This is a genomic window from Paenibacillus nicotianae (genome assembly GCF_042681745.1).
In the GTDB taxonomy this organism is placed as follows: Bacteria; Bacillota; Bacilli; order Paenibacillales; family Paenibacillaceae; genus Saccharibacillus; species Saccharibacillus nicotianae.
The window spans coordinates 1,929,331-1,970,144 of the sequence record NZ_JBHUGF010000010.1 but is presented as its reverse complement, the minus strand read 5'-3'; the positions used below and the strand labels follow the sequence as shown (position 1 = coordinate 1,970,144).

Annotated in this window: 36 protein-coding genes; 29 read left to right on the top strand and 7 right to left on the bottom strand. The window is 38.6% G+C overall.

All coding sequences use genetic code 11. From position 1 onward, the window contains the following. Window positions 1-23 precede the first annotated feature (23 nt). Window positions 24-968, bottom strand: coding sequence for a tyrosine-type recombinase/integrase (locus ACFSGI_RS12680; protein WP_204824491.1), 945 nt, complete (start codon window positions 966-968; stop codon window positions 24-26). Between the two features lie 528 nt (window positions 969-1,496). Between ACFSGI_RS12680 and ACFSGI_RS12675 the strand changes: the two genes are divergently transcribed. The 9 genes from ACFSGI_RS12675 to ACFSGI_RS12635 all read left to right on the top strand — a co-directional run bounded on the left by ACFSGI_RS12675 (window position 1,497) and on the right by ACFSGI_RS12635 (window position 11,075). After that, window positions 1,497-2,321, top strand: a complete 825-nt coding sequence (locus tag ACFSGI_RS12675; RefSeq protein ID WP_204824490.1) for an ABC transporter permease — start codon at window positions 1,497-1,499, stop codon at window positions 2,319-2,321. Between the two features lie 57 nt (window positions 2,322-2,378). Further along, window positions 2,379-3,443 carry an ABC transporter ATP-binding protein gene (locus ACFSGI_RS12670; RefSeq protein ID WP_379283359.1) on the top strand — a complete coding sequence of 355 codons (1,065 nt, stop codon included), beginning with the start codon at window positions 2,379-2,381 and terminating at the stop codon, window positions 3,441-3,443. Window positions 3,444-3,500: 57 nt separating this feature from the next. Next, window positions 3,501-4,655, top strand: a complete 1,155-nt coding sequence (locus ACFSGI_RS12665) for an extracellular solute-binding protein (protein ID WP_204824489.1) — start codon at window positions 3,501-3,503, stop codon at window positions 4,653-4,655. 2 nt (window positions 4,656-4,657) lie between these two features. After that, window positions 4,658-5,491, top strand: a complete 834-nt coding sequence (locus ACFSGI_RS12660) for an ABC transporter permease (RefSeq protein ID WP_204825010.1) — start codon at window positions 4,658-4,660, stop codon at window positions 5,489-5,491. A 5-nt stretch (window positions 5,492-5,496) separates the two neighbouring features. Next, window positions 5,497-6,849: a hypothetical protein gene (locus ACFSGI_RS12655; protein WP_204824488.1), complete on the top strand. Its 1,353-nt coding sequence runs from the start codon at window positions 5,497-5,499 to the stop codon at window positions 6,847-6,849. Between the two features lie 41 nt (window positions 6,850-6,890). After that, entirely contained in the window at window positions 6,891-7,337 is a 447-nt protein-coding gene (locus ACFSGI_RS12650; RefSeq protein ID WP_204824487.1) for a hypothetical protein, read from the top strand. Between the two features lie 4 nt (window positions 7,338-7,341). Next, window positions 7,342-8,427 carry a CehA/McbA family metallohydrolase gene (locus tag ACFSGI_RS12645; protein WP_204824486.1) on the top strand — a complete coding sequence of 362 codons (1,086 nt, stop codon included), beginning with the start codon at window positions 7,342-7,344 and terminating at the stop codon, window positions 8,425-8,427. 61 nt (window positions 8,428-8,488) lie between these two features. Further along, entirely contained in the window at window positions 8,489-9,202 is a 714-nt protein-coding gene (locus ACFSGI_RS12640; RefSeq protein ID WP_204824485.1) for a GntR family transcriptional regulator, read from the top strand. A gap of 157 nt (window positions 9,203-9,359) precedes the next feature. Continuing rightward, window positions 9,360-11,075, top strand: coding sequence for an ABC transporter ATP-binding protein (locus ACFSGI_RS12635; protein WP_204824484.1), 1,716 nt, complete (start codon window positions 9,360-9,362; stop codon window positions 11,073-11,075). A gap of 167 nt (window positions 11,076-11,242) precedes the next feature. On the opposite strand, the gene ACFSGI_RS12630 is transcribed toward ACFSGI_RS12635, so the two are convergent. Then, window positions 11,243-12,916 (bottom strand): helix-turn-helix domain-containing protein, encoded by a 1,674-nt coding sequence (locus ACFSGI_RS12630; protein WP_204824483.1) that lies wholly within the window; start codon window positions 12,914-12,916, stop codon window positions 11,243-11,245. A gap of 113 nt (window positions 12,917-13,029) precedes the next feature. Beyond that, a complete protein-coding gene (locus ACFSGI_RS12625) occupies window positions 13,030-14,001 on the bottom strand; it encodes an ABC transporter substrate-binding protein (protein ID WP_204824482.1) in 972 nt (323 codons plus the stop codon). 212 nt (window positions 14,002-14,213) lie between these two features. On the opposite strand from ACFSGI_RS12625, the gene ACFSGI_RS12620 reads away from it, so the two are divergent. Beyond that, window positions 14,214-14,765: a GNAT family N-acetyltransferase gene (locus ACFSGI_RS12620; protein ID WP_379283352.1), complete on the top strand. Its 552-nt coding sequence runs from the start codon at window positions 14,214-14,216 to the stop codon at window positions 14,763-14,765. A 171-nt stretch (window positions 14,766-14,936) separates the two neighbouring features. On the opposite strand, the gene ACFSGI_RS12615 is transcribed toward ACFSGI_RS12620, so the two are convergent. Continuing rightward, entirely contained in the window at window positions 14,937-15,617 is a 681-nt protein-coding gene (locus ACFSGI_RS12615; protein ID WP_204824480.1) for an S-layer homology domain-containing protein, read from the bottom strand. Window positions 15,618-15,822: 205 nt separating this feature from the next. Here ACFSGI_RS12615 and ACFSGI_RS12610 point away from each other — a divergent pair, with 205 nt between their 5' ends. The 9 genes from ACFSGI_RS12610 to ACFSGI_RS12570 all read left to right on the top strand — a co-directional run bounded on the left by ACFSGI_RS12610 (window position 15,823) and on the right by ACFSGI_RS12570 (window position 26,290). After that, a complete protein-coding gene (locus tag ACFSGI_RS12610) occupies window positions 15,823-16,902 on the top strand; it encodes a lactonase family protein (RefSeq protein WP_204824479.1) in 1,080 nt (359 codons plus the stop codon). Between the two features lie 200 nt (window positions 16,903-17,102). After that, entirely contained in the window at window positions 17,103-17,375 is a 273-nt protein-coding gene (locus ACFSGI_RS12605; protein WP_204824478.1) for a hypothetical protein, read from the top strand. Between the two features lie 138 nt (window positions 17,376-17,513). Further along, window positions 17,514-17,816, top strand: coding sequence for a hypothetical protein (locus ACFSGI_RS12600; RefSeq protein WP_204824477.1), 303 nt, complete (start codon window positions 17,514-17,516; stop codon window positions 17,814-17,816). Window positions 17,817-18,150: 334 nt separating this feature from the next. Continuing rightward, window positions 18,151-19,146 carry a LacI family DNA-binding transcriptional regulator gene (locus ACFSGI_RS12595; RefSeq protein WP_204824476.1) on the top strand — a complete coding sequence of 332 codons (996 nt, stop codon included), beginning with the start codon at window positions 18,151-18,153 and terminating at the stop codon, window positions 19,144-19,146. Between the two features lie 73 nt (window positions 19,147-19,219). Further along, entirely contained in the window at window positions 19,220-20,479 is a 1,260-nt protein-coding gene (locus ACFSGI_RS12590; RefSeq protein WP_204824475.1) for a sugar ABC transporter substrate-binding protein, read from the top strand. A gap of 110 nt (window positions 20,480-20,589) precedes the next feature. After that, on the top strand, window positions 20,590-21,852 hold the full coding sequence (locus tag ACFSGI_RS12585; protein ID WP_204824474.1) for a sugar ABC transporter substrate-binding protein: 1,263 nt from the start codon (window positions 20,590-20,592) through the stop codon (window positions 21,850-21,852). 139 nt (window positions 21,853-21,991) lie between these two features. Further along, complete coding sequence (locus ACFSGI_RS12580) at window positions 21,992-22,897, top strand: carbohydrate ABC transporter permease (RefSeq protein ID WP_204824473.1); 906 nt, start codon at window positions 21,992-21,994, stop codon at window positions 22,895-22,897. Between the two features lie 51 nt (window positions 22,898-22,948). Further along, window positions 22,949-23,773, top strand: coding sequence for a carbohydrate ABC transporter permease (locus ACFSGI_RS12575; RefSeq protein WP_069325867.1), 825 nt, complete (start codon window positions 22,949-22,951; stop codon window positions 23,771-23,773). Window positions 23,774-23,881: 108 nt separating this feature from the next. Then, complete coding sequence (locus ACFSGI_RS12570; RefSeq protein WP_204824472.1) at window positions 23,882-26,290, top strand: glycoside hydrolase family 94 protein; 2,409 nt, start codon at window positions 23,882-23,884, stop codon at window positions 26,288-26,290. 166 nt (window positions 26,291-26,456) lie between these two features. On the opposite strand, the gene ACFSGI_RS12565 is transcribed toward ACFSGI_RS12570, so the two are convergent. Further along, the gene (locus ACFSGI_RS12565; protein ID WP_379283345.1) at window positions 26,457-27,398 is read right to left on the bottom strand and encodes a dockerin; all 942 of its coding nucleotides are present in this window, start codon (window positions 27,396-27,398) and stop codon (window positions 26,457-26,459) included. A 130-nt stretch (window positions 27,399-27,528) separates the two neighbouring features. Here ACFSGI_RS12565 and ACFSGI_RS12560 point away from each other — a divergent pair, with 130 nt between their 5' ends. The 7 genes from ACFSGI_RS12560 (at window position 27,529) to ACFSGI_RS12530 (ending at window position 35,684) form a co-directional block, all read left to right on the top strand. Beyond that, a complete protein-coding gene (locus tag ACFSGI_RS12560; protein ID WP_204824471.1) occupies window positions 27,529-27,978 on the top strand; it encodes a GNAT family N-acetyltransferase in 450 nt (149 codons plus the stop codon). Between the two features lie 495 nt (window positions 27,979-28,473). Beyond that, window positions 28,474-31,371: a 2-oxoglutarate dehydrogenase E1 component gene (locus tag ACFSGI_RS12555; RefSeq protein WP_204824470.1), complete on the top strand. Its 2,898-nt coding sequence runs from the start codon at window positions 28,474-28,476 to the stop codon at window positions 31,369-31,371. Next, window positions 31,368-32,666: a 2-oxoglutarate dehydrogenase complex dihydrolipoyllysine-residue succinyltransferase gene (gene odhB / locus ACFSGI_RS12550; RefSeq protein WP_204824469.1), complete on the top strand. Its 1,299-nt coding sequence runs from the start codon at window positions 31,368-31,370 to the stop codon at window positions 32,664-32,666. The genes ACFSGI_RS12555 and odhB overlap by 4 nt, the downstream gene beginning before the upstream one ends. 145 nt (window positions 32,667-32,811) lie before the next feature. Next, entirely contained in the window at window positions 32,812-33,141 is a 330-nt protein-coding gene (locus tag ACFSGI_RS12545; RefSeq protein WP_204824468.1) for a low molecular weight protein tyrosine phosphatase family protein, read from the top strand. A gap of 284 nt (window positions 33,142-33,425) precedes the next feature. Further along, on the top strand, window positions 33,426-34,844 hold the full coding sequence (locus tag ACFSGI_RS12540) for a sugar porter family MFS transporter (RefSeq protein ID WP_204824467.1): 1,419 nt from the start codon (window positions 33,426-33,428) through the stop codon (window positions 34,842-34,844). A 139-nt stretch (window positions 34,845-34,983) separates the two neighbouring features. After that, complete coding sequence (locus ACFSGI_RS12535) at window positions 34,984-35,283, top strand: ribosomal maturation YjgA family protein (protein WP_379283958.1); 300 nt, start codon at window positions 34,984-34,986, stop codon at window positions 35,281-35,283. After that, window positions 35,283-35,684 (top strand): hypothetical protein, encoded by a 402-nt coding sequence (locus ACFSGI_RS12530; protein ID WP_204824465.1) that lies wholly within the window; start codon window positions 35,283-35,285, stop codon window positions 35,682-35,684. The genes ACFSGI_RS12535 and ACFSGI_RS12530 overlap by 1 nt, the downstream gene beginning before the upstream one ends. 120 nt (window positions 35,685-35,804) lie before the next feature. Here the strand turns inward: ACFSGI_RS12530 and ACFSGI_RS12525 are convergent, their stop codons facing one another. Further along, the gene (locus ACFSGI_RS12525; protein WP_204824464.1) at window positions 35,805-36,290 is read right to left on the bottom strand and encodes a CYTH domain-containing protein; all 486 of its coding nucleotides are present in this window, start codon (window positions 36,288-36,290) and stop codon (window positions 35,805-35,807) included. Between the two features lie 135 nt (window positions 36,291-36,425). On the opposite strand from ACFSGI_RS12525, the gene ACFSGI_RS12520 reads away from it, so the two are divergent. From ACFSGI_RS12520 to ACFSGI_RS12510, 3 genes are all read left to right on the top strand, one after another. Continuing rightward, window positions 36,426-36,884, top strand: coding sequence for a DIP1984 family protein (locus ACFSGI_RS12520; RefSeq protein WP_204824463.1), 459 nt, complete (start codon window positions 36,426-36,428; stop codon window positions 36,882-36,884). A 439-nt stretch (window positions 36,885-37,323) separates the two neighbouring features. After that, complete coding sequence (locus tag ACFSGI_RS12515; RefSeq protein WP_204824462.1) at window positions 37,324-37,878, top strand: nitroreductase family protein; 555 nt, start codon at window positions 37,324-37,326, stop codon at window positions 37,876-37,878. Window positions 37,879-37,893: 15 nt separating this feature from the next. Further along, complete coding sequence (locus ACFSGI_RS12510) at window positions 37,894-38,199, top strand: NIPSNAP family protein (RefSeq protein WP_204824461.1); 306 nt, start codon at window positions 37,894-37,896, stop codon at window positions 38,197-38,199. A 191-nt stretch (window positions 38,200-38,390) separates the two neighbouring features. Here the strand turns inward: ACFSGI_RS12510 and metE are convergent, their stop codons facing one another. Continuing rightward, window positions 38,391-40,691: a 5-methyltetrahydropteroyltriglutamate--homocysteine S-methyltransferase gene (gene metE, locus ACFSGI_RS12505; RefSeq protein ID WP_204824460.1), complete on the bottom strand. Its 2,301-nt coding sequence runs from the start codon at window positions 40,689-40,691 to the stop codon at window positions 38,391-38,393. Window positions 40,692-40,814: the final 123 nt, after the last annotated feature.

The window sequence follows — 40,814 nt, the reverse complement described above, 5'->3', positions numbered from 1 at the left end:
AAAAACCTCCAAATAATTCATAGTTATTTGGAGGTTTCTAATCGATTTCTAGGGTTGAATTTTGTTAATACAGCGCGCTTTCTTTTAACTGATACCTCTGTATAAATCTCCGTTGTACTTACACTCGAATGTCCCAAAATTTCTTGAACTGCTCTTAAATCGGCTCCGTTTTCTAACAATTGAGTAGCAAAAGAGTGTCGCAAATAATGAGGCGTGGCGCTTTGATTGATTTTTGCCATTTCTTTATATTTACAGAAAATATCCTCAATACCATAGATGGACAGTCCATTTCCATACTTATTTAGGAATAAGCAATCGTCTTTTGGATGAAAAGCGTCTCTGACTTTAAGCCAGTCTTGGATCTTATCAATCAGTTCTTTGCTGGATAGATACAGTAAGCGTTCTTTACGTCCTTTGCCAAATATCACAACCACTCGATTGCGTAGATCAAGGTCTTTTAAGCGAATTTGTACTAGCTCTCCAATACGAATCCCTGTTGAAAAGAGCAAGTCGATAATGGCATCATTTCGGATACTTAATCGAGTACTGAATGCAGTTTTGAGACGATTGCGATCATTCTCGGGTGCAGATAATAAACGTTTAATTTCATTGGTCGGTAACGTTTTGGGAATCCGTTTTGCTGTTTTAAATCGTTTACCAAAATGAAGTAAAGGAGATTGATCAATCCAATGTTTTTGAGCTAAAAACAAGAAAAATCCTTTGAAGGATATGTATTTCCGTTTGATGGTAGAATCTTTTAATAGATTCAAGTGACTCAATGTATTGAAATACAAATAGATTTCGGCTTCGGTCACAACTTCTATCTGGTTGTCTACTAACCAATCGTTGAACATATTCAAATCAGATAAATACGCTTTGATCGATTTCGGTGATAAATTTTTTTCGATTAATAAATAATTTACATACTTTGCGATATAATCGTTCAAATCAATTCTAGATACTAACAATGTTCATCCTCCAGTGTTCCACCAAATTCAATTTTTGCTGTAAATGAAATAATCTTTAAAATACAGATTCTCCATTATACCAAAATCAATCATTTTAGAATGGATTGATTTATGAGGTGTTATATTCTTTATTATTTGAAAATGTAAAAGTAAAGTGAATAGGATTATGATTAGACTTTTTGTGTATGCAGATCGACTGCAATCATTCAAAGTCTTTTTAGTATGTCTACATCTTCAAGCTAGATTTACATACATCAGCATCTATTTTCAATTTACCTACTATATAAAATGCAAACGGTTCAAGTTTCTATTAGCGTTGTTTTATTCGTTAAATATTAAATCCCAACCCAAATGAGTTTCAATATTTACTCAAACCTATATTTCGACATATTTTGCGAAAATAAATTGTTTCTATACTCAGAAGTGTCAGTGATGTAGACGTCTAAACAACTTTGGATGACTAACGTTTAAAGTAAAACCATTTTTTAGAGTACATACGTGCAGATCAGTGGAAGAAAGGAATGAATTATGAAGTGGTATGTGCATGCGTTAGGTAAACGCAAAATTGTAGAGTTTTTATTGTTGATCGTCTTTGTGATTTTTTTTCTGGGGCCGTTACTGAATTTATTGATATTGGCAGTATCCGGTAAGTGGCAGTACCCGGCGGCTTTACCACAAAGCTGGTCGTTACAATGGTGGCAATTTGTTTTGAGTCAGGATGATGTGTTGCAATCTATTTCGCTCTCATTTTTGATAGCGACTGTAGTAACCGTATGTTCGATTATTGTATGTGTACCTGCGGCTTATGCATTTGCTCGTATTTCATTTCCGCTCAGTAAATGGTTTTTATTTTCATTTCTGCTTACACATGCGTTTCCGAAAATGGGCTTATATGTTTCGATTGCTGTTTTATTTTACAAATTCGGATTGATGAATACATTTGTAGGAATTGTACTTATTCATATGGTCAATACATTGATGTATATGACATGGATTCCAGCGTCTGCTTTTCGTAGTGTACATCAGGCTCAAGAAGAATCAGCACGCGATGTAGGAGCAGGGCCGATTCGAGTATTTTGGAAAATTACATTTCCGATGGCTTTTCCCGGTATTATGGTCGCTTCGATTTTCACCTTTTTAGCTTCCTTAGACGAAGCACAAGGTACTTTGTTAGTAGGGATTCCTGATTTCAAAACGATGCCGATTATTATGTACTCTATTATTGCAGATTATCCTAATACGACAGGTGCTGTATTTTCTGTGATTTTGACATTACCTACAGTCATTTTGTTAGTAGCTGCTCGTAAATTTGTAAGTGCAGACGTATTGTCTGGTGGATTTCAAGTGAAATAAAGGGAAAATTGATTGCAGATTTTAGTGTAAGCAAGAGCAAAGGGAGCAGGAGGAGTTATGAATACAACGATACAGTCTCAATTGTCGATTCGGAATCTAAGCAAACTATTCAAAACAGGCGATGGTGTAAAAAATATTTCGCTAGAGATTGCCAAAGGCGAAATGGTGACCTTGCTTGGACCTTCTGGTTGCGGGAAAACAACGGTTTTACGATCGATTGGCGGTTTTTTGGAGCCGGATAGTGGAGATATTTTGATTCGTGGCAATAGCATATTACCGTTACCTCCTGAAAAAAGACCAACGGCTATGGTATTTCAAAGTTATAATCTGTGGCCGCATATGACAGTATATGAAAATTTAGCATTTGGTCTGAAAATCCGCAAATATGCGAAGGCAGATATAGAGCGCGAAGTCAGAGCAGCTTTAGAACTGGTACAACTCGGCAGTGCAGCCAGTAAACATCCTACTCAATTATCAGGCGGACAGCAACAACGAGTCGCTTTAGCTAGAGCATTATTGTTAAAGCCAGATGTATTACTGTTAGATGAACCTTTTTCCGCTTTGGATGCCAAGCTACGGATGGAGATGCGCGAAGAGTTACGTGATATTCAGATGGCCACCGATATGACGATGGTTTTTGTAACACATGATCAAGAAGAGGCCCTATCGATCTCAGACCGGATTGTTGTTATGCATGGTGGTCAGATTGAGCAACTGTCTACACCGCAGGACATCTATGATACGCCACAATCGTTGTTTGTTGCTCATTTTATCGGTCGTATCAATGTTTTAAAGGGGGTGAGCGATGGACAGCATATTACAGTAGGTGGATTGCGTCTGCCTAATCCAAAGTTAGAATTGCCTATCGGGCAATGTGTAGTTGCTGTTCGTCCAGAAGACATATATCTGTCTGAACAAGAAGAAGGCTTAACAGGTCATATTCGTCAGGTTATGGTACTAGGTCATTATGCAGAATTATCGGTCAATTATGAAGAAGAAGTACTGAAAGTATTTGTACCTCGTGAACAGGCGGCTACTTTACATCCAGGTCAACCGATATCGCTGATGTTTCATAAAATGAACGTTTTTCCAGAAATCAGTGTATCGAAAGCAGACACATAATCAGAAACTCATACTAAAGTCATCTCAAATGCAGTTATTTTAAAGGAGGATGTTCTTGTGTTAAATAAAGCTAAAATGAGTATTCTATTGCTAGTTGGATTATGTTTGGTAATTGCGTTAGCCGGGTGCGGAGGCAAATCAGCGACAAACGAAGCAAATGCAAGTAGTTCTTCTGCACAGACAACAGAGATTTCTTTGTATACCAGTGGTTCGTTAAATGTAAAAGAATTGTGGGAAACGTTAATTCCTGAATTTGAAAAATCCAATCCAACGATTAAAGTGAAATTGGTCTATCTTCCATCAGGAACAGGAGGACAATCGGCACTGGATCGCCTTTTGGCTGCCAAACAAAGTGGACAGACCAATGTAGATGTAGATTTGTATGAAGGCAGTCTGGATGATATTACAAAAGGCGACAAAAGCGGAATCTGGGCTAAATTAGATACAGCAAGTGTGCCTAATCTCAAAAATATCGATACATCTATCTTAAAACAAGTGAATGATATGGCTGTGCCTTACCGCGCTTCTTCTGTAGTGCTTGCTTATAATAGCCAAAATGTACCTAACCCTCCCAAAACCGCAGACGAACTATACGAATGGATTCGTCAACATCCCGGTAAATTTGCTTATAATGATCCTTCTACAGGTGGAGCAGGTAGTTCATTTGTAACGACAGCGATCTACAATTTTTTACCACCAGAAGATATGAATAGTAGTGATCCTGCAATCGCACAGAAATGGGATCAAGGATTCAATTTGCTAAAACAACTTGGCCCGTCTATGTATCAGCAAGGAGTTTATCCGAAAAAAAATCAAGGCACACTGGATTTACTTGCGAATGGTGAAGTAGATATAGTTCCTGCATGGTCAGATATGGCGCTAGAGCAGATCAACAAACAGCTTTTACCAGACACCACGAAGCTCACTCAGATTAGCCCTGCTTTTACAGGTGGCCCTTCATACTTGATGGTTCCAGAGCTATCTAGCAAAAAAGAAGCTGCTCAAAAGCTACTTGATTATATACTTACACCAGAAGCTCAAACGATTGTCGTAAACAAAATGTACGGTTATCCGGGAATCAAATGGGATTTGATGTCTAAAGAATTACAAGATAAATTTGCAAGCGTGTCTGCATCGTACCGTCAATTTAATGGTGGCGATCTACAGCAAGAGATTTACAAACGCTGGCAGACTGATGTTGCAGGTCAATGATGATGAATTCCACTATGAAAAAAGGGATACTAGGGCTTGCTCTAGTCATCCCTTCCTTTCTTATTTTGTTTTTTGTCGTGATACTGCCTATTTTATATGCCATTCGAGAAAGCTTAATCGATGAAAATGGTGGCGGATTTGGCTTAGCCAACTATATTCGTTTATTTACAGAGCCGACAATGCGACAAAATATTATATATACGTTACAGGTAACGATTGTTTCTACTTTGTTATCGTTAGTGATTAGTTATGCGTTAGCAGTCTATCTACGTTTTGGTCATGGGTGGGTTGTGAAATGGATCAACCGCTTATACTTTATTCCGATGTTTGTACCGGGTGTTATTGCAACTTATGGTCTGATTACGATGTATGGTAATCATGGTTGGTTATCAAGGTTGTTGTTATTGATTGGTATCGATACATTTCCCAAAATAATTTACGATTACAAAGGGTTATTACTCGCCAATCTATGGTTCAATATTCCGTTCTCAACGATGTTATTGAGTTCTGCTCTGGCGGCAGTCCCTAACTCGGTTATCGAAAGTGCGCGTGATGCAGGTGCAAATATCTGGCAGTTATTTTTTCGATTTATTTTGCCACTCTCTTACAAAACGATGTGGGTAGCGATCACATTTATTTTTATGGGTGTAATCGGTAGTTTTACTGCTCCTTTTCTAATTGGTGCTAATGCTCCTCAAGTATTAGGGGTCGCGATGCAACAAGTCTTTTCTAATTATCAGGAGACTCATACTGCAAGTGCTATGGCTGTATTGATGTTTTTACTTTGTTCCGTTATGGGTTATTTCTATATTCGAACAATGGGGAAAGAGGGATAACATAGATGAAGAATTACCAAAACGATACTAACGTTATTGATACAGCAGTATTAGATAAGGTATTAACACGTTCTCAACGTTGTTATTTTCAAATCAATATTCCGGCAAAAGGGTTCGTAGAATTGCATCTGAAGGCGATGAGTAACAGTCACTGGCAACAGAAAAATCATGAATCAGCTATGATTCGTATCTATGTAAATCAACAATACAATCAAGATCTGATTTTATTTTATGGTAAAGACTCATTAATCTATACTCGCTTGCTCGGGCAACTGGAAGCTGGAACATATGAGATTGAGATAGAATTTCGCGACCTGGAATCTCCATCCAAAGTAGAACAGATTCGTCTCGAAAGTTATGAAGTACACTGGATCGATGCGACTTCGTCGTCAGCACTGGTCTATCAACATACACCGATTGTGTATGGGCGCAATCTTACTCATGATTATGAGAGCACATTTACAGATACACCGCTTCTTGTCATGTATTGGATGCAACACAAAGAAAATCGCACAGTCATTGAATATCATATGGTATTTAGTCATGAAGATGAAGGTACACCTTCTGGATTATTAATGAGCAAGTGGGGCAGAACGACAGATATTGAATGGATGTATCGTGTAGAAATCGATCATACAGGTCATCTACTATCTGCTACTTATCAAGGGCCTCATCATGTAATCACTTCATTTCAAGGTAAGACAGACTGTGGAGGCCTACCTGTACTGCAAGCGGCAACAGCGAATGGTAACTTTGTAGACGAAGTGTGGTCGAATTATCGGGTCATCTTACCACCATCTTATGGGTGGTATCCTGAGCAGGAACCGCGTGAACAGATTATGACGGTGTATCCGTTCACCTATCAGATGACCAATTGGGAAATGAATCGTCAGTACATCGTGGATCGTAATAATGATCCGTATTCATGGAAATTGGGAGATCAGCGTCAATACTTATTTATTCAGAGTTCCAAATATGCTTTAGATGTCTATAATGCTCGTATGGATGTACAACAGACTTGTCTTGATTTTCAAGTACGTTTACAAGGTCAAGAAGAATGGTGGTCTTCTAGCTTTAATGATTTACGAGTTGCTGATTTTCGAGCGGCTTATCAGGGGCCAGATTTACATTTTTCGACTACGATTAAGCTACCAGCAGGCACTAAGCTAGATCATATTGCGGAAATTCGAGTACTTCTTTTGCCTGAAGGAGTAGAACGTATCGGTGTCCAGGGCATCTATGCGTTTATGTTAGATGATGAATATCAACCGACTAAAGGTATCCAAGCACAGACAAAAGTGGAATTGACCTCGGTTGCTCCAGTACAGACATTATGGAATTGTATTACGTTGATCTAGAAAAGTGAACATAGCGGATAGGGAAAAGGAGACATGTTTCGATGGAAAAATGGTTGCACGTATCAGGTAGTATTGATCCGTTAGCTACACAGACTCATATTACGTATACTTTTCCTATCGCAAAGGAAGTATCTATGATTCGTATAGAGTTCAGTTATACGCCCAAAACATTAACAGATACCGATCAAGCCCAAACGATTATTGAATCTGCTATGGTTCGATACGGGTATCATTCGCCACAAGATCATGACTGGAAAAAATATGCTCCGCTTCACAATCTGATTACACTTTCTGTAGATGACCCGCACACTCATCGCGGACAAGCACATCGTCAAGACTCACAACAGACTCATTTTTTATCCGCAGATCATGCTTCGCCAGGATTTTGGAAAGGTTCCAATCCTGTAGGAGAATGGAAAGTAATTTTAAGTATTCATTCTATTGTGACGCCAGCATGTCATTATCAACTTGAAGTATGGGGGGAATAACAATATGAAATGGATACCTTCTGAATTACATACGCATACTCTTCATAGTGATGGACAACACACGCTGGATGAACTTGTACAGTCAGCTCTGAATTTAGGAATTGATTGTATTGCACTCACCGATCATAATACACAGTCCGGTCTACAAGATCGTCAACGTATTCAATACGAAACAGGTATTCATATTATTCCTGGTATGGAATGGACAACGTTCTACGGGCATATGATTACGTTAGGAATAGCTACCTATGTGGATTGGCGTAATTTCGGTATATACAATATTGAAAAAGGGATCGATCAGGTGCATACACAAGGTGGTCTTGTAGGGATAGCTCATCCATTTCGCATAGGTAGTCCTATCTGTACAGGCTGTTATTGGGAATATCCGATAACAAACTGGCAAAAGATAGATTATATCGAAGTCTGGTCTACATTAATGCCAGCTATCAAAAAAGATAGCCAACGTGCTTTTGCCTGGTGGACATCTTTACTGAATGAAGGGCATCGTATAACAGCTACCAGTGGGCGGGATTGGCATCGAACAGAAGCTCATGATGCTCCAGCAGCTATTACATATCTAGGTACAGAAGATGAAGAAACATTGTGGTATTCATTAGATATGTTGCAGACGTCAGAGGTATCTTATACAGATCATATCGAGCTAGAACCGAAAGACTATTCTGCTCTGACAGCTCTTCGTCAAGGAGCAGTTACTGTTACGATGGGGCCTTTGCTTACATTTACAGCCCATATTATACATCCGATCCATCCAGATCATTCTAAGCGTTATACGATTGGACAAGAAATCTATTGTCCATCACATGAACAAATACAGTTAGAAATAGCATTAGATACTATTTGCCGGCAACAATATTATGAGTTAGCTGATCAATCGTTACGCTTAGTGGTGAACAGCAATCAAGGAATATTGTTCGAACAACCAATTCCAGTGCAGACCGAAGTGTATGATTGCGAATTAGAACAGACTCAATCTTTAAGCTGGGTAAGGGTTGAGTTGTATGGATATTTTGCTGAAATGTACAGCATGATTGCTTTTACCAATCCTATCTATATTACTCATTCGCTATAACAGACTTATTATATTTAACGCACTTGTATATTTTGGCTATAGAAAGGATGGATCGATTCATATGTCTGCCAAGCAGGAAACGATCAAACTTCGTATCGAGCAATGGATCGCAGAACATCATATTCATGCTGGAGATCAATTACCTTCTGAATCTACACTAGCGACTCAATTTAAAGTCTGTCGTACTACGGTTCGTGGAGCGATTCGTAAGTTAAGAGATGAAGGGAAATTATTTGTCAAACATGGCAGTGGCACATTTTTGACACGTACTTTGCAACATATCCCCAGTTCGCTGGATCGGCTATATAGTATAGGAGATATGATTCGTTCAGCAGGTCTAACCGAAGATCAACGATTAGCGTATATTATTTCAGAAAAGTGTCCTCTTGAAGTAGCGGAACGAATGGACTTATCTATTGATGAACCTATGATCGTTTTGGAACGTTCACGTATGGCAAATGGAGAAATTGTCGCTCATTCGATCAACTATATGCCGGTACAACTGGTCGGCAATACATTTGATGAAAGTGTATTTACAGGGTCTTTATTTCAACATTTAGAACAACAGGTAGGTATCCAGATTGTAGGTGCAGATACAGAACTAACCGTACCACTTCCTACAGACCCTCATCTTCAAATGTTATGTATGTATCCGCAATCTTCTGTTTTGTTGCTCAAGCAGACCCATTATGATGAAATGAATCGCAAAGTATTGTATTCTTACGATTATGTTCGAAATGATATTTTTACATTTTGGATAAGACGGACAAGATAAAAAATTAAATTTAAATGATAATCATTATCAATTATAAAAATTAATGCTATAATAACTATCTAGATGTAGTTGTATACTACAGTGATAGTTATTTTTTTAGGTAGAATACATATTTTTCTAAATTACACATCAATGATGTACAGAAAAGGAGACAGCAATGTTAAAACGTTTTTTTGCTTATTATCGTCCTTACAAAGGATTATTTGTGATCGATTTTGGATGTGCGATTATTGCAGCTATTCTTGAACTAGCTTTCCCGTTAGCAGTGAATCGGGTCATCGACGATTTGCTTCCAGGTGGGGAATGGCGCGTGATTTTGTGGGCATGTGTAGGCTTGCTAGGGATATTTGTAGTTAGCTCATTTCTGAATTATGTAGTGACTTATTGGGGTCACAAATTAGGAATTAATATTGAGACCGATATGCGCAAAAAGTTATTTGATCATGTGCAGCGGTTACCGTTTCGCTTTTTTGATAATGCCAAAACAGGGCATCTGGTATCACGTATGACCAATGATCTGATGGATATTGGAGAGATTGCTCATCATGGCCCGGAAGATTTATTTATCGCTGTGATGACACTTGTTGGTGCATTTGCTTTGATGGCTAGTATCAATATGGATCTGGCAATTTTAACTTTTGTAGTTGTTCCGCTAATGATTTATTTATCACTCTTTTTTGGACGCAAAATGTCCGTCGCTTTCCGGCGTATGTTTGGAGATATCGCTGATTTCAATGCGCGTGTCGAAAATAACGTTACCGGAATGCGTGTAGTACAAGCTTTTGCAAATGAAGATCATGAAATCAGTCAATTTGCGATCAATAATGGACGTTTTCGCCGTACAAAGCTAGTTGCATATCGCATCATGGCTTGGAACTCGTCGATTAGCTATATTTTGATGAAATTTGTGTCTATTTTTGTACTGGTTTGTGGCACATGGTTTGTTATTGAAAAAGGAATGAGTTATGGCGATTTTATCGCTTTTGTACTTCTATCTAATGTATTTTTAGCGCCGATCAAACAATTGAACTCGGTGATCGAAACGTATCCTAAAGGAATAGCAGGATTCCGCCGTTTTGAAGAATTACTCAATACTGATACCGAGATTCATGATCTACCTGATGCTCAAGCAGTCAGTGGGCTGAAAGGCAATATCACATACAATAATGTATCATTTGGATATGAGGGTAAAGATTATATTTTGAAAGGGATCAATCTTCATATTCGTGAAGGAGAAACAGTCGCTCTTGTAGGCCCATCGGGTGCAGGTAAAACAACCATTTGTAGCTTGTTACCACGATTTTATGATATTGCTGAAGGTGAAGTGACGATTGATGGTATCGATATTCGGCAGATGACACTATCTTCGTTACGTTCGCAGATTGGTGTTGTACAACAAGAAGTATTTTTATTCGATGGTACGATTCGTGAAAATATTGCTTACGGCAAATTGGGAGCAACCGAAGAAGAAATATGGACAGCCGCGCGTCAAGCACAGCTTGAAGAAGTGATTACTTCATATGAAGAAGGTATGGAGACGATTATAGGAGAACGTGGCGTGAAGTTATCCGGTGGTCAGAAGCAACGATTATCGATTGCTCGTATGTTCCTCAAAAATCCACCAATTTTGATACTGGATGAAGCCACATCTGCGCTGGATACCGAGACAGAAGCAGCGATTCAGCAATCGCTAAACGAATTGTCACAAGGAAGAACAACACTAATTATTGCGCATCGTCTAGCAACAATCAAAAATGCAGATCGTATTATTGTTGTCACCAAAGAAGGTATCGCTGAACAAGGCGCTCATGATGAATTGATTCAAGCGGGTGGAGCATATAGTCGTCTACATGCAGCTCAATTCGGTACGTAAAAGGCAGTAAAGTAAAAACAACAGAATCATTTTGGAAATCAAAAAGCTAGCATCCCGATCAAGAACATCTATTGTTCTTACAAAGGATACTAGCTTTTTGATTTTATTCATATCGTGTGTTAATACAATACATTTGAACAGGTATAACTACTATTAAAAGATCAGCACTAAAAAGTGACTTTCAAAATATCCGGTAAAACAGATAACAAATGCTCTCTCGTAATAGGATCATCAAAGTTCCATTTTGATTCTGTGATATGAAGATGAAAAGGAGAGTGTATCTGTAGTCTTTTCCATACTGGTCTATGAGTTAACTGATGTAGATATTCAAGAGAAGTGGCATCATGATCGACTAACAAAAAAATACGATCACTCGCATATCGTTCTAATTCATCCCAGGCAATCTCCAAATAGGGAATCTGTTGCTGAATCATCTGTGATATAGCTGGCGGAGGACAGAAAGCAAATGGCTGATAAATAGTCAGTGCAAATCCATGACCGCCCATCACAAATAAATCACCATCAATCTGTATAATTACCAGAGCTGTTTCTCCTTGTTTGATCGAAATACAATCTTTCCACACTTGTACGGATTGTTGCTGATGAAGAGACAACCATTGATCTGCTTGACGACCTTGTCCAATCCAGTTAGCGATAGCTCGCAAACGAATATGGGCAGGATCATGACGGTAAATAACAAATGTAGGTGCGATTCGAGCTAAAGCTACACTAACTTCATCTGTTGTATATTCATGAATAATCAGATCAGGCTGTAATCTGGCGATCTGCTCGGGTTCTCCATATGTACCAATATCGTTCATATCTAGCAACTGCTGTTGATAAATCACTTGATCACGAATCACAGTAAGCGATGCACCTATTGGTCGAACGCCTAGCGATAATACATCGCCAAGTGTATTACCTGTAGCTACAACACGCGGTGCTAACGTATGACGATGAGATGAAAGTGATGGCGGGGTACGATGATATCGATACGTATATTGTTTGGGCGGTATACCTGTAGATTGACTGAATCGTCTGCTAAAATAATATTCGTCTTTGAAGCCGACGTAATGAGCAATTTCTTTAATCGAATGATTAGACAATCGTAATAAGTCTTTTGCACGATTGATGCGAATATCGTTGATATAATCAAGCGGTTTCTTGCCTGTTAATTGTTGAAAAAGCTTGCTATATTTCCAGCGTCCCAAACCGGATAATTGTAATAAATCTTCGACAGTGATCGGTTTCTGATAATACTGATGAATATAATCTACAGTATGTTGTATTGCTTCCAAAGCAGGTGCAAAAAGATCAGAAGACTGTCTAGTCTGGCTTTCAAGACAAGCTAAAATCAACTGCTGTAATAACAGATTGGCGCGGAAGTGATTCATCTCTATCTCGGGATGTATTTCATCTATAGAAGACGCTTCATGACTGTCAAAAAAACGAGACATACACTGTATATATTCAAGTATAGAAGACAAAGGAGTGGGACGAAGCCACATATGATAAGGCAATGACTTGATAGGTTCTATACAAGGTTGTTGTTCCCCTCGCGCAAACATATAAAAAGAAACTTGATAGTAAATAGGTTCTGTTGTAGTGTTTTTACACTCAATCGTGCTGTCTGGCGGGAGAAACATACAACTACCATAGACAGTTGTAAAAGACTGCTGATTGATCTGGATCGTATCTCCATCTCGCAAGCAAAGGATTAAAGAATGAGTCAAACGATCATTACATAACGAAGTAGAATGAGCCAAAGAGCCAATCTGAACATGTATACATTCAAAAGTATAGGAGTGAAGAGGGAGTTGGGCTATTCGTGATAATAACAATATAATCCCTCCTTTATTTAATTGAGAATTATTATCAATAACATGTACATATTGTATACCAAACGCAAAAAGACTTTCAACCTTAATAGGGAAAGTCTTTTTATACAATCGATTTACTTATTCATGATTTTCGGTAGTTCATCTAGCATACGTTCTCTTGTGATCGGATCATCAAAGTTCCATGTTGAACTTAACATATAGACATGATTGTCTTTAACCGCAGGAATCGCTTGCCAGATCGCACTTTGAAGCATTTTTTGTGTATTGGAATTGCTAGCAGTATTGCCATCATTCAGAATAAATAGCCATTGTCCTGCGTAATCGGATAAAGCTTCTTCTGAAATCTGAGCAAAATCTTCTTTGTCTGCGATCATTTTCTCTACGCCTGTACTTGGCTTGAATTGCAAAATATTGTATAGTGTTGTAGCAAATCCTTTGTCACCCATAACGTACATATCTTTACCGAGTTGTAGAAATACTGTTGCTGTATCACCAGAGTGAGATTGGAGTTGGCTAACCACTTTTTTCGCTTTTGCCTCATACGTGGTAATCCATTGTTCAGCCACATCACGTTTTCCTAAAATATCGCCTAATGTACGTAGACGATCATAAGTCTGTTTACGTTCAAGCAGTACGGTAGGAGCAATTTTCGTTAACGATTCATAAATATTATCGTACAATCCGCCTCCATCGACCAAAATCAGATCAGGATTAAGGTCTGCAATTTTTTCTATATCAGCCGGTTCACCAACGTCTACAATACCTTCTAATAGATCAGAATAAACGACCTGATCTGCTATAACTTGTAAGGTTGAGCCGATAGGTTTGACATCAAGCGCAAGCAAATCACCAAGATCGCCACCTATATAAATAATCCGTTCAGGGTGAGTAGGTACTTCAACTTTGTTATTTTTAAAATCTATAAAAGATTTGGTTGTCGCTGTACTTGTTGCTGTTGTATTACTGGAAGAAGTAGAAGGTTCAGCAGTTGTTGTAGAAGCTGTAGAATTGCCACATGCGGCTAATAATATGCTTATACATACAATAAAACTCCAGACATTTATCTTTTTAATAATTATGTTCATCATAATCCCCCTATAAAATGCAATCTAAAATCGTTTTAATAATGAGAATCATTATCGTTAAAAACATCATAGCGTATCAATCACAAAGATAAAATGGACAAAAATAAGTATATTTTTGTACAAAATGCAGGATAATAATGTATAAACGATAGGTATAGAACAAAAATAATAATTGTTTTATGATACATAGAACAAAGGAGGATGAATATTTTATGCAATCAAAAGTTGATTTAAAGCCACTTACAATGACTTATGCTGATCTACTATTACAGTTACGTCATCACAATCGAGAGTATTTGCAAAAATATGAACCGATTCGCCCGGAGTCGTATTGGACACTTGAAGCTCAGCAAGAAATGATCATGAATGGAGAACGGAATTTTGAAGCAGGTCTGGGTTATGTATTTGGGATATTTGAATCTATTAGCCAACAATTAGTAGGAAGAATCGAAATCAGCGGAGTAGCACGCGGGCCTTTTCAAAATGGAAATCTGGGATACTTTATAGATAAAGATCATCATGGCAAAGGTTATGCTTCGGCTGCTGTGCAACAATGTCTACAGTTTGCTTTTACTGAAGGACAGCTTCATCGGTTACAAGCAGGGGTGATGCCATGGAATACGCCATCATTACGAGTGTTAGAAAAGTCTGGATTTCGCCATGAAGGTCTAGCTAAACGTTACTTACATATCAACGGCAATTGGGAAGATCATGCTCTATATGCCATCACTGTAGAAGATTGGCAACGTCGTACAGATTATTGATCACGCAAATCATAATATGTCCAAAATGATCTAAATAGGCAATCAAAAAAACTCCTTTACTATAGTGCTCATATAAGCTCTACAGTAAAGGAGTTTGCTGTATAAAAATGTATAAAAAAGGATTCATTTATTTGTATAACAGTTGTTGTTTTCTGATCTTATTTTATTCTGTTATTCGATTGTGCCTACACTACCCAGCTTACCTGTCAATTCTATCGCATTGTATAACATGACTGCGGCTTCTGCGCGGGTAATCGGTTCATCCGGGTAAAATTTACCTTTTTGATCGAGTGTAGCGATCTCATTATGAATAACCTGTTCTACCATTTGTTGATCTATAGCAGATAATGAGGTGCTATCGGCAATCGGTTGGTTGGCTTTGGCGGATGTTATATTGTTACCACCGGATTCATTGATATCAGGATCGACTTGTTCTACAGCTTGCCAGAGTAAAGTAGCAAATTGACCGCGTGTCATAGCAGTTGTCACATCTACATCTGCCGGTATGTCCAATCCATTATGATGGGCAATAATCATATCGCTACTATACCATGCGTCATTACTGATACGTGTATAGTAATCACTTGCTTCTGGCTTTTTGATAAAGCGCATATTATCAATATTGAGATCAAGCCCTTTTACAAGTGAACTTACACCTTGCGCAACATTTAACGTATGTTCTGGAGCATAAGTTGTTTCAGTGATACCTGTCAAAATATGATATTCATCCAAATATTCTATCTTCTTTTTGTCCAAAGTGTTATCTAGATCATCGAAAGCGGCAAAAGCTTGGTTACCTGAAGCCAGTAATAAAAAACTCGCAAGCCCTAACATACATCTGCGAACCATCATTGAACTCACCCCACTTGGATAGATTAGAATCGTTAGACTTTACAAAAGTTGGATTATATTTAGTGTAACTTACAGTTCTTTATAAATCTATATCAGTATTTGGATAATGAACTTTGATTTTTTGGTCAGAAGGCGTTACCTTATATAGAGGAACTTTTTGTTCATAGTTAAGAAATAACATATAAATAGAGTGGAGGAATCACATATGACTAACACGAATCAACGCTTGCTTGTATTTGCAGGCTCTTACGCAGAATCAACAGATAATGGTGTATATGTATACAGTTTTGATGAAGCAACAGGTGAGCTTACTCAGACTGATGCTTTTATGGGACTCAAAAATCCTACATTTCTAAACGTCGATGCTCCAGCAGGTCGATTGTATGCCATTGGTGAAGCTGCTTATTCTGACGGTACCAAGATCGGTGAAGCTTCTTCTTTTGCTATTGATCCTGCAAAAGGAAGTATTCATTTATTGAATCGCCTGAATACTGTCGGTGCACCAACTTGCCATATTCAGCGTTCTGACGATAGTAAGTACTTGAGTGTAACCAGTTATCATGGGGGTATGGTAGGATTATTTGCGATTCGCGAAGATGGTCAAATTGGTGAATCATTAGATGTACAACAACATGAAGGACATAGTGTACATCCGAATCAAGATCGTCCACATCCTCATTCTTCCTTCTATGATCCTACAGGAAAATACCTTTTGGTTCAGGATTTAGGATTGGATCGTATTTACACATATGCACTAGATCAAGCAGAAGGTAAATTAGAGCGTGTAGCAGAGCAAGTGACTGCACCAGGTGCAGGACCTCGTCATCTTGTATTCCATCCGAATGGAAAATATGCGTTTGTTATTAATGAGTTAAATTCAACGGTAACAGCATATGAGTATGATGGTAGCAACGGTACATTAAGCGAAATTCATAGCATTTCCACATTGCCGGCTGATTATGATGGTGAAAATGGTTGTGCAGAAATTGCTATTTCGAAAGATGGTCGCTTTGTCTACGGATCTAACCGCGGGCATGACAGTATTGTGCAATATGAAGTTGATCAAGCAACAGGTCAATTAACTCTAGTACAACACGTATCTACAGAAGGTGGACATCCAAGACATTTCTCATTAACACCGAATGGTAATTATTTGCTTGCAGCTAATCGTGATGGTAATAATATCGTTACGTTCACTGTAGATGCTACAACAGGTAAATTAACATACACAGGTAAAAGTGTAGAAGTCTCCAAACCTGTATGTGTATGGTCAGTCTATATCTAATAATAAAATAATCCCAAAACGCGTCTTTGTAGATCGCTTTCTAGCGGCTAGAAGGCGCGTTTTTTTGATGTGAAATGGTTAGGATTGTTATAAGAAGGATTAAGAAATTGTTTCAATTTTTTGTAGAGAGGTAAAGTACAGTAACTACTATTTATTCTATACTTTGTACGATGTAGATATAGCCAAAGGAGAGATTAATGATGACTGAGCCAAGAAAAAACGATAAAATTGAAGAACAACAAGGCAAGCGTGATCATCCTGAACATTATCCTACTGAAAACGAAAGTCTTTTTGATCGTTTTGAATCCGAGCAAAATGTAGATCCTATGCCTATGGAAGATTTAAATATGGAGAAAAAAGAAGAAAAAGATAAAGATGCAACTAAATCTTCGTCGTCTAGTGAAAATGCGTATCCTGAAGGAATGGCTAAAAAACTAGAAGAGCAAGAAAAAGAAAAAGAGAAAAATAGGTAAGCACATGTGTGCGTTTGAATAGAGCATAATGAATAAAGCAATCGATCAGCTGCTGACAATAGAGTTGATCTTTTTTGCTACAATGATTTCCGTTAACACTTTAAATCAATATATGTTTGACTAAGAAAGGTGAAAATAATGGCATTTGGTATAGATCGATCACAATTAAACCACTGGAAACAACAAGTAAGTGATGGACAAATCGCTTTTTTAACTCATTATTGGATCGATGATCGATTTCCCAATATGCGTACAGTGACCAAAGTAGGTTGTGCAGATATCGAAAAGTTACAAAACTGGTGTAGAGAACATCAGCTTAACCCTCGTTATATTCATTTTCGTGAGCGTTATCCACACTTTGATTTATTTGGAGTAGAGCAATTACGTATTTTAAAACAAGAAGGACTACAAGATCATATCGATCGATTTGGACTTTATTGAAAATACACCTTGTGTAACCCGCGATTCACACCACTACATTCGACAAAATAACAAAAAAATTTTAAAAGGTATTGAAATCGGTTACAAGCAGATATATAATAAGCGTGTAGAAACGTTTCGACAAAATGATATAAAACTCTACATGATGAATTTTATACAGAATACATTAATAATTAGTGAATAAGCCGTATAAAATTAGCTTTTTTAGCTTAAAATCCATAAAAATCCATTTTTTAATCCCTTTGTTTCTAGTATGGATAGAAAAGGGTAAATCATTTTTTTATGATTTTATCGAAACGTTTCGATTAGCTAATTAACACCAGGGGGGAAGTCAATGGGAGCAACGATCAAGGATGTAGCCGCTTTAGCAGGTGTCGCAGTATCGACTGCGTCCTATGCGCTAAATGGAATCGGAAGAGTTAGTCCTAAGACACGCGATAAAGTGATTGTTGCTGCTAAACAGTTAAATTATCAGAAGAATGGAATTGCTTCTGATCTGAAGCGCTCCAAAACAAATACGATTGCTTTATTGTTAAGTGATTTGTCTGGTCCATACTACTCTAGGTTGATTAAAGGCGTGCAAGAAGTAAGCCTTAACAACGGATACGACTTAATTGCTTGTAGCTCGATTGGTGGAGAATCATCAACAGCGGTCAAATTTATTAAAGAGAAAAGGGTAGATGGTGCTATTATCCTTGCTCATAATATTCCAGATCGTACGATTTTGGAATCGGCTCGTGAAGGATTCCCTATCGTGATGTTAGATCGAAGATTAGAGCATGAAAGTGTCTGCTATGTCGAAGCAGATAATGAAAAAGGTGGTATTTTAGCTACCGAACATTTAATCGAAGCTGGTCATCGCAAAATTGCTTATGTATCCGGGCCGGCAAGCAGTAAGCATAATAAAGACCGTTATAACGGGTTTGTACAAGCGATGAACAAACATGGATTAACGATTGAACCACGTTGGAATCTGATAGGTAACTTTACCGAAGAAGGTGGTTACCGCGCAGTCAAATTAATGATTGCACAAGGCGAAATTCCAGAGGCTGTCTTTTTTGCAAATGATGAAATGGCATTAGGAGGAATAACAGCTTTGAATGAAGCGGGGATTGTTGTTCCTGATGATATATCAGTGATTGGTTTTGATGATATTGTCCAAGCGCGGTTTTTGACACCGTCTTTAACAACAGTACGTCAACCTGATTATGAAGTAGGGGCATTGGCTGTACATCTGATTTTTCAGATTTTAAAAGGAGAAACGGTTAGTCCACAGTACAAACTGGATACTGAATTGGTTTCGCGTGGTACGGTACGTTCTCCTTTATAAGTCAGTTACAACTGATTCATTACAAGCAATACCGATTGTAAGCATTCTCTATAATAATAACGAGGTGAATTGAATGACAAAAACATGGAAAACCGTTGTAGCTTGTATGTTGATCTTTTCTCTGATCTTGTCAGCATGTGGCAACAAAGAAGAAGCGGCTGCAACAACATCAGATGGTAAGCGCGTTCTAAAAGTATGGGGAATGGGTGCGGAAGGTACAGCTCTTTCTAAAATCGTACCTGATTTTGAAAAAGCGAATCCTGATATCAAAGTCGAAGTACAAGCGATTCCTTGGGATAACGCTCATGATAAATTGCTAACAGCAGTTGCTTCCAAAAAAGGGCCTGATGTTGTGCAAATGGGATTGGGTTGGATTCCAGAATTTGCAGATGCTGGAGCTTTGCTAGATTTATCTTCATACACAGACAAATATCCGAATCTGAAAGTCGATAATTTCTTCAAAGGCGCTCAACAAACGATGACATACAATGATCAACTTGTAGGGATTCCGTGGTACATCGATACTCGCGTATTGTTCTATCGTGCAGATCTACTCAAAGAAGTAGGTTATAACGAACCACCGAAAACATGGACAGAATTGAAAGATGCAGCAACTAAATTGGCAGCTAGAGGAAATGGCAATTATGGTATTTTGCTAGACAGCCAGGATCAAGTATTCACACTTCCATTCGCTTGGGAAAATGGTAGTGAAGTAATTGGTAGCGATAACAAAGCTCAATTTAACCAACCTCCATATGTGGATGCTGTCAAATATTTGAGCAGTTTCTTTACTGAAAAATTAGCACCTTCGCAAGTTGATTTAAAACTTCTACCATCGTTTGGTGAAGGTATTATTCCTATGTTTATTAGCGGACCGTGGTCAGTGCAACAGATCAAAGATGAATTGCCTGATCTAAAAGACGATCAATGGGGAACAGTTACGATTCCTGCTAAAGATGAAAGCGGTAAAAGTGCTTCTATCCTAGGTGGATCAAGTCTATCTGTATTCAGTAGTGCTACGAATAAAGATGATGCAGCTAAATTCATTTCGTATATGAATGAACCAGAAGTACAAGTGAAATGGTATGAATTAACTAAAGATTTACCTTCTACAACTAAAGCATGGGAAGACAAATCACTTGCATCTAACAAAGATATCCAAACGTTCCGTACACAAATGGATACAGCACGTCCAGCACCTTTTGTAAAACCTTGGGAAAGTATTGCAGATCTGATCAAAGCAGCTATGCAAGAAATCACTATCGGTGGTGCTGATGTTCAAGAACAAATGGATCAGGTGAACAGCCAGGCTGATGACTTATTAGCCAACTAATCTCATGATATCCACAGGGCAGAGGTGCTGCCCGTATAAGCTTTGCAAATTCGTGTAGTATCCTTTGCCAAAGATTCATATGCCTTTACTAAACTAACGGGGTGAAATGAATGTTTAAAATGTGGAAATCAATGTTGGTATTGTTACTGATCAGTTCATTAGTATTAGCAGCGTGTGGAAGTAAAGAAGAAGCAGGCGTGACCACAACATCAGACGGTAAACGTGTATTGAAAGTATGGGGAATGGGTGGAGAAGACAATGCGATTTCGACACTAATCCCTGCTTTTGAAAAAAAATATCCAGACATCAAAGTAGAAACGCAGTTTATTCCATGGGATAACGCTCATGATAAATTGCTCACTGCGGTTGCTTCCAAAAAAGGGCCGGATGTTATCCAAATGGGTACGACATGGATTCCAGAATTTGCTGATGCCGGAGCATTGCTTGATCTGACTCCATATACAGAAGAATTTCCGAATCTCAAACCTGAGAACTTTTTCAAAGGTGCTCAAGAAACGATGAAGGTCAATGACCAATTAGTCGGTATTCCGTGGTATTTGGAGACTCGCGTTCTGTTCTACCGCACAGATTTGTTGAAACAAGTAGGTTATAACGAAGCTCCGAAAGATTGGGCTGAACTGAAAGATGCAGCTACCAAATTAACAGATAAAAGCAAAGGGAAATACGGTATTTTGTTAGATACTCAAGATGCAGCTTTTACTCTTCCGTATGCTTGGGAAAATGGGAGTGAAGTCATTAGCAGTGATAACAAAGCACAATTTAACCAACCTGCTTATATCGAAACGATTGAGTATTTGACAAGCTTTTTCAAAGAAGGATTAACACCTAATCAGAGCGATATCAAATTGTTACCTTCATTTGGTCAAGGATTAATTCCGATGTTTGTCAGTGGTCCGTGGTCTGCAAATCAGATCAAAACCGATCTGCCTGATCTAAAAGCAGATCAATGGGCAACAGCGATTATTCCTCCTAAAGAAGAAGGTGGCAAAAGCGCTTCTATTCTTGGTGGATCAAACTGGAGTGTATTCAGTAGCGCAACCAATAAAGACGATGCCGCTAAATTTATTGCTTTCATGAGTGATCCTGAAACACAAGTTGCTAAATATAAACATGATCAGGATCTACCTGCCAACATGAAAGCTTGGGATAACGAAGTGTTTAACAACAAACCTATTGTTCAAACATTCCGTGATCAATTAGATACAGCACGTCCTTCTCCATTTGTGAAATCATGGGAATCTATCGGTGACTTGATCAAAGCTGCTCTACAACAAATTACAATCGGTGGAGCAGATATCAAAGAGCAGATGGAAGAAGTGAACACAGGCGCAGATAGTTTGCTAGCTGAGTAAAATCCTGCAACAACAGTGTCTACATCAACTATCATTCTCACCAGATTCATACTCTGATCTTCTAATAGATTAGTATGAATCTGGAAGAGAACGATAGCATATCAGAACGTCAAAACTTCTGTGAAGGAGGGAATCCAATATGCAAAACGCTTTGCAAAAATTAAACAAATATAAATATCCATATTTGTTTATAGCACCTACGCTAATTATTTTGTTTTTGTTTTCATTTATTCCTATCTTTATCGCTATTTTTATTAGTTTTACCAACATGAACTTATCAGGATTGGCAGACTTCTCGAATATCAAATTTAATGGATTTGATAACTTTGTTCGATTGTTCTCGGATGCTACATTCCAGAAGTCAATGTTTAACACTCTTATTTTTGTAGTTGTTGGTGTTCCTTCAGTTGTTATTATTTCGATGGCAATTGCGATTTTGATTAATCAAGGAACCAGTTGGCTTTTCAAATCTTTCCGCGTAATTTACTATATGCCTTCAATTACGAATATTGTAGCTGTAGCGGTAATCTGGGGCTATTTGTACAACTCACAATACGGTCTGATTAACCAGATGTTAGGCTTTATCGGGATTGATCCTGTGAGCTGGTTACAAGATCCGGTGATTGCTAAGTTCTCACTGATTATTATGGCGGTATGGAAAGCGATCGGTCTGAATATGATCATTTTCTTAGCAGCATTACAAGGGATTCCGCGTACGTATTATGAAGCTGCTCAGATTGATGGAGCAAGTCGCTGGGAACAGTTGACCAAGATTACGGTTCCTTTACTGAGCTTTGCTACTTTTTTCGTATCGATTACAACACTAATCGGCTGGATTCAATTTTTTGAAGAGCCGCTTGTTATGACCAAAGGTGGTCCAATTAACAGTACGATGTCTATGGCATTGTTTATCTACAACACAGGGTTCCAACGCAATAACTTTGGTTATGCAGCAGCAGGTTCGATTGTTCTATTTGCCATCATTATTCTTGTAACTATGATCCAGTTTAAAGTACGTAAAAAAGACAGCGATGTAGAATACTAAGTTCTGGAGATCAATGTAAACACAGAACAAAGTATGAAGGGAGGTTCCAAAATGGATATTCAAGTCAAACCGGTCTATAAAACGATAGTGATTACGCTTCTACTTCTCGGTAGTATAGCGATGTGTATCCCTTTTGTATGGATGATTCTTGCATCCTTCAAACCAGAAAGTGAAGTAGTAGCCTTAACGCCAAAATTCTGGCCACAACAAGCTACGCTTGAGAACTATGTACGTCTATTTACAGAAATGAGATTTGCGACCTATTTGTGGAACACATTAGTTATCGTATTTTTCTCTTTTATCGGTCTATTTTTAAATGCGGCAGCAGGATATGCGTTTGCTAAGTTTGAATTTCCAGGTCGTAATGTTCTGTACTACCTTGTATTAGGAACAATGATGATTCCTTCTCAAGTAACTATGATTCCAGTGTATCTGTTACTTAATCAGATGAACCTAACAAATACGATGGCAGGGATTGTGTTGCCAGGTATGGTTAATGCGTTTGGTATTTTCTTGTTCCGTCAGTTTATGACGACTATTCCGGCTGACTTGATCGAAGCAGCACGATTAGATGGAGCTAGTGAGCTACGTACATTTTTCCAATTGGTTATTCCGATTGCAAAACCAATCTTTGCAGTACAAGGGATTTTGACTTTTATCGGCGGTTGGAACAGTTTCCTATGGCCGTTGATTATTGCCAATGATGAAAATCTATACACGTTATCAGTTGGATTATCATTGTTGAAAGGTCAATACGGTGGTGACTTTGCGATTCAGATGGCAGGTGCTTCATTCATGGTTGTGCCGATTGTTATTCTGTTTATCTTTATGCAGCGTCATATTATCGAAGGATACACCATTTCAGGTATGAAGTAATTTCATACCTGAGTGCACCACAACATCATGTAGTAGAACTAGAGACAAGTCGTTCCACGAGAACGTATTTTGGATAGAATATAAGTTTACTTTTTGGAGGGATATTGAATGTCAACGATACAAAATCAAACACAGCAAACAGGACTTTTCCAAAATGAATATGGTTATTTTACAGAAAATGGTCGTGAATATGTGATTACCAATCCACGTACACCACGTCCGTGGAGTAATATTATCAGTAACGGCGATTATTCCTTTATGGTATCGCAAGCAGGTGGCGGTTGTTCTTGGCGTGGTAATGCAGGTCAGAACCGTATCACTCGTCTTTTCCAAGATGTAATCAAAGATTCATGGGGTAAATTTATTTATCTACGTGATCGCAATTCAGGCAAGTTCTGGTCAGCAGGCTGGAAACCGGTTATGGCTGAGTATGAATTTTATGAAGTACGTCATGGTATTGGTTATAGCGTATTTACGCAACAAGTAGACGGTATTCGCAGTGAGTTAACAGTATTTGTAGCTCCTGATGCACCGCTTGAAATTATGCAACTCAAAGTGACTAATAACAGCACAACAGCACGTGAATTGGATGCAACGACTTATTTTGAATGGGCTCCAGGTTTTGCACCGGATGAGCATCGTGAATTCCACAAAATCTTTATGAACTCTGAATATAAACAAGATCTGAACGCGATTCAGCTTGAAAAATACTTATGGAGCTTCCCAGATGAAAAAGGACGCAGTAACAATGTAAGCTGGCCTTATACAGCGTTCCATGCGGCAAGTGAAACACCATCTTCTTTTGATGCAGATAAAGAATCATTTGTGGGTATGTATGGCGAAGAATCTCGTCCACAAGCAATGATTGATAAAGAATTAGCAGGTAACAGTGGACGCTTTGGAGATGCTACAGCTTCTTTACGTGTAGCGATTAACTTGGAAGCAGGCGCTTCACATACGGTTGTATTTACGATTGGTGCAGCCGAGCAAGAAAAAGAAGATGCAGATGCTTTGATCCAAAAATATACTACTGTAGAAGCAGCAGAACGTACCCTTCAAGATGTACATGCGTTCTGGAGTGAATTGATTGATGTTGAAGAAATTCACACTCCTGATCCAGCAATGAATATTATGACTAACGTATGGTTGAAGTATCAATCGATCTCCTGTCGTCTATGGGGTAAAACAGCATACTATCAAACAAGTGCAGGGTATGGATATCGTGACCAATTACAAGATTCTCAAATCTTTTTAACAAGCAAACCAGAATTGATGCGCAAACAAATTCTGATGCATGCTTCTCAACAATTCCAAGAAGGCGATGTACTTCACTGGTGGTTCACGATTCGTGGTGGCGGTCCTCGTACACGTTGTTCTGATGACTTGCTATGGCTTCCGTTCATTATGGATGCGTATCTGAAAGAAACACAAGATTACGATATCTTGGATGAAGTCACTCCGTTCCTTGATGGTGGAGAAGCTACAGTATATGAGCATTGTAAATTAGCGATTGAGAAAACATTCTTACGCTTTAGCCCGCGCGGTGTTCCGTTGATGGGTGAACATGACTGGAATGATGGTCTAAGTGCAATCGGTTACGAATGGAGAGGTGAAAGCTTCTGGGTAGGTGAGTTCTTATACCTTATTCTAGGTAACTTTGCACCGGTAGCAGCCAAACGTGGCAATCAAGTCTTTGCAGATAAAATGGTTGAAGTACAAGGAAGCTTAAAAGCAGCATTGAACAAATATGGTTGGGATGGCGAGTGGTATCTACAAGCGACCAACGATGATGGCTTAAAAGTAGGATCAAAAGAAAACGAAGAAGGTCAAATCTTCTTGAATCCACAAATGTGGGCTGTTATTTCGGGTGTAGCTGATCAAGAACGTGGACAACAAGCAATGGATAGTGTAAGCAAACATCTACTGCGCGATCATGGTGCATTGCTTCTATACCCTGCATATACTAAAGTGCGTCGTGATATCGGTTATATTACTCGTTATGCTCCAGGTCTACGTGAAAATGGTGGTGTCTACACACATGCTGCTACATGGGCAGTATGGGCGTACACCTTGATCGGTCAACCGGAAAAAGCATACGAAGCATACAGCAAAATCTGTCCTCCTAACCGTTCTGACGATCCAAATGGTTATGTAGGCGAGCCGTATGTAACACCTGGTAACTCTGATGGCCCAATCTCACCTAACTATGGCCGTGGTGGTTGGACGTGGTATACTGGTTCTTCTCAATGGTTACAACGTATGGCAACCAACTGGATTCTAGGTGTACGTGCTGAAAATGAAGGATTGCTCGTAGATCCAAGTATTCCAAAAGATTGGAAAGAGTTCACTTATCGTCGTGCTTTCCGCGGAGCTACGTATAATCTACATGTAGATAATGCAGCAGGTGTAGCTCGTGGTATTAAAGAAATTAAAGTCGATGGCAAAGTGATCGAAGGTAACATCTTACCAGACTTCCGTGATGGCAAAGAACATGAAGTTAAAGTGATTATGGGTTAATACGTCACATCGATCTTGCTTAAATAGATCGAAGCAGATGTAAGCATAAAATCATAAACAAACTATAAATAGCTCTGTCTATTCGTGATGCTGACTTGAAACAAGTTGCATTATTGGATAGATCAGAGCTATTTATACTATAGTTATATGTTTCTATAGATCATTATTATCGGATAAGAGGGAAGCGACTGGTATCTTGGCGAAGCTGACTCCATGTATAGCGTAGTAACCACGCATCCCAGTTGGTGATTGTTATGGAGCTACCTACCCACATCAGTGTTTTGTCTGGGAATCCACCTGGTGGACGGTCTTGTTCTTCATAAAAGTCAGGAAAACCAAACCCGTGACCGAGTTCATGTTCCATGATTTCATCTTGATCAGCATTTAAAATACTTAAAATATAATCATCGGACATACGTTGTCCCCAATCACCACCAGCTCCACCACCAAAGTTCGTTGTTCCCCATAGATACATATCGAATCGTTTATCTATACCGCCAGGGTATGCATATTGAGATTCAGTAAAATGTTCAAAACGGGATAGAGGATCTGGAGCAACCGGTAATTTAACTGGAATTGTAGAGTCTGTTGCATTTAAGCCATCTGTAATATAATCGGTATATACTATTTCATTAGGTTGTTTATTTAAAATCAGAGCAGGATTGACGCAAGCCCAACCGACAACTTTGACTTTGATAGAAGCATACGGCCAGTTTTCATAGCCTACTAATAGTGCATTCCAGTGATTTACTTGTCGACTTAACATACTTTCGATTTGCTTACGTTGTTCCAACGTTACGTTTTTGTTAGATTGCCAGCGTACCACATAATTTAAAGTTCCTTTACCTGCGAAAATTTGGTCGAAAATCAAATTTTTACGAAGTGTCGAACCTTCTTTGACCATACGATTATTCCAAACCCATTCAATAGAGGATTTATAATTACTGGGCATATTTGCTAAAGTAAGCTTAGTAATCGCTGAAGAACTGATCTTTGTTGGCGCTTTTTTATATTTGGCAGCATAAAGTGGAGTAGATGAAAATGCCAATAATGAAGCGCATATTGTGATTGAAGTCGATAAACATAAAGCTTTACTCCAAACGTTCATTCGAGTTCCTCCTAATGGACTAATTATTTAAAAAGATTATTAAGTAAGTAAAGTAATCTAATTATTATTATCGTCATTTATAATTTAAATTGAAGTTAAAATAAAAAGATAAATACTAAGGAGAGAATCAATGAGCTGGTATATTAAAAAGTTTGATGAATTAACATCTATCGAAGTCTATCGGATTTTACAAGAGCGAACAGCTATTTTTGTTGTAGAACAGAGTTGCCCTTATCAAGAAGTGGATGGAAAAGATCTAGCTAGCTATCATTTGTATAAAGAGGAAGATGGAGAGATTGTAGCGTATTCAAGACTTCTTCCTGCAGGTGTAGCTTATCCAGAAGCTTCGATCGGTCGAGTGATTGTCAAGCGTGAATATCGTGGCAAAGGATTAGCGCAGGAGCTATTTCGCAAAAGTATTGAATTTATTCAGGATGAATTGAAAGAAGATAAAATCAAAATTCAAGCTCAGCATTATTTAGAAAAATTTTATAATAGTTATGGATTTGAACCGATCTCAGAAATGTATTTAGAAGACGATATTCCTCATATTGATATGATGCGTATCACAACATCGTAACTATAAATTACTCAAAAAGTGAACAAAAAAAGAAGGATATGTGAAGCGGTGGTGACACTTTTTCATATGTCCTTTTTGGCTTGAAATCAATCTTAGGAAGATTTGGGTAAAAATAGTAAGCATTTAAATTGGAAATTCATACCTATGTATTGTAGAATGGGAAGAGTAAAGAGTAATTTAGTACGAATGAGGGGGCATGCACTGCTCAGTATTCAACTAGAATATGCAGAATGATATATACAAAATGCGATATATCTATTCTCAAAATCTCTGTTTTCCTGTATTTGGATTAAAAATAGCCGTAAAAGGGCTAAAAAACCTGAATAACTCTTTATGTGCAGCGAGAGAAAACGTTTTCTTGAAAAACAGACGTTTTACTCGTTCATAGTCTACTTTTAGACTATTTTGTGATCAATCATATAGAGGTATAATTAAATATGTTGCAATTCCGTCACAAATATATTCACAAAAAATTCAAGACGGAGGGAATCCTCGATGACTATCGACGAATCAAACCAACCATGGCTGTGGGAATCGTATTACGGACCCAATTTGGGGTATGTACAAGAACAATATGAACTGTACAAACAAGATCCGAATTCTGTAGATGAAGGATACCGTGAACTTTTTGAACGTTATGGAGAGCCTGTTGCTCCTGTTACCGTATCATCTGGTCAATCAGTGGTAAGTAGTACAGAAACACCAGCTAAAGTAGACACTAATTTGTTGAAGAAAGCGGTTGCAGCCGAACGTTTAGTATGGAATATCCGTACATACGGGCATCTGGCAGCGGATATTGATCCGCTTGGACTAAGTACAGCGACTGATGTTCGCTTACTAGATCCAGAGCAATACGGACTGGGACAACGTGACCTGGCACAACTACCAGCATCATTGATCTGGGAAAATGCACCTCCAGAAGCAAAAGACGGATGGGAAGCTATCCAATTGTTGCGTAAGAAGTATACAGGTCCACTGGCTTATGAATTTGCACATGTACATGATGAAAAAGAACGGAACTGGCTTAACCGTCAGGTAGAAACAGGTTCATCTACACTTTCGTTAGATGATGAAGAACGTATTGAATTGTTCAAACGTCTAGTTGAAGTCGAACAATTTGAAGAATTTTTGCATCGTACATTTATTGGACAAAAACGCTTTTCAATCGAAGGTAATGATGTCCTTGTACCGATGTTAGATTCGATTGTACGTATAGCTGCCCGTAGTGGAGCAAGACACGTACTGATGGGAATGGCACATCGTGGTCGTCTAAATGTACTGGCTCATGTTCTTGGTAAGCCATACAGTAAGATCTTCTCCGAGTTCCATCATTCACCGAACAAAGATACAATGCCTTCTGAAGGCTCGATGGGTGTTACTTTTGGTTGGACAGGTGATGTGAAGTACCATTTAGGTGCACACCGCTCTGTAACTCCAGAAGGACAAAGCTTTGAAACCCGTTTGACACTGGCAAATAATCCAAGTCACTTGGAATATGTTAACCCGGTGGTTGAAGGCTTTACACGTGCTGCACAGGATGATCGTACAGACAAAGGTTATCCACGCCAGGACCCTGACAAAGCAGCAGCAATCATCATGCATGGTGATGCCGCATTTGCAGGTGAAGGTATTGTTGCAGAGACGCTTAACTTTAATCAGCTAACAGGTTACCAAAATGGCGGTACCATTCATATTATTGTTAATAACCGTCTAGGCTTCACGACAGACAGCGGAGATTCACGTTCTACTCATTATGCAAGTGACCTTGCTAAAGGATATGAAATTCCGATTATCCATGTGAACGCAGATGATCCAGAAGCTTGTCTACGTGCTGTAGCGATGGCGACTGAATATCGTAACTTATTTAAAAAAGATTTCTTGATTGATCTTATTGGATATCGTCGTTATGGTCATAATGAAACTGACGATCCTGAGACTACTCAACCAATTATGTATAGCAAAGTGAAAAATCACCTTCGTGTAGCTTCACTTTACGGTAACAAACTGGCACAACAAGGTGTTGTTGATGACAAACGATATGAACAGTTTAAAACAGAAATCCAAGATCATCTAAAATCGATCTATGAAGAAGTGAAAACAGATCATACCGAAGATTCCAATGCACCGATAAATCGTTTAGAAGCAGATAGCAAAGCGCCTGAAGCTTCTACAGGAGTCTCTGCGAGTCTATTGCAGACGATTAACGACGGACTACTGAAATGGCCGGAGAACTTTAATGTATATCCTAAATTACAACGTATTCTGGAACGCCGTGCAACTGCACTAAACCCAGAAGGCAAAGTCGATTGGGGACATGCTGAAACACTGGCATTTGCTTCGATCTTAGCAGACGGAAAGCCTATTCGGATTACCGGACAAGATGTAGAACGTGCTACATTTGCTCATCGTAATCTGGTATTGCATGATGCTCAGACAGGTGAACCTTTCTGTCCGTTACATCGTCTACCCGAAGCAAAAGCTTCATTCGCTATTCATAACAGTCCATTGTCTGAAGCTTCAGTACTTGGATTTGAATATGGATACAATGTGTATGCGCCGGAGACATTAGTGATCTGGGAAGCACAATACGGTGATTTCACCAATGCAGCCCAAGTTATTATTGACCAGTTTATCTCGGCTGGACGTAGTAAATGGACGCAAAAATCCAGTCTTGTGATGTTGTTGCCACATGGTCATGAAGGTATGGGGCCTGAGCACTCCAGTGCTCGTCCAGAACGCTTCTTGCAATTGGCAGCCGAAGATAACTTTACTGTAGCCAATCTGACTTCTGCGTCACAATACTTCCATCTACTTCGCCGTCAGGCACGTAGTACTCAGGAAGAAACTGTACGTCCATTAGTCGTGATGGCACCGAAAAGTCTAATTCGTAATCCGCGTGTAGCTTCCTCACCTGAGGAGTTCAACGAAGGAACATTCCAACCGATTTTGCAACAAAAAGGGTTGGGCGATAAAAAGAATGCTGTAGAACGAGTGATTCTTTGTACGGGTAAAGTGGCAATCGATCTGGAAGAAGCTTTGGATAAAAACAAAGAAGAAGATTATTCCTGGTTACATGTGATTCGTGTAGAACAACTGTATCCATTCCCGAAAGAAGAAATCAATGCTGTACTTGCAGAATTTACAAACTTACAAGAAATTATTTGGTTACAAGAAGAACCGCAAAATATGGGATACTGGAGATATACAGATGCACGCTTGCGCGATTTAGCACAAGAAGGTGTAGCGGTAAGTTATATCGGTCGTCCAGAACGTTCTAGCCCGGCGAGTGGTTATCAACATATTCACGCCATCGAACAACAACGTATACTAGGATTAGCACTCAAACAAAATTCTTTACAGAACAACATATCCCTGGGAGGTAGTCGGCTGTGAGTGAAATTAAAGTACCCGAAATGGGCGAGTCTATAACCGAAGGAACGGTATCAAAATGGGTTGTGAAAGAAGGGGACACTGTCAGTCAAGGTGATGTACTTCTTGAGCTTGAGACAGATAAAGTCAACTTGGAAATCAGTGCTGAAGAAGATGGAGTTGTAGAGTCAATCACCAAGCAAGAAGGCGAAACCGTACAAGTCGGTGAATCTGTAGGTGTAATTGGCGCTGGAAGTGGAAGTAGCAAACCTGCTGCTTCTGAATCCAAACCTGTTCCAGAATCCAAGCCTGAAAGCAAATCAGATGATGTAGTAACGATCAACTATCCAGCTAAAGGTTCTGAACCTGTTGCTGAAAAAACAACAGATAAATCTACGAATGCTGTAACAAGCAAACCAGACAATGGAGATGCTATCGGTACACCAGCAGCTCGCAAGTTAGCTCGTGAGCGTGGAATTGATCTAGGATCTGTTCAAAGTAACGATCCGATCGGCAGAGTCAATCCAGACGATGTACGCAAACATGGTGACAAACCAGTTCCACCTCCGAAGTCTGAAAATGCTCCTGCTAAAAAACCTGTTGAAAGCAATCCTGCGAAGCCAGCAGATCGCCAACCGATGTCACGTCGTCGTCGTACGATTGCAAATCGTTTGGTAGAAGCTCAACACAATGCTGCAATGTTAACCACGTTTAATGAAGTGGATATGACAGCAATCTTAGACGTTCGTAAACGTCGTAAAGATGCTTTCAAAGAGAAATACGATGTAGGTTTAGGATTTATGTCTTTCTTCACCAAAGCAGTTGTAGGGGCGCTTAAAAAATTCCCTATGGTCAACGCTGAGATCGATGGCGATGATGTAATTGTGAAGAAATTCTATGATATCGGTATTGCAGTATCGGCTAAAGAAGGTCTTGTGGTTCCTGTAGTTCGTGATGCAGACCGTCTAGGTTTTGCACAAATCGAAAAAGAAATCGCAACTCTAGCTTCCAAAGCACGTTCAAACACATTAGGATTGTCTGAACTGCAAGGTGGTACATTTACAATCACTAATGGTGGTGTATTTGGTTCCTTGCTATCTACGCCAATCTTGAACGCACCGCAAGTAGCGATTCTGGGTATGCACAAAATCCAACTTCGTCCGGTAGCAATCGATGCAGAACGTATGGAAAATCGTCCGATGATGTATATCGCATTGTCTTACGATCACCGTATTATTGATGGTAGTGAAGCAGTAAGCTTCCTTGTAAAAGTAAAAGAATTGCTTGAAGATCCAGAAACATTGTTGATCGAAGGCTAATTTATTATCAAAAAAGGAACTTCCAGATCTTTGGAAGTTCCTTTTTTATATTTTATTTGTGATCTCTTCTGTATAATAGGGTTATTTGGGAGATCTACTATACGAAGGATTTATTATTCTTCTCAATATGAAGGGGTAACGAAAAATGAGTAAATTACTATTTATTTGCAGTCGTAATCAATGGCGTAGCTTAACCGCTGAAAAAATATTTGAACATCTTGAAGGATATCAAGTACGCTCGGCAGGAACCGAAGAGAACGCACGTATCAAAGTAACCGCAGGTCATATCGGTTGGGCAGATATGATTTTTGTGATGGAGAAAAAGCATAGAAGCAAAATTCAATCTAAATTCAATGAAGAACTAATAGGCAAACAAGTCATTTGTTTGAATATCCCAGACGACTATGGATTTATGGATGAAGAATTAATCGGATTATTAGAATCAAGTGTTAGCGAATATATTGAACTTACATAATATTTTAAATCAAAAAAAATAATATCCTATTATTCAACTCTCTTAATATGTCATTCTTTTCATTCGATACTGTTATTCAATATGTATGCATTTGGGTATATTGATTACAGGCTGAAAATAGATGCGTTTTTTCTGAAACTAAAGTACGTCAGTCATTGCTTGATTCAATCCAAATGGCACTTTTCTTGATAAGGAAATATGTCAAACGATGAACTCAACATTTGCAAGTACATAGAAAGAACCAAGGGCAATGACGTTTTAGGAATGAATAGGGAGAGATGATAATGGATAAGGGAGTCAGTCAAAAAGCATTTTTACGCAAAATTATTTTGATATCTACATTGGGTGGATTGCTGTTTGGTTATGATACAGGGGTTATCAATGGAGCTTTGCCATTTATGTCAGCGGCACTCGGGCTGAACTCGTTTACAGAAGGCTTAGTAGCCAGTATTTTGCTATTTGGCGCAGCATTCGGAGCTATCGCAGGCGGACGACTTTCAGATTATTTGGGACGTAAGCAAAATATTATCTATTTAGCGGTTTTGTTTTTTGTCGCTACAGTTGGTTCGACACTGGCTCCTAACGTTACTGTTATGGTTATTTGCCGCTTCTTATTAGGGCTTGCTGTAGGTGGTGCTTCAGTAACTGTACCGTCTTATCTAGCAGAAATGTCTCCTGCTAACAAACGTGGTGGTATCGTTACACGTAATGAGCTGATGATTGTTAGTGGACAATTACTTGCTTTTATCTTTAATGCAATTTTAGGGATAACAATGGGCGACAATACCCATGTATGGCGTTACATGTTAGCAATTGCTTCGATTCCAGCAATTTTCTTATTTTTCGGAATGTTACGTGTTCCTGAAAGTCCACGCTGGTTAGTCGCCAAAGGTAAAAATGAACGTGCATTAAAAGCACTTCGCAAAATTCGTACAGAAGAACAAGCAAAAATCGAAGTCGAAGAAATTAAAGCTTCCTTTGATGCAGAAGAAAGTACAGAAAAAGCAGGCTTTAAAGACCTTGCTGTACCCTGGATACGTCGTCTAATGTTTATTGGATTAGGTATCGCAGTTGTTCAACAGATTACCGGTGTCAATTCAATTATTTACTATGGTACTGAGATTCTCAAAGATTCAGGTTTTGAAACCAAAGCAGCTTTGATCAGTAATATTGCGAATGGTGTTATCTCTGTAGCTGCAACATTTTTGGGTATGTGGTTGCTAGGTAAAGTAGGTCGTCGTCCGATGCTTAGAACAGGTCTGATCGGTACAACCTGCGTGTTATTGTTGATTGCGATTTTCTCAGCAGTATTGGAAGGTTCACCAGCTTTGCCTTATGTCATCTTATCGTTAACTGTTACCTTCCTTGCTTTCCAACAAGGCGCAATCTCTCCGGTAACCTGGTTGATGTTATCTGAAATTTTCCCGTTACAATTACGTGGATTCGGAATGGGTGTTACGGTATTCTGCTTATGGATTGTTAACTTTTTAGTTGGTTTAACATTCCCTGTATTGATGTCCGGTATCGGACTATCTGCAACATTCTATTTGTTCGCAGCTTTGGGAGTACTGGCGATTGCATTTGTACAAAAGTATTTACCAGAAACCAAAGGCTTTACATTAGAAGAACTGGAAGAGAAGTTCCGCAATTATGGTAAAAAGAAACCTAAAAAAGCTAAAGTGAAACCTGCACCAGCCAAGTAAAAAATTACAGATTAATAGTAAATCATTGCATAGATCACTATACAAATATAGAAGCGACTTCTAAGGGTCTGATAATCCTTATGAAGTCGCTTTTACTTTATTTTTTCGGTATGATTACCATACGTATACGTTACCTGATATTTTATCCGATCATGCAGGAGATGCATTATGGGCGATAATGATTTATATAGGAGTACGTATTATATGGGTACATAAAAGTCTGTTATTTGCAGTAATCTTCAGTTTGTTATGTTGTTATCTGATAGAGTGTAGTCAGCTATATCAAGCAATATGGATCAATGAAATTCGCTATACTATGATTGGTGGATTGGTTTTAGGTAAAGGCTTTTTGTGGATTGATCTGCTTCGTTATACAGTGGGTATACTGATCGCTGTAGGATTAGATAATACAATATTGAAATCAAGGAGGGTTAGATAATGAATAAAGAGAATATTGCCCAACAACTATTACATGAATTAGAAGGAGAAAAAGAAAGCTTTATATTGCGCTTACGAGTAGAATTGAATTGGGATCATGCTCATTTGGTAAAAGTATTAGAATGGATGGTAAAATATATCCAACAATTAGAGCCTACTGCGCCATTAGAACGGCATATAGCAAGTGGATTCTGGTTTTTTACGAATTTTGTTAAAGATTGGTCATCACATGAAAATTTCCGCGCTAAAAATCCTTATCCTGAAGCATATTATCAAGGTATGTATGAATTGATCTTTTTACTGACAGATTGGTATTTTTCAGGTGAATGTCCTTTTGTAGAACAAGAAGCATTTGAGCAAGAATGGAATCGTCTAACTTTGCTATTCAAAGAAGAACAATAGTAAGCCAAATAGCGTAGCATCTCAAGCTCATTATATCCGAGATACTACGCTATTTTTAAATCATCAATCGCTTTTTACAATATTAGAATACGTTATAGAATGAGGGATATTGTCTACATTTTATTTAGCGGCTGACTGAATATCTTCCCACAGTACGCTATTTACATATTGGCTTTCACCGGTCACATCTTCACCGAACCAATCCGGTTTTTGAAAATGTTGTACATCTGCCTCTTCTGCAAATTCAATCTCGATCGTGATTAGATCAGGTTGTACTGTATTATGATAAATATCAAGGTCAAATTGATAATGATTCCACTTTACTTTTTTACGTGTTTTTATTAATGGAATAACATCTAACTTACCTATTAATTGTTCATAAATACCCGCACCAATATCAAATTCTGTTTCTTCGCGCACCAGATCTTTTCCAGCTTTGTGTGTCATCGTGAATTGCTCTTGACCATCAATCACTAATTTGCGTACACGTAATGTCTCTGATTCGCTAGTAGCTAGATAGGTTTGGTGAATTTCTTGTGTCTCTACAATATCCAAATCTTCTGGATAACTATGTAATACGTATTTTTTTTCGATTTCTTTACCCATCGTAATTCCTCCTGAATGACCATTTTCTTTATTTTAGCATATTACACAAGGTTTATTTATACAGTGATTGGTTATACCTATAATGATAGGGACATTTACGGAATAATGAAGAAATAGGTAATGGAGGTGTAAAAAATGAAATTAGCAGAAGCATTAATAGTACGATCTGATGTACAAAAAAGAATAGAACAGATGAAAGTACGTCTGAGCCGAAGTGCCAAAGTACAAGAAGGTGAAAAGCCGCCTGAGCGTCCTAATGAATTGTTGAAAGAAATGGGACATCTATTGACCGAATTGAATGTACTAATCAAACGGATTAATCGAACCAACTCACAAGTTATTTTTGAAAATGAAACGACATTAGCAGATGCTTTAGCAGATCGCGATACTCTTGGACTGCGCCGAAATATACTAAATGAGCTGATGCATACAGCAAGTATTAAGCAAGATCGTTATACGAAATCAGAAGTCCGTTTTTTAGCAACGGTAAATATAGGAACGTTGCAAGAAGAGATGGATCATCTGGCAAAAACATATCGTGAACTGGATACCCGTATTCAAGAACTGAACTGGAAAACAGACTTGGTTGATTAAAGATTATACAGTACACACTTACAAGTTGGTAATCTATTATCTATAAGGCGAGCATACAAACCGCCAACTGGTTTAAGTTGGACCGCTGGGTAGAAATGAGGGGCAATTTCTGAAGGTTCGAGTCCTTCAAATGATAAATTAGCCTTGTATTGTTACATGAGTACAACTCACCTATTATTGTTACTACCACATGCTGATTATAGATATAGACGAGGGCGGGTTCGGGGATTTGTAAAGTGAATTTAATTTTTACATAGTTATCAAGATTCTTATTGTTTATTAAGAAGATACTTTTTGTTATAAGAGGTATCTTTTTTCTTATGAATAGAGGTATATCTTACATCTAGGCAAACTTAATACCAAAATTAGAGATTTCTTTCCACTTCGTGTACAATAAACAAGAGACTGAGAATGATTATCACATAGGAGGAATTTAGATATGAGTATTTCAGAAAGTATTCGTAATCGTCGTTCGATCGGTAAAGTGAAACAGGATGCTATTCCGCGTGAAAGTATTGAGCGTATTTTGGAAGCAGGAATTTGGGCACCAAATCATCGGTTGACAGAACCGTGGAAATTTTTCGTGTTAGAAGGTAATGGACGTAATAAGTTAGCAGAAGCATTAGCTAGTGTAGCAGGCAATGGTGAAGTGACTGAAGAAAGTCTATCTTCTGCACGCAAAAAGGTAGAGCGTGCACCTCTAATTATTGCTGTAGCTGTAGAACCTGTAGATAACTCCAAAATTATTGAACTTGAAGAATATGGTGCTGTCTTTGCAGCGATTCAAAATATGTTGCTTGAAATTCATGAGTTAGGGCTAGGCGCAGTATGGAGAAGTGGCGAACCTTGTTATCATGAATTGATGGGCAAAGCATTTGATCTAAGCGCAAAAGGTAAAATGTTGGGCTTTATCTATATCGGTGTACCTGAAAATAATGATCAACAAAGCAAACGTACTCCTTTTGCTGAAAAAACAGTCTGGATTACTGAATAACACAGGAGGAAAGCTATGATTACATGCTATCTCAAATATGTGATCGATCCTTATCAAGTCAAAGAATTTGAGCAATACGCCAAAATGTGGATACCGTTAGTGAACAAATTAGGCGGCACCCATCATGGTTATTTTCTTCCACATGAAGGTGCAAATAATATTGCTTATGCTTTATTTTCTTTTCCAAGTCTTGCTGATTATGAAAAGTATCGTTATAACATGACGGTGGATGAAGAGTGTCAGCAAGCGTTTGAATTTGCCAATCAGAACAAATGTATTATTAGTTATGAACGTAGCTTTATGCGTCCTGTTTTTGAATAAATAATCTACTTACAAGTCAAAAGCCTTTCACGATCAAGAGCATCTGTCGGAATATGCTCTAATCATGAAAGGCTTTTATTTGTGAATCTATTAGCTTATTAGACATTTGGTTGAAGATCAGCAATCATTTTATGATGTAATGTATTTATTTTGTTGAGCCATCTTTATGATTACATAGACCTTTTGGGCAATTAAAGCTTACTTGCGCTTACTTCTTGCCCTAATTTATGACGGATATCGTCTGCGGCTTCTACCATTAATTTGAGAGCAGCGACTGTTTCAGGATGAGCGCGTGTTTTCAATCCGCAGTCTGGGTTGATCCAGAACAATTTGGGATCCAGTACACGTAGAGCACGTTCGATCAACTGTACCATTTCTTCTTTCGCAGGAACACGCGGACTATGGATATCATAGACACCCAGACCAATACCTTTATCATAACCATGTACTTCAAAAGACGAAATCAATTCACCATGACTACGTGACGTTTCAATCGAGATAACATCTGCATCCATATCTTTAATCGCATCAATAATGTCATGGAATTCCGAATAGCACATGTGAGTATGAATTTGAGTCGTTTCTTGCACAGCGGCTGTCGATAAACGGAATGAACCTACTGCCCAATCCAGATATTCTTGCCATTTGTTACGTTTGAGAGGTAATCCTTCACGTAACGCAGGCTCATCGACCTGAATCATTTCAATACCTGCGGCTTCAAGTGCCAGAATTTCGTCCGAGATCGCGCGTGCAATCTGATAAGACACTTTGCTACGTGGAATATCGTCCCGTACAAAAGACCAGTTCAAGATCGTCACCGGGCCTGTTAGCATGCCTTTAACAGGTTTGCTTGTTAAAGATTGAGCATATTTGGTTTCTGTCACCGTCATTGGCTTCACAAAATGAACATTACCGTAGATTACAGGTGGCTTAACGCAACGAGAACCATATGATTGAACCCAGCCAAAGCGTGTAAATGTAAATCCATCTAACTGCTCTCCGAAAAACTCAACCATATCAGTACGTTCAAATTCACCATGTACCAATACATCCAAATTCAATTCTTCTTGAATCGAAATCCAGTCTTGAATCTGTTCTTCGATAAAACGGTTATAATCTGCTGGCGATAATTCACCTTTGCGCCATAACTGACGAGCACGACGTACTTCTACGGTTTGTGGAAAGCTACCGATCGTAGTCGTAGGTAATAATGGCAATTTCCATTTGTCTGCATGAATTACCTGACGCTGTGCAAAAGGAACATTACGTGTAGCAGAACCTTCATTTTGTTGTACATGTTCTTCTTGCGGAGCGCGCCATGACGAACTAGCAATGCGTTCGACTGCTTCACGACTACGGTCTAACGCTTCTTGCACAGCAGGAGCACCAATATTTGCCGCTTTCGTTAATAACGCCAGTTCTTCTAATTTCTGATCGGCAAACGCTAAAGCGTCTTTGATAATCGGATCAAGAGAAGTTTCACTATTGGTCGTCACAGGCACATGTTGCAGACTGCAAGATGGCTGAATCAGTAAGCGATCCGCAGGTACCGTTTGAGAGATATTTTGAATTAATTGAATTTTATCTTCTAATTTGGAGCGCCAGATATTACGTCCATCTACTAGACCTACGCCTAAAATTTTATCTTCCGGGAAGCCCCAGTCATCTAGATTGTTAAGATTTTGCTCCAATCCATGTACAAAATCTAAGCCGATACCTTGCACAGGTAGATCGATTAATTTACCGAAGTCATCTACACCTTCAAAATAAGTCTGTACGAGCAGATTCACATCAGGAGTCGCTTGATTGAATTGAGTATAAATCTCTTGCACCCATTGCCATTCTTCAGCAGATACTTCCAGAGCAAGTGAAGGCTCATCGATTTGAACCCAGCGTACACCTGCTTTGTTCAATCCTTGTAATATCTCTACATATAATGGAGCTAACTGATCCAACCACTGCTTGAATTCAGAAGCTTCATAGCCTTTAGATAGTTTGAGGAAGGTATAAGGGCCGATCAATACCGGCTTAGTTTCAATACCTAATTCTGTTTTGGCTTCTAAATATAATCGCAATGGACGATTTTCAGTTAATTGCGGTGTAATTCCACCCAGTTCAGGTACGATGTAATGGTAGTTGGTATTGAACCATTTGGTCATTTCGCCTGCGGTGGCGTTGTCTGTTCCACGAGCAATAGCAAAGTATTGTTGTAATGATACTTCGCCACCTGTATAACCAAAGCGTTCAGGTACTAATCCAAAAGTAACCGCCGTATCCAAGACATGATCATAATAAGAAAAGTCGCCTACAGGAATTAGATCAATCCCAGCTTTACTTTGCTTGCTTAAATGAGCAAGGCGCAATTCTTTCATCGTTTGTAAAAAGTCAGCTTCCGAAGATTTGTTACTCCAGAACGATTCTAGTGCTTTTTTCCATTCGCGTTGTTCACCAAGACGCGGATAACCGATATTGCTACTGAGTACTTTTGGCATAATAATTCCCCCTGAAAGTTGATTATTTATTACAATAATCATAGCGTATTCTGGCAGGATATGGTTATACGTTTTGCCTATATCCTATCATGATTACACGCTATAGCTAGATTTGCTTTTTTG

What these genes read in the sequence shown, in the direction of transcription:
- ACFSGI_RS12515 (WP_204824462.1), top strand. Translation starts at nt 37,324, where the DNA reads ATGAGTATTTCAGAAAGTATTCGTAATCGTCGTTCGATCGGTAAAGTG.
- ACFSGI_RS12615 (WP_204824480.1), bottom strand. Translation starts at nt 15,617, where the DNA reads ATGATGGTTCGCAGATGTATGTTAGGGCTTGCGAGTTTTTTATTACTG.
- ACFSGI_RS12620 (WP_379283352.1), top strand. Translation starts at nt 14,214, where the DNA reads ATGCAATCAAAAGTTGATTTAAAGCCACTTACAATGACTTATGCTGAT.
- ACFSGI_RS12600 (WP_204824477.1), top strand. Translation starts at nt 17,514, where the DNA reads ATGGCATTTGGTATAGATCGATCACAATTAAACCACTGGAAACAACAA.
- ACFSGI_RS12570 (WP_204824472.1), top strand. Translation starts at nt 23,882, where the DNA reads ATGTCAACGATACAAAATCAAACACAGCAAACAGGACTTTTCCAAAAT.
- metE (WP_204824460.1), bottom strand. Translation starts at nt 40,691, where the DNA reads ATGCCAAAAGTACTCAGTAGCAATATCGGTTATCCGCGTCTTGGTGAA.
- ACFSGI_RS12675 (WP_204824490.1), top strand. Translation starts at nt 1,497, where the DNA reads ATGAAGTGGTATGTGCATGCGTTAGGTAAACGCAAAATTGTAGAGTTT.
- ACFSGI_RS12640 (WP_204824485.1), top strand. Translation starts at nt 8,489, where the DNA reads ATGTCTGCCAAGCAGGAAACGATCAAACTTCGTATCGAGCAATGGATC.
- ACFSGI_RS12650 (WP_204824487.1), top strand. Translation starts at nt 6,891, where the DNA reads ATGGAAAAATGGTTGCACGTATCAGGTAGTATTGATCCGTTAGCTACA.
- ACFSGI_RS12610 (WP_204824479.1), top strand. Translation starts at nt 15,823, where the DNA reads ATGACTAACACGAATCAACGCTTGCTTGTATTTGCAGGCTCTTACGCA.
- ACFSGI_RS12510 (WP_204824461.1), top strand. Translation starts at nt 37,894, where the DNA reads ATGATTACATGCTATCTCAAATATGTGATCGATCCTTATCAAGTCAAA.
- ACFSGI_RS12590 (WP_204824475.1), top strand. Translation starts at nt 19,220, where the DNA reads ATGACAAAAACATGGAAAACCGTTGTAGCTTGTATGTTGATCTTTTCT.
- ACFSGI_RS12575 (WP_069325867.1), top strand. Translation starts at nt 22,949, where the DNA reads ATGGATATTCAAGTCAAACCGGTCTATAAAACGATAGTGATTACGCTT.
- ACFSGI_RS12655 (WP_204824488.1), top strand. Translation starts at nt 5,497, where the DNA reads ATGAAGAATTACCAAAACGATACTAACGTTATTGATACAGCAGTATTA.
- ACFSGI_RS12530 (WP_204824465.1), top strand. Translation starts at nt 35,283, where the DNA reads ATGAATAAAGAGAATATTGCCCAACAACTATTACATGAATTAGAAGGA.
- ACFSGI_RS12565 (WP_379283345.1), bottom strand. Translation starts at nt 27,398, where the DNA reads ATGAACGTTTGGAGTAAAGCTTTATGTTTATCGACTTCAATCACAATA.
- ACFSGI_RS12645 (WP_204824486.1), top strand. Translation starts at nt 7,342, where the DNA reads ATGAAATGGATACCTTCTGAATTACATACGCATACTCTTCATAGTGAT.
- ACFSGI_RS12555 (WP_204824470.1), top strand. Translation starts at nt 28,474, where the DNA reads ATGACTATCGACGAATCAAACCAACCATGGCTGTGGGAATCGTATTAC.
- ACFSGI_RS12625 (WP_204824482.1), bottom strand. Translation starts at nt 14,001, where the DNA reads ATGAACATAATTATTAAAAAGATAAATGTCTGGAGTTTTATTGTATGT.
- ACFSGI_RS12595 (WP_204824476.1), top strand. Translation starts at nt 18,151, where the DNA reads ATGGGAGCAACGATCAAGGATGTAGCCGCTTTAGCAGGTGTCGCAGTA.
- ACFSGI_RS12635 (WP_204824484.1), top strand. Translation starts at nt 9,360, where the DNA reads ATGTTAAAACGTTTTTTTGCTTATTATCGTCCTTACAAAGGATTATTT.
- ACFSGI_RS12660 (WP_204825010.1), top strand. Translation starts at nt 4,658, where the DNA reads ATGAATTCCACTATGAAAAAAGGGATACTAGGGCTTGCTCTAGTCATC.
- ACFSGI_RS12560 (WP_204824471.1), top strand. Translation starts at nt 27,529, where the DNA reads ATGAGCTGGTATATTAAAAAGTTTGATGAATTAACATCTATCGAAGTC.
- ACFSGI_RS12670 (WP_379283359.1), top strand. Translation starts at nt 2,379, where the DNA reads ATGAATACAACGATACAGTCTCAATTGTCGATTCGGAATCTAAGCAAA.
- ACFSGI_RS12580 (WP_204824473.1), top strand. Translation starts at nt 21,992, where the DNA reads ATGCAAAACGCTTTGCAAAAATTAAACAAATATAAATATCCATATTTG.
- ACFSGI_RS12585 (WP_204824474.1), top strand. Translation starts at nt 20,590, where the DNA reads ATGTTTAAAATGTGGAAATCAATGTTGGTATTGTTACTGATCAGTTCA.
- ACFSGI_RS12605 (WP_204824478.1), top strand. Translation starts at nt 17,103, where the DNA reads ATGACTGAGCCAAGAAAAAACGATAAAATTGAAGAACAACAAGGCAAG.
- ACFSGI_RS12545 (WP_204824468.1), top strand. Translation starts at nt 32,812, where the DNA reads ATGAGTAAATTACTATTTATTTGCAGTCGTAATCAATGGCGTAGCTTA.
- ACFSGI_RS12520 (WP_204824463.1), top strand. Translation starts at nt 36,426, where the DNA reads ATGAAATTAGCAGAAGCATTAATAGTACGATCTGATGTACAAAAAAGA.
- ACFSGI_RS12525 (WP_204824464.1), bottom strand. Translation starts at nt 36,290, where the DNA reads ATGGGTAAAGAAATCGAAAAAAAATACGTATTACATAGTTATCCAGAA.
- ACFSGI_RS12540 (WP_204824467.1), top strand. Translation starts at nt 33,426, where the DNA reads ATGGATAAGGGAGTCAGTCAAAAAGCATTTTTACGCAAAATTATTTTG.